The 55,983-nt window shown below is 71.6% G+C and carries 54 protein-coding genes (2 of these 54 running past the window's edge); 26 read left to right on the forward strand and 28 right to left on the reverse strand.

The window, feature by feature from the left end; genetic code table 11:
- The 4 genes from ACFY29_RS10880 to ACFY29_RS10895 all read right to left on the reverse strand — a co-directional run.
- A protein-coding gene (locus tag ACFY29_RS10880; RefSeq protein WP_328423524.1) for a lytic transglycosylase domain-containing protein crosses the window boundary here: on the reverse strand, nt 1–630 show its 5' portion. 48 nt of this gene lie to the left of the window's left edge; only the first 630 of its 678 coding nucleotides appear in the window; its start codon is at nt 628–630; the stop codon falls past the left edge of the window.
- A gap of 278 nt (nt 631–908) precedes the next feature.
- Entirely contained in the window at nt 909–2,324 is a 1,416-nt protein-coding gene (locus tag ACFY29_RS10885) for a PhoH family protein (RefSeq protein ID WP_355602506.1), read from the reverse strand.
- A 428-nt stretch (nt 2,325–2,752) separates the two neighbouring features.
- Complete coding sequence (locus ACFY29_RS10890; protein ID WP_355602504.1) at nt 2,753–3,142, reverse strand: hypothetical protein; 390 nt, start codon at nt 3,140–3,142, stop codon at nt 2,753–2,755.
- Nucleotides 3,143–3,173: 31 nt separating this feature from the next.
- A complete protein-coding gene (locus tag ACFY29_RS10895) occupies nt 3,174–3,518 on the reverse strand; it encodes a hypothetical protein (protein WP_386985144.1) in 345 nt (114 codons plus the stop codon).
- A 264-nt stretch (nt 3,519–3,782) separates the two neighbouring features.
- On the opposite strand from ACFY29_RS10895, the gene ACFY29_RS10900 reads away from it, so the two are divergent.
- The 3 genes from ACFY29_RS10900 to otsB all read left to right on the forward strand — a co-directional run bounded on the left by ACFY29_RS10900 (nt 3,783) and on the right by otsB (nt 5,634).
- A complete protein-coding gene (locus ACFY29_RS10900; RefSeq protein WP_386985146.1) occupies nt 3,783–4,226 on the forward strand; it encodes an XRE family transcriptional regulator in 444 nt (147 codons plus the stop codon).
- A gap of 162 nt (nt 4,227–4,388) precedes the next feature.
- The gene (locus tag ACFY29_RS10905; RefSeq protein WP_355602500.1) at nt 4,389–4,742 is read left to right on the forward strand and encodes a hypothetical protein; all 354 of its coding nucleotides are present in this window, start codon (nt 4,389–4,391) and stop codon (nt 4,740–4,742) included.
- A gap of 67 nt (nt 4,743–4,809) precedes the next feature.
- Nucleotides 4,810–5,634: a trehalose-phosphatase gene (gene otsB, locus ACFY29_RS10910; RefSeq protein ID WP_386985148.1), complete on the forward strand. Its 825-nt coding sequence runs from the start codon at nt 4,810–4,812 to the stop codon at nt 5,632–5,634.
- 30 nt (nt 5,635–5,664) lie between these two features.
- Here otsB and ACFY29_RS10915 read toward each other — a convergent pair whose 3' ends face one another.
- From ACFY29_RS10915 to ACFY29_RS10930, 4 genes are all read right to left on the reverse strand, one after another.
- Entirely contained in the window at nt 5,665–6,435 is a 771-nt protein-coding gene (locus ACFY29_RS10915) for an isoprenyl transferase (protein WP_328423513.1), read from the reverse strand.
- A gap of 31 nt (nt 6,436–6,466) precedes the next feature.
- Nucleotides 6,467–7,714: an NAD(P)/FAD-dependent oxidoreductase gene (locus tag ACFY29_RS10920; protein ID WP_386985150.1), complete on the reverse strand. Its 1,248-nt coding sequence runs from the start codon at nt 7,712–7,714 to the stop codon at nt 6,467–6,469.
- A gap of 600 nt (nt 7,715–8,314) precedes the next feature.
- On the reverse strand, nt 8,315–9,184 hold the full coding sequence (locus tag ACFY29_RS10925) for a hypothetical protein (RefSeq protein WP_386985152.1): 870 nt from the start codon (nt 9,182–9,184) through the stop codon (nt 8,315–8,317).
- A gap of 37 nt (nt 9,185–9,221) precedes the next feature.
- Nucleotides 9,222–11,066, reverse strand: coding sequence for a phosphoenolpyruvate carboxykinase (GTP) (locus ACFY29_RS10930; RefSeq protein WP_355602492.1), 1,845 nt, complete (start codon nt 11,064–11,066; stop codon nt 9,222–9,224).
- Nucleotides 11,067–11,505: 439 nt separating this feature from the next.
- Here ACFY29_RS10930 and ACFY29_RS10935 point away from each other — a divergent pair, with 439 nt between their 5' ends.
- The 3 genes from ACFY29_RS10935 to ACFY29_RS10945 all read left to right on the forward strand — a co-directional run bounded on the left by ACFY29_RS10935 (nt 11,506) and on the right by ACFY29_RS10945 (nt 13,396).
- Complete coding sequence (locus ACFY29_RS10935) at nt 11,506–12,042, forward strand: GtrA family protein (protein ID WP_386986639.1); 537 nt, start codon at nt 11,506–11,508, stop codon at nt 12,040–12,042.
- Between the two features lie 62 nt (nt 12,043–12,104).
- Nucleotides 12,105–12,818, forward strand: a complete 714-nt coding sequence (locus ACFY29_RS10940) for a GtrA family protein (protein ID WP_355602611.1) — start codon at nt 12,105–12,107, stop codon at nt 12,816–12,818.
- Nucleotides 12,815–13,396: a MaoC/PaaZ C-terminal domain-containing protein gene (locus ACFY29_RS10945; protein ID WP_386985154.1), complete on the forward strand. Its 582-nt coding sequence runs from the start codon at nt 12,815–12,817 to the stop codon at nt 13,394–13,396. Before ACFY29_RS10940 ends, ACFY29_RS10945 begins: the two co-directional genes overlap by 4 nt.
- Before the next feature lie 40 nt (nt 13,397–13,436).
- On the opposite strand, the gene ACFY29_RS10950 is transcribed toward ACFY29_RS10945, so the two are convergent.
- Entirely contained in the window at nt 13,437–14,009 is a 573-nt protein-coding gene (locus ACFY29_RS10950; RefSeq protein WP_328423497.1) for a PH domain-containing protein, read from the reverse strand.
- Between the two features lie 178 nt (nt 14,010–14,187).
- Nucleotides 14,188–15,063, reverse strand: a complete 876-nt coding sequence (locus ACFY29_RS10955; protein WP_386985157.1) for a biotin--[acetyl-CoA-carboxylase] ligase — start codon at nt 15,061–15,063, stop codon at nt 14,188–14,190.
- An 84-nt stretch (nt 15,064–15,147) separates the two neighbouring features.
- On the opposite strand from ACFY29_RS10955, the gene ACFY29_RS10960 reads away from it, so the two are divergent.
- A complete protein-coding gene (locus ACFY29_RS10960) occupies nt 15,148–16,731 on the forward strand; it encodes an acyl-CoA carboxylase subunit beta (protein ID WP_386985159.1) in 1,584 nt (527 codons plus the stop codon).
- Between the two features lie 29 nt (nt 16,732–16,760).
- Here the strand turns inward: ACFY29_RS10960 and ACFY29_RS10965 are convergent, their stop codons facing one another.
- From ACFY29_RS10965 to ACFY29_RS10980, 4 genes are all read right to left on the reverse strand, one after another.
- Nucleotides 16,761–17,627 (reverse strand): hypothetical protein, encoded by an 867-nt coding sequence (locus tag ACFY29_RS10965; RefSeq protein ID WP_386985160.1) that lies wholly within the window; start codon nt 17,625–17,627, stop codon nt 16,761–16,763.
- On the reverse strand, nt 17,620–18,123 hold the full coding sequence (locus tag ACFY29_RS10970; protein ID WP_328423489.1) for a SigE family RNA polymerase sigma factor: 504 nt from the start codon (nt 18,121–18,123) through the stop codon (nt 17,620–17,622). Before ACFY29_RS10970 ends, ACFY29_RS10965 begins: the two co-directional genes overlap by 8 nt.
- 62 nt (nt 18,124–18,185) lie before the next feature.
- Nucleotides 18,186–19,169: a ketopantoate reductase family protein gene (locus ACFY29_RS10975; protein ID WP_386985162.1), complete on the reverse strand. Its 984-nt coding sequence runs from the start codon at nt 19,167–19,169 to the stop codon at nt 18,186–18,188.
- A 63-nt stretch (nt 19,170–19,232) separates the two neighbouring features.
- Nucleotides 19,233–19,976 carry a M50 family metallopeptidase gene (locus ACFY29_RS10980; RefSeq protein WP_328423485.1) on the reverse strand — a complete coding sequence of 248 codons (744 nt, stop codon included), beginning with the start codon at nt 19,974–19,976 and terminating at the stop codon, nt 19,233–19,235.
- A gap of 173 nt (nt 19,977–20,149) precedes the next feature.
- On the opposite strand from ACFY29_RS10980, the gene ACFY29_RS10985 reads away from it, so the two are divergent.
- The gene (locus ACFY29_RS10985; protein WP_386985165.1) at nt 20,150–20,905 is read left to right on the forward strand and encodes a GH25 family lysozyme; all 756 of its coding nucleotides are present in this window, start codon (nt 20,150–20,152) and stop codon (nt 20,903–20,905) included.
- Nucleotides 20,906–21,014: 109 nt separating this feature from the next.
- Here the strand turns inward: ACFY29_RS10985 and ACFY29_RS10990 are convergent, their stop codons facing one another.
- Nucleotides 21,015–21,248, reverse strand: a complete 234-nt coding sequence (locus tag ACFY29_RS10990) for a hypothetical protein (RefSeq protein ID WP_328423481.1) — start codon at nt 21,246–21,248, stop codon at nt 21,015–21,017.
- A gap of 89 nt (nt 21,249–21,337) precedes the next feature.
- Complete coding sequence (locus ACFY29_RS10995; protein ID WP_386985167.1) at nt 21,338–23,320, reverse strand: protein kinase; 1,983 nt, start codon at nt 23,318–23,320, stop codon at nt 21,338–21,340.
- A 90-nt stretch (nt 23,321–23,410) separates the two neighbouring features.
- Here ACFY29_RS10995 and ACFY29_RS11000 point away from each other — a divergent pair, with 90 nt between their 5' ends.
- The 6 genes from ACFY29_RS11000 to ACFY29_RS11025 all read left to right on the forward strand — a co-directional run bounded on the left by ACFY29_RS11000 (nt 23,411) and on the right by ACFY29_RS11025 (nt 28,175).
- Nucleotides 23,411–23,623 (forward strand): acyl-CoA carboxylase subunit epsilon, encoded by a 213-nt coding sequence (locus ACFY29_RS11000; RefSeq protein WP_355602472.1) that lies wholly within the window; start codon nt 23,411–23,413, stop codon nt 23,621–23,623.
- An 88-nt stretch (nt 23,624–23,711) separates the two neighbouring features.
- Nucleotides 23,712–24,170, forward strand: coding sequence for a hypothetical protein (locus tag ACFY29_RS11005; RefSeq protein WP_386985170.1), 459 nt, complete (start codon nt 23,712–23,714; stop codon nt 24,168–24,170).
- Nucleotides 24,167–25,546, forward strand: coding sequence for a hypothetical protein (locus ACFY29_RS11010; protein ID WP_386985171.1), 1,380 nt, complete (start codon nt 24,167–24,169; stop codon nt 25,544–25,546). The genes ACFY29_RS11005 and ACFY29_RS11010 overlap by 4 nt, the downstream gene beginning before the upstream one ends.
- Nucleotides 25,543–26,682 carry a S8 family serine peptidase gene (locus ACFY29_RS11015; protein ID WP_386985172.1) on the forward strand — a complete coding sequence of 380 codons (1,140 nt, stop codon included), beginning with the start codon at nt 25,543–25,545 and terminating at the stop codon, nt 26,680–26,682. Before ACFY29_RS11010 ends, ACFY29_RS11015 begins: the two co-directional genes overlap by 4 nt.
- 174 nt (nt 26,683–26,856) lie before the next feature.
- Nucleotides 26,857–27,525 carry a Maf family protein gene (locus tag ACFY29_RS11020; protein WP_355602466.1) on the forward strand — a complete coding sequence of 223 codons (669 nt, stop codon included), beginning with the start codon at nt 26,857–26,859 and terminating at the stop codon, nt 27,523–27,525.
- The gene (locus ACFY29_RS11025) at nt 27,522–28,175 is read left to right on the forward strand and encodes an O-methyltransferase (protein WP_355602464.1); all 654 of its coding nucleotides are present in this window, start codon (nt 27,522–27,524) and stop codon (nt 28,173–28,175) included. Before ACFY29_RS11020 ends, ACFY29_RS11025 begins: the two co-directional genes overlap by 4 nt.
- A gap of 77 nt (nt 28,176–28,252) precedes the next feature.
- Here ACFY29_RS11025 and ACFY29_RS11030 read toward each other — a convergent pair whose 3' ends face one another.
- From ACFY29_RS11030 to ACFY29_RS11040, 3 genes are all read right to left on the reverse strand, one after another.
- Entirely contained in the window at nt 28,253–29,008 is a 756-nt protein-coding gene (locus ACFY29_RS11030; RefSeq protein WP_386985175.1) for an ABC transporter permease, read from the reverse strand.
- Nucleotides 29,009–29,025: 17 nt separating this feature from the next.
- Nucleotides 29,026–29,985, reverse strand: a complete 960-nt coding sequence (locus ACFY29_RS11035) for an ATP-binding cassette domain-containing protein (RefSeq protein WP_328423465.1) — start codon at nt 29,983–29,985, stop codon at nt 29,026–29,028.
- Between the two features lie 120 nt (nt 29,986–30,105).
- On the reverse strand, nt 30,106–30,717 hold the full coding sequence (locus tag ACFY29_RS11040; RefSeq protein WP_328426303.1) for a PadR family transcriptional regulator: 612 nt from the start codon (nt 30,715–30,717) through the stop codon (nt 30,106–30,108).
- A 147-nt stretch (nt 30,718–30,864) separates the two neighbouring features.
- Here ACFY29_RS11040 and ACFY29_RS11045 point away from each other — a divergent pair, with 147 nt between their 5' ends.
- On the forward strand, nt 30,865–32,616 hold the full coding sequence (locus ACFY29_RS11045; RefSeq protein WP_386985177.1) for an acetyl/propionyl/methylcrotonyl-CoA carboxylase subunit alpha: 1,752 nt from the start codon (nt 30,865–30,867) through the stop codon (nt 32,614–32,616).
- A 102-nt stretch (nt 32,617–32,718) separates the two neighbouring features.
- Nucleotides 32,719–34,158, forward strand: coding sequence for a GuaB1 family IMP dehydrogenase-related protein (locus tag ACFY29_RS11050; protein WP_355602458.1), 1,440 nt, complete (start codon nt 32,719–32,721; stop codon nt 34,156–34,158).
- A gap of 28 nt (nt 34,159–34,186) precedes the next feature.
- Here ACFY29_RS11050 and ACFY29_RS11055 read toward each other — a convergent pair whose 3' ends face one another.
- The gene (locus tag ACFY29_RS11055; RefSeq protein ID WP_386985180.1) at nt 34,187–34,747 is read right to left on the reverse strand and encodes a TetR/AcrR family transcriptional regulator; all 561 of its coding nucleotides are present in this window, start codon (nt 34,745–34,747) and stop codon (nt 34,187–34,189) included.
- Nucleotides 34,748–34,828: 81 nt separating this feature from the next.
- Here ACFY29_RS11055 and ACFY29_RS11060 point away from each other — a divergent pair, with 81 nt between their 5' ends.
- The 4 genes from ACFY29_RS11060 (at nt 34,829) to ACFY29_RS11075 (ending at nt 39,609) form a co-directional block, all read left to right on the forward strand.
- Nucleotides 34,829–35,275, forward strand: coding sequence for a DoxX family membrane protein (locus tag ACFY29_RS11060; RefSeq protein WP_386985182.1), 447 nt, complete (start codon nt 34,829–34,831; stop codon nt 35,273–35,275).
- A 25-nt stretch (nt 35,276–35,300) separates the two neighbouring features.
- Nucleotides 35,301–35,783, forward strand: coding sequence for a MarR family winged helix-turn-helix transcriptional regulator (locus tag ACFY29_RS11065; protein WP_386985184.1), 483 nt, complete (start codon nt 35,301–35,303; stop codon nt 35,781–35,783).
- A complete protein-coding gene (locus ACFY29_RS11070) occupies nt 35,777–37,510 on the forward strand; it encodes an ABC transporter ATP-binding protein (protein ID WP_328423453.1) in 1,734 nt (577 codons plus the stop codon). Before ACFY29_RS11065 ends, ACFY29_RS11070 begins: the two co-directional genes overlap by 7 nt.
- A 164-nt stretch (nt 37,511–37,674) precedes the next feature.
- On the forward strand, nt 37,675–39,609 hold the full coding sequence (locus tag ACFY29_RS11075) for an ABC transporter ATP-binding protein (RefSeq protein WP_386986644.1): 1,935 nt from the start codon (nt 37,675–37,677) through the stop codon (nt 39,607–39,609).
- Nucleotides 39,610–39,668: 59 nt separating this feature from the next.
- Here the strand turns inward: ACFY29_RS11075 and thrS are convergent, their stop codons facing one another.
- On the reverse strand, nt 39,669–40,886 hold the full coding sequence (gene thrS / locus ACFY29_RS11080) for a threonine--tRNA ligase (protein WP_386985186.1): 1,218 nt from the start codon (nt 40,884–40,886) through the stop codon (nt 39,669–39,671).
- Between the two features lie 518 nt (nt 40,887–41,404).
- Between thrS and ACFY29_RS11085 the strand changes: the two genes are divergently transcribed.
- Nucleotides 41,405–42,025 (forward strand): DedA family protein, encoded by a 621-nt coding sequence (locus ACFY29_RS11085; RefSeq protein ID WP_386985188.1) that lies wholly within the window; start codon nt 41,405–41,407, stop codon nt 42,023–42,025.
- 105 nt (nt 42,026–42,130) lie between these two features.
- Nucleotides 42,131–42,769 carry a DUF998 domain-containing protein gene (locus ACFY29_RS11090; RefSeq protein WP_386985189.1) on the forward strand — a complete coding sequence of 213 codons (639 nt, stop codon included), beginning with the start codon at nt 42,131–42,133 and terminating at the stop codon, nt 42,767–42,769.
- Here the strand turns inward: ACFY29_RS11090 and ACFY29_RS11095 are convergent.
- Nucleotides 42,747–44,150, reverse strand: a complete 1,404-nt coding sequence (locus tag ACFY29_RS11095; protein ID WP_328423445.1) for an NAD(P)H-quinone dehydrogenase — start codon at nt 44,148–44,150, stop codon at nt 42,747–42,749. The genes ACFY29_RS11090 and ACFY29_RS11095 overlap by 23 nt on opposite strands.
- 106 nt (nt 44,151–44,256) lie before the next feature.
- On the opposite strand from ACFY29_RS11095, the gene ACFY29_RS11100 reads away from it, so the two are divergent.
- Complete coding sequence (locus ACFY29_RS11100) at nt 44,257–44,712, forward strand: gamma-glutamylcyclotransferase (RefSeq protein WP_328423443.1); 456 nt, start codon at nt 44,257–44,259, stop codon at nt 44,710–44,712.
- 72 nt (nt 44,713–44,784) lie between these two features.
- Here ACFY29_RS11100 and ACFY29_RS11105 read toward each other — a convergent pair whose 3' ends face one another.
- From ACFY29_RS11105 to ACFY29_RS11120, 4 genes are all read right to left on the reverse strand, one after another.
- Nucleotides 44,785–45,744 (reverse strand): GNAT family N-acetyltransferase, encoded by a 960-nt coding sequence (locus tag ACFY29_RS11105; protein WP_386985191.1) that lies wholly within the window; start codon nt 45,742–45,744, stop codon nt 44,785–44,787.
- 59 nt (nt 45,745–45,803) lie between these two features.
- Complete coding sequence (locus ACFY29_RS11110; RefSeq protein WP_328423441.1) at nt 45,804–46,559, reverse strand: hypothetical protein; 756 nt, start codon at nt 46,557–46,559, stop codon at nt 45,804–45,806.
- Nucleotides 46,560–46,663: 104 nt separating this feature from the next.
- Entirely contained in the window at nt 46,664–47,641 is a 978-nt protein-coding gene (locus ACFY29_RS11115; RefSeq protein WP_386985193.1) for a hypothetical protein, read from the reverse strand.
- Between the two features lie 4 nt (nt 47,642–47,645).
- Nucleotides 47,646–48,275 carry an MBL fold metallo-hydrolase gene (locus ACFY29_RS11120; protein WP_328423439.1) on the reverse strand — a complete coding sequence of 210 codons (630 nt, stop codon included), beginning with the start codon at nt 48,273–48,275 and terminating at the stop codon, nt 47,646–47,648.
- Between the two features lie 93 nt (nt 48,276–48,368).
- Between ACFY29_RS11120 and ACFY29_RS11125 the strand changes: the two genes are divergently transcribed.
- A complete protein-coding gene (locus tag ACFY29_RS11125; RefSeq protein ID WP_386986647.1) occupies nt 48,369–49,352 on the forward strand; it encodes a DUF4349 domain-containing protein in 984 nt (327 codons plus the stop codon).
- Here the strand turns inward: ACFY29_RS11125 and ACFY29_RS11130 are convergent.
- Together ACFY29_RS11130 and ACFY29_RS11135 are read right to left on the reverse strand one after the other, a co-directional pair.
- A complete protein-coding gene (locus ACFY29_RS11130; RefSeq protein ID WP_355602435.1) occupies nt 49,309–50,568 on the reverse strand; it encodes an amidohydrolase in 1,260 nt (419 codons plus the stop codon). The two genes, ACFY29_RS11125 and ACFY29_RS11130, sit on opposite strands and share 44 nt — an antisense overlap.
- Before the next feature lie 543 nt (nt 50,569–51,111).
- Nucleotides 51,112–52,695, reverse strand: coding sequence for a methylmalonyl-CoA mutase (locus ACFY29_RS11135; RefSeq protein WP_386985195.1), 1,584 nt, complete (start codon nt 52,693–52,695; stop codon nt 51,112–51,114).
- A 206-nt stretch (nt 52,696–52,901) separates the two neighbouring features.
- Between ACFY29_RS11135 and ACFY29_RS11140 the strand changes: the two genes are divergently transcribed.
- Nucleotides 52,902–54,965 (forward strand): serine/threonine-protein kinase, encoded by a 2,064-nt coding sequence (locus ACFY29_RS11140; protein WP_386985196.1) that lies wholly within the window; start codon nt 52,902–52,904, stop codon nt 54,963–54,965.
- Between the two features lie 48 nt (nt 54,966–55,013).
- A protein-coding gene (locus ACFY29_RS11145; RefSeq protein WP_386985198.1) for a phospho-sugar mutase crosses the window boundary here: on the forward strand, nt 55,014–55,983 show its 5' portion. The gene runs 710 nt beyond the window's last position; 970 of the gene's 1,680 nt are visible here — the first part of the coding sequence; it begins with the start codon at nt 55,014–55,016; its stop codon lies beyond the right edge, outside the window.

Here is a 55,983-nt window from a genome sequence, read left to right on the forward strand (position 1 = left end):
GTCGTACCTGCCCTTGATGTAGCCCAGCCCCCACTTGATCTGGGTGGCCGGGTTCGTCCGCCAGTCGTCGGCGACGGTACCCATCTTGCTGCCCGGCAGGGCCTGCGGGATCCCGTACGCACCGGACGAGGAGTTGCTGGCCTTGTGGTTCCAGCCGCTCTCCTTGGTCCAGAGCTTCTCCAGGCACGGGAACTCGGCGATGCCGAAACCCGCCTCGATCATCATGGCGCAGCCGATCTTGCGATTGCCGCTGAACTCGGCGCAGGACGCCGGGATCGGCCCGTCGTACGGCTTGGGGGCGGCGTTCTGGGCCTCCCGCTCGCGCTTGCGGGACGCCGCGGCTGCCTCGGCCTTACGGGCCCGCTCGGCGGCTTCCTTGGCGGCCTGCGCCGCCCGCAGCTTGGCCTGGTACTCGGCAGCCCGCTGCTTGGCGAACTTCACCTGGTGGGCGGACTGCCGCTCGCGCTGGTACGCGAAATCAGCGCGGTCGACCTCGAGGCCGACCTGCGCGGTCAGGCCCTGTTGCTGGGTTTCCCGGTCGTCGCCCAGGTAGAAGCCACCGGCAACGCCCACAGAGAGCAACGCGACAGCAGCCGTACGGGCGCCCAACCGGCTCCACAGCCGACTCACGAAGTGGTCCCTTCGTCGGGGGCAAGGACGCGGCGCGGCGTCGGGCCACAGGAGGGCCGTCAGCCGTACCGCGAGCGCCCCGACCGGTGCCGGTCGCGCCGACGCACCGACCTTCGCCGATGTCCGTCCATCTCGGGACGAACGATCACCAACGATGCCTGTGGTGCGTGGACGCTCGTGGGACACCATCGCGCACAGTGAGGCTGATGGGAAACCAACCGACCCGTTTGTGATCTGCGCCACACAAAAAATGCGGACAAAACCCTATATAAGCACCATCAGAGTGGGATGTCCTCCAACAGATCCGTCACCATCGCTGCGATCGGCGACCGCTCCGAACGGCTGAGCGTGACATGGGCGAAGAGCGGATGGCCCTTGAGCGCCTCGATGACCGCCGTCACGCCGTCATGCCGGCCAACCCGCAGATTGTCCCGCTGGGCCACGTCGTGGGTGAGCACCACCCGTGAGCCCTGCCCGATCCGGGACAGCACGGTCAGCAGGACCCCGCGCTCCAGAGACTGGGCCTCGTCCACGATCACGAAGGCGTCGTGCAGGCTGCGCCCACGGATGTGGGTCAGCGGCAGCACCTCCAGGATGCCCCGCGAGGTGACCTCCTCCAGAACGTTCTCGTGCACCACCGCGCCGAGCGTGTCGAAGACCGCCTGGGCCCACGGCGACATCTTCTCCGACTCCGACCCGGGCAGGTAGCCCAACTCCTGGCCGCCGACGGCGTACAGCGGGCGGAACACGATCACCTTCTTGTGCCGACGGCGCTCCATCACCGCCTCCAGCCCGGCGCAGAGCGCCAATGCCGACTTGCCGGTGCCGGCCCGACCGCCCAGCGAGACGATCCCGATCGACTCGTCGAGCAGCAGGTCGAGGGCGACCCGCTGCTCGGCCGAGCGGCCGTGCAGCCCGAACGCCTCCCGATCACCCCGGACCAACCGCACCGACTTGTCTGGCAACACCCGGCCGAGCGCGGAGCCGCGCGCCGAGTGCAGCACCAGGCCGGTGTGGCAGGGCAGCCCGGCCGCCTCGTCGATGTCGAGCGACTCACCGGCGTACAACCGACCGATCTGCTCCTCACCCAGCTCCAGCTCGGACATCCCGGTCCAGGTCGGATCGCTGGCCTGGCCGTGCCGGTACTCGTCGGCCCGCAGGCCCACCGAGGCGGCCTTGACCCGCAGCGGCATGTCCTTGCTGACCAGGGTGACCTCCCGCCCTTCGGCGGCAAGGTTGAGCGCCACGGAGAGGATGCGGGCGTCGTTGCTCTCGGTGCGGAACCCGGGCGGCAGTACGCCGTCGTCGGTGTGGTTCAGCTCCACCCGCAGCGTGCCGCCGACGTCGTTGGCGGGCACGGGACGATCCAACCGACCGTGCTGGATCCGCAGCTCGTCGAGCATCCGCAGCGACTGTCGGGCGAACCAGCCCAGCTCCGGATGGTGCCGCTTGCCCTCCAACTCGGTGATGACCACCAGTGGCAGCACCACCTCGTGCTCGGCGAACCGGTGGAATGCCGCCGGGTCGGAGAGCAGCACGGACGTGTCCAGGACGAACGCCTGGCCGGCTGGTCGCGGCTCCTTGGGATCGGCCGGCGCGGCGGCCGCCGTACGGCGGCTCCGGGTGGCGCGGCGGGTCGTGGCAGTCGCGGCCGGGGTCTGGTCGGCACCGGCGGTGGTACGGCGAGTCGTCACAGGCCTGCTCCGACGGATGGGCACCCGGCCACCCGTGTTCCGCCTCGTCCGGTGCCCGGAGACACGGGGTCGGATGCGGGCCCCGTGCGCGAGGTCGCAGGTCCGGGCGGGCCGGTTGGCTCGGGAGAACCCCGTGCCATGCCTAGACGCTAGCGGCGGCGGACCGTCCCGGCTAGAGGGCGATCGTGGATCTCCGGGGACGGCCGTGTGAACAGCCCGCCGACCGGGGCGCTGGCCGGCCGGGAGAAGTACGGCCGGGATCGGCGCGGCGAAGCCGGCCGGGATGCATGCCCCCTGCGCGCATCCCGGCCGGCGGGGCCACCGTCACCGGTCTGACGTGGCCCCGACGGTGCGTGTCCGCCGCGGACGACGCACCGCGCTCGTGGTGGCGGTCGGCGGGTCCGCGCTTGACGGCCCGCCGACCGACCTCAGCCGGTCCGTCGGACGAGCGTGCCGGTCGGGTGCCGCCCGGTGATCGGGGCGGCCGGCGCGGTGAACGACGAGCCGGTGTAGGTGGTGCCGGGGCCCACGACAGTGCCGGCCCGGGCGACGGTGCCGGGGCCCGCGCCACTGCCGGCGCGGGCAACGGTGCCGGCGGACCGGACGGCGCCCGTTGGAGAGACCGACAGGGCGGAGGCGATCGCGGCCTGGGCGTCGCGGCGGCGCCGGTTCCAGGCACCCCGGTCGCCGTCGAAGTAGCCCTGCCGGTAGCCGAAGCGGTAGCCGATGCGGTAGCTGAGCTGCCCATGCAGCCGGCCGGCCGCGTAGCTGGTCGCACCGAGCACCAGGACGAGGAAGACCGCGAGGAATGGGCTCATCGGGCGGCTCCGGCCGGCCCCGGACGTCGGGTCATCGCTCCTCCGGCTCGACGGTGGTGGGATCCGCGACCAGCAGCCGGTCCAGGTCGTCGGTGCTGACCTCCTCGACCAGCTCGACGCTGATCCGGCAGCCGTCCACGACGACCTCTGCGACCGAGGAGCGGCGGATCTCGCCGCCCGCGTCGTAGACCCGGACGCTCAGCTCAGGGCAACCGAGATGGGTACGCCAGGAGTTCCACTCGTCGCGGTCGCCGACGCTCAGCGACAGGTAGCGGCAGCCTCGGGCGAGGTAGAGGCGCCAGGGGGCGCTCAGCCCTGCGGCCACTCCCTCGGCGATCAGCCCGAAGGCCTGGGCTCGGGTGGCGAGCTCGGTCACCACACCTCCCAGGCACCGGAGGCGTGACGCATGTGAGCACCAGTCGTCTCATGCACGAGACACACCGTAGATTGTCCCATGAGCGTGACAGTATCAGCTTTTCGGGCGTTTACCGCCACCACTAGGAGCATCTATTCTGCCCGGGTGAGACCCCTCAAGAGCGGCGCTGGATCGTTTACCAGAAATCCGAAGCATCCGTCACGTTCGCGTGACAGCAGCGTGCCAGAGCACGCGCCCACAACCGGGTGGCCGTACCGTCACGGGGTGACCGAGACGGCCAACGCGCGGAAGATCGCCTTCGCCACCTTCGTCCGGCGTGCGCTCGACGAGGCGCGGGCGACCCGGGCCTGGAGCGGCACCGAGGTGTCCCGGCGCACCGGCGTCTCCCGGCAGACCATCAACCGGTGGGTCCGGGGCGACTGGGCCAGTGATCCGGAGGCCGAACGGGTGGTCGCCTTCTGCGAGGGCCTCGGGCTGAATCCGGCCGCCGCCTTCGCCGCGCTCGGCTGGGACCGCACCGCCGCCGGCCCCCGCGCCGGTCAACCGGCACCTCCGATGGACCCGGACGTGGAGGCGTTGCTGCGCCGGCTGGTTGATCCGGACGTATCGGACGCGGAGAAGTTCCACATCCGCGAAACCATCCGTTACCTCGCATACCGACCAACGTTGCCGACCGATGTCCGAAAAAGAGGGAATCAAGCAGGGTAGTTCCTCAGATGGCGAAAGAACGCCTGGTCGGGTTCATTCGTTTGCCTCCGGGGCCGGAACGGGCACGCTAGCGTCCCTATTCGTACTGCTTGGGCTCGTCATCGGCGGGGGGACGGGACAAGGCCGAACCCAGCCCTGCGGGACAAAAGGAGGGGTCTGTCCATGACCCTGAAGTGGTTGGCAGTCGTGGTCGCCACGGTGTCGATGACACTGTGGCTGACCGGCAACGTGGTGACCCTCGCGGTCAACGGCGGGCAGCTTCCAATGCTCGTCAACCTCCTCGCGCTCACCAGCGCCGGCACCGCGGTCATCCTGGCCGTCGTCGCCGAGCTGCACGAGCGGCTGAACGACCGGATCAGCGCACTCACCGAGTTCCTGGTCGCACGGCTCAATGAGATCGAGAACCACACCGGTGATCGCAACACCGGGTTCGTGGAGGGATATCTGCTGAGCCACGGCCAGGATGCTGCGGTGGTGCCGTTCGGCCGCCGCGGACGAGGGGCCGCCGAACGCTGACCACGCGCCGCCGAACGGGTCCGCTCGGCCAGGAATGAGCCCCGATCGCCGGGGTACGCTGACGCGCGTGCCGCCGTTGAATCTGGGCAATCAGCAGCCGAGGACCCCGTTGAACGCCGACCAGGCCTGGCGAACCACCGCCAGCCGGGCCGGGGGGACCGTGCTCTTCTTCGACTTCGACGGCACGCTCGCGCCCGTCGACGACGATCCGACCGCGGTACGCCCCGCTCCCAAGGCGCTGGCCGCCATCGAGGCGCTGGCCCTGGTGGTGCAGCGGGTCGCGATCGTCTCCGCCCGACCGGTCGAGTTCCTCCGGGACCAACTCGGTGGGCTCGCCGGCGTGGATCTCTACGGCCTCTACGGGCTGGAGCACAGCCACTCCGGCGGCGAGACCGTCACGGAACCGGCCGCGCTGCCCTGGGTGCCGACCATGTCGGAGCTGGCCGACCTGGCTCGGGTGGAGCTGCCGCCGGGCACGCTGGTCGAATACAAGCGGCTCTCCGTCGCGCTGCACTGGCGTACCGCGCCGCAGCTCGGGCCGACCGTGCAGCAGTGGGGGCAGGCGCAGGCCGACCGACTGGGGCTGCGGGTGCAGGCCGGGCGGATGGTGCTGGAGCTCAAGCCGCCCGTCGACCGGGACAAGGGCATGGTCATCGGCGAGGTGGTCCGGGATGCCACCGGCGCCTGGTACTTCGGCGACGACGTCTCGGACATCAAGGCGTTCGCCGCGCTGCGCGCCCGGGCCGCCGCCGACCCGGACTTCTTCGGCGTCTGCGTCGCGGTGGCCAACCCGGAGACCGGCCATGAGGTGGCCAACGCCGCCGACCTGACCATCGAGTCCCCGGCCGCTCTGGGTGACTTCCTCACCCGGGCGCTGACCCACCTGCCCTGAGCGGGCCGGCGTCTGAGCGGCGCTGCCCGCTCAGACGCCGTAGCGGCGTTGCCGGGTGGCGTACGAGCGGAGTGCGCGCAGGAAGTCGATATGCCGGAAATCCGGCCAGTTGAGCTCGCAGAAGTAGAACTCCGAGTGCGCGGACTGCCAGAGCATGAAGCCGGACAGGCGCTGCTCGCCGCTGGTGCGGATGACCAGGTCGGGGTCGGGCTGGCCGCGGGTGTAGAGGTGCTCGCTGATGTGCTCGACGTCCAGCACCTCGGCCAACTCCTCGATGGTGCCGCCCGAGGCGGCGTGCTCCAGCAGCAGCGAGCGGACCGCGTCAGTGATCTCCCGCCGGCCGCCGTAGCCCACGGCGATGTTGACCTCCGCGCCGCCGCTGCGCTCCCGGGTGCGCTCCTCGGCGCCCTTGAGCGCCGCCGCGGTCTGCGCGGGCAGCAGATCGAGCGCGCCGACGATGCGCAGCCGCCAGGGGTTGCCCTCCTCGGCCAACTCCACCACCAGATCCTCGATGATCTTCAGCAGCGGGTCCAGCTCGCGGGCCGGCCGGCGGAGGTTGTCCGTGGCCAGCAGGTAGAGCGTGACGTGCCCGATGCCGGCCTGGTCGCACCAGCCGAGGACGTGTTTGATCTTCGCGGCGCCGACCCGGTGCCCGTCGTTCGGGTCGACGAAGCCCATCTCCCTCGCCCACCGGCGGTTGCCGTCGCACATCACCCCGACGTGTCGGGGCACCGGCTTACCCGCGAGCTTCGCCGTGAGCCGGCGCTCGTACACGGAGTAGATAAGGTTCCGCAGCGTCATCACCTAGCAGCGTAGCGACCCGCGGGGCGGATCATCGCCTCGGAGGCCCATCCCCGCCTGGCAGCGCGATGCCGATCATGGCCAGGGTGCGGGCGGTGAGCCGCCCGTCGCCGAGTCCCAGCTCCACCACATCGTCGAACACCCGGTCGTCCCGACGGGCCGCCCGGACCGCCGCGTCGACCACTCGCCGGCGTCGCGCCAACCAGGCTGCCACCGAGCTGTGCCGCAGGTGGGTGCCGAGGCGGCGGCGCAGTCCGTCGGCGTAGCGACGCGCGGCACCCTCGGGTGCGTGAGCCGCCGCCGCCCCGGCCAGCGCGCCGGAGAGCAGCGCGTAGAAGATGCCCTCCCCGGTGAACGGGTTGATCAGCGACAACGCGTCCCCGACCAGCAGGGTGCGGCCCTGCCCCGGTGCGGGCCGATGGGTGGACAGCGGCAGGTGGTGGGCGCGCAGCGCGGTCACCGTGCCGAGGTCGGTGCCGGGCAGCAGCGCGGCCAGCCGATCCAGCAGGTACGCCCGGCTCAGCGGCTCACCGCGCAGCACCTCCCCGTACCCGACGTTCGCCCGCCCGTCGCCGATCGGAAACGACCAGGCGTACGCCGGCCAGCGCGCCTGCGACGTGACGATGACCTGCTCGGACGGGCCGGGCAGCGCCGGCGCGTACCCCCGGATGGCCAGCGCCAGGTGCCGGTCGGGGTTCGCCGGGTGACCGAGTGCCCGGCGCACCACCGACCCGGCGCCGTCCGCGCCCACCACCACCCGGCCGGACAGCTCCCCGTCGAGCACCACCCGGTCGGCACGCGGCTCGACCTGGCGGACGGTGTGCCGGCGCAGCTGCGCGCCGGCAGCCACCGCGGCCGCCACCAGCCGCGCGTCGAAGACCTGCCGGGGCACGGTGTACGCCGGCCGGGGCAGCGCCCGGGCCACCGCGCCACCGCCCGGGGCGATCATGCGCAGCGCGGGCAGCGGGGCGTATCCCGCCACCGCCTCGGTCACGCCCAGTTCGGCGAGCACGTCCACCGAGTGCGCGGCGATCCCGTCGCCGCACGCCTTGTCCCGGGGAAAGTCGGCCCGGTCCAGCAGCAGCACACTGGCACCCGCACGGCGGGCCGTCAGCGCGGCGGCCGCCCCGGCCGGCCCCGCTCCTACCACCACCACATCGAACTCGTCGCTCACCGCGCGCCTCCCTCCCGCCGACGCGGCCCGGCTCTTCCCGCCCCGCCCCCGGCGAGCCGCCTGCGCCGCTCCACGCCGGCCGCTGTGACCGACGCCACCCGCCATCCTGCCCCCTGCCCGCTCGCGTCGACCGGTCCTCAACGGCCCGGCCAGGCCGAATTCCCCATCCCCAATCCCCAATCGCCGCCGCCTACGCCCCGCCCGGCCCCTGCCCCCGCTTGGGTGCCAGGCTGGCCGTGACCAGTCGTGCCCGGGCTTCCGTTGAATCCCCGTCGGTCGGGGCACCTGTCCAGGACCCTGTCGAGCTGCCCCAGATATGGGGCACCGGGACCCAGACGCGCGGGCGCGGGCGCAGGCCAGCCGGTCCATGTGTGGGCAGCTCGAAAGGTCCCACCCGCGTGCACACGCCAGCCCGGTCCAAATCTGGGGCAGCTCGACAGGCCCACACACACAGGCGGCGGTCCTCGCCGCGACCGCTGCCGACATCGCACGCCATCCGTCTCTGAGGCAGAGACAGGACACCCGCACGCGTAGGCCAGTCCGCCTTATCGGAGGCCCGCCGACAGGTGAGTACGGCCAGGTGGAAGGGGTCCAGCCGCATCCGCCGCGCCGCGCACCTGCCAGGCCGAACCGGTACAACCCAGGACTGCGGGGTATCGACCGGGCGCCCCGCGCCGGCTACGTGAGGCCGGGTTCAGGCCGGGTTCAGGCTGGGACGGCGGCGTCGGCGGCGTCGGCGGCGCGGGGCGCTCGCCAAAGTCCGTGCAGCGTCAGCGCGGCGGCGGCGAGCAGCGGGCCGCCGTCCCGGACCAGGCCGTCCACCCCGAGCAGCCACCAGCACAGCGGCAGGTCGACGGCGAGCACAGCCACCGTGACGACGACCAGCAGCCCGCGAGCCCAGTCCTTGCCGCGCATCAGGAACGCGGTGCAGAACAGCACCGCGTAGCTGGCCGCGATGCCGGCGCCGAACCAGAACAGCACGGCCGGCACCGCGGCCAGCCGACCGTCCAGGATGGATCCGCCGGCCATCAACGCCGGCACCAGCATCAGCGGGCTGTAGGTGAACGCCGCGACCCGGCTGGTCAGCAGCCAGGCGCTGGCCTGTGGCCGACGCGGCGGGGTTTCCCGCCAGGAGATGCCGGCTCGGTCGATGACCAGCCGGGGCCGGTGCCGGACGAGGTGACCGGCCAGCGCCGACGAGCGGTAGAGCAGCCAGACCACCGCCGTACAGAGTGCGGCGAGCGCGGCGAAGCCGAGCAACCCGGGCAGCGGAGGCACCCCCTGCCGGGGCACGATCAGCCGGCCGACGGCGAAGATCGTGGTGACGGCGAGGATCAGCCCGAACGGGCGGGCCACGGTCCGGCCCCGGCGGACGTGCCCGATCAGCAACAGGAAGCCGAACGAGCGCAGCATCGCCCAGCCGGTCCGCACCGCCAGCCCGAAGCCCTGCTCCGGGGCGTACCACCAGTTGAGCAGCTCGACCACGACGGTGGCCGCCGCGGTCGTCGCGAGCAGGATGGTGAGCACCCGGACGGCGGACGGCCGCCGGACCTCGGTCTCGGCGGCCGTCCTCATGGGATCTGATGATGCCCGCGACGGGCGATCTTCACACCTACCGTTGCGGCTGCGTGGCGTCCAGGCGGGCCCGCAGCGCGTCCAGCTCGGCCCAGAGCACGCCTGGCAGCTTGTCACCGAACTTCTCGAACCACTCGGTGACAAGCGGCAACTCGTTGCGCCACTCATCCGGGTCGACCTTCAGCGCGATCCGGACGTCCTCCGGGGTCATGTCCAGACCCTCGACGTCCAGTGCGTCCGGGGCCGGGACCATGCCGATCGGCGTTTCCACCGCGTCGGCCCGGCCCTCGATCCGCTCGACGACCCACTTGAGCACCCGGGAGTTCTCGCCGAAGCCCGGCCAGAGGAACGAGCCCTCCGGGTCCTTGCGGAACCAGTTGACGTAGTAGATCTTGGGCAGCTTGGCCTCGTCGCCGTCGGTGCCCTTGCCCATCTCGATCCAGTGCCGGAAGTAGTCACCGGCGTTGTAGCCGATGAACGGCAGCATGGCCATCGGGTCGCGGCGGACCACGCCGACCGCGCCGGACGCGGCGGCGGTGGTCTCCGAGGAGAGCGTCGCCCCCATGTAGACGCCGTGCACCCAGTCGCGCGCCTCGGTCACCAGCGGGATGGTGTCCTTGCGACGGCCGCCGAAGAGGATCGCGTCGATCGGCACGCCGTTCGGGTCGTAGTAGTCGTCTGCCAGGATCGGGCACTGGGTGATCGGGGTGCAGAACCGGCTGTTCGCGTGCGAGGAGAGGCCGTCGCTCTCCGGCGTCCAGTCGTTGCCCTTCCAGTCGATCAGGTGCGCCGGGGGCTCTCCCATGCCCTCCCACCAGATGTCCCCATCGTCGGTGAGGCCGACGTTGGTGAAGATGGAGTTGCCCCGGTCCAGCGTCCGCATCGCGTTGGCGTTGGTCTTCCAGTCGGTGCCCGGCGCGACGCCGAAGAGGCCGTACTCCGGGTTGACCGCGTACAGCCGGCCGTCCTCACCGAACCGCATCCAGGCGATGTCGTCGCCGATGGTCTCGACCTTCCAACCGGGGATGGTCGGCTCCACCATGGCCAGGTTGGTCTTGCCGCAGGCGGAGGGGAACGCGCCCGCGATGTGGTAGACCTTGCCCTCCGGCGAGGTGATCTTGAGGATCAGCATGTGCTCGGCGAGCCAGCCCTCGTCGCGCCCCATCACGCTGGCGATCCGCAGCGAGTAGCACTTCTTGCCGAGCAGCGAGTTGCCGCCGTAGCCGGAGCCGTACGACCAGATCTCGCGGCTCTCGGGGAAGTGCGAGATGTACTTCGTCTCGTTGCACGGCCACGCGACGTCCTGCTGGCCCGGGGCGAGCGGGGCGCCGATCGAGTGCAGCGCGTGCACGAAGTCCGCGTCGTCACCCATCGCCTCGAGGACCCTGGCGCCCATCCGGGTCATGATGCGCATCGAGGCGACCACGTACGGGCTGTCGGTGATCTCGACGCCGAACATCGGGCTCTCGGCCTCGACCGGGCCCATGACGAACGGGATGACGTACATGGTGCGCCCGCGCATCGAGCCGCGGTACAGGTCGGTCATCGTCCGCTTCATCTCGGCCGGCGCCATCCAGTTGTTGGTGGGGCCGGCGTCCGCCTCGTCGACGGAGCAGATGAAGGTGCGTTCCTCGACCCGGGCGACGTCCGTCGGGTCGGTACGCGCGTAGAACGAGTTGGGCTTCTTCTCCGGGTTCAACCGGATCAGGGTCCCGGCCTCGACCAGTTCGTCGGTGAGGCGGCGCCACTCCTCGTCGGACCCGTCCACCCAGACGACGCGGTCGGGGGTGGTCAGTTCCGCGACCTCACGCACCCAGGCGAGTAGTTTCGGATGGGACGTCGGGGCCTGATCGATACCCCGCACAACAGCCGGAGCAACCATGACACATCTCCTTGTGGTCGACGCTGACCGATCTATGGGATGCACGAGTCTCAGCGGCGCGATGCGTCGCCTTCGTGGAAACCTGGGATTGGCCTCAGCGTAAACCGGGCAGCCTTCCGAGTCAGTGGGACAGGTTGTGAAGAACTGCACAAGGTACGGCCACGCTGCGGCATCACGATCTGATACCCGCTTTCCTGCGCAGTTTCACGCAAATCTTGTTGTGCACCCCGGTCGACGCGAGTCGCGGTCCGGCCGTGGACCGGCCCTGCCGACCGGTTGGTTGATTCCCGTTCCGTGGCGCGTCAGTCCTCCGGATTGGTTACGCTGCGTTCAACAGCGGCGCACCCGACGGAGGGTCGGAACCAGTGACGACGCCTGCTCGCCGTTGCTACCCCGCTGACTGGTCAACAGCCGGTAGGCTCGGCCCGTGGCCGCCACAATGACCGGGGAGCAACCGGGTCCCCGGCAGACCAGGCCGGGTCTGGTCCGGGCACTGCTCGACCGTTTCGGTCACCTCGTCCGCGAGTTGAGCAAGTTCGCCACGGTGGGCGGCATCGCCTTCCTCCTCGACTTCGCGCTCTTCAACTACCTGACGACCGCGCGCGGCATGGAGCAGGTGACGGCGAAGACGATCTCCACCGTTATCGCGGCCTCCGTCGCCTTCCTCGGCAACCGGTTCTGGACCTGGCGGCACCGCCAGCGCAACAACCCGGCCCGGGAGTACGCGCTGTTCTTCTTCTTCAACGCCGTCGGCCTCGGCATCGCGGTGGCCTGCCTCGCGATCAGCCGGTACGGACTGGGCAGCATCTGGCCGGCCGTGTTCCAGACGCGGCTGGCCGACAACATCGCCAGCTTCGTCGTCGGCACGGGCCTCGGCACGCTGTTCCGATTCTGGTCCTACCGGCGGTTCGTCTTCGTCGAAGCGGGAACGCGGCCCGTTCCGCAGGTGAAGCACGACCGTGACCACGGGGCGTGACCTGCCGCCCACTCGTTCGGCCGGTGATCGCCGGCTTCACCGACTGACCTAAGGTGTTTCGCATGCGTCTTGTCCGTCTGCTGCCTGAGCGCTGGCAGAAGTTCATCCACGAGGCGCTCAAATTCGGCATCGTCGGCGGCATCAACACCGTCATCAATTACGCGGTGTTCAATGCACTTGCACTCACCGTCTTTGCCGACGGTCAGTTGAAGGCCACCGTGATCGCGACCATCGTCGCCACGATCACGTCGTATCTAATGAATCGCCACTGGACGTACCGGGATCGCCCGAAATCGGCGCTCCGACGGGAGTACGTCCTGTTTTTCCTTTTCAACGCGACCGGCCTGATCATCGAGCTGGGTGTGCTGGCCGCAGCCAAGTACGGGCTCGGCGTGAACAGCCTGCTGGCGCTGAACGTGGCCAAGACGGGCGGCGTCCTGCTGGCCACGCTGTTCCGGTTCTGGTCATACCGGACCTTCGTCTTCCAGCCCATCGAACCAGCCGAGGCCGAGGCGAAGGCCGAGCCCACCTGGCACAGCATTCCGCGTGACGAGTGGGACAACGTGGCCGAGATGGACCCGGTCGCCGAGCTGGCCGAATCCGTCTCCGAGCTGGAGGAGGCGCATTCCGATGAGCGCCCGGCCCCGACACCCAGCCCGAACGGCGCTCCCTCTCAGGGGCGGCCCACGCCGCTGACCGCCGGCCTCACCGCCGACCTGGACGCGGAACTCGCTGCGGAGCTGCATGTCGGCACCCGGCGCACGCCCCGCCGGTGACCGCGCCCACCGCGCGCTCCGGCACCGGAGCCCCCGCAAAGCTGTTCTTCGAGGATCTCGTGCCAGGTCTCACCGTCGACCTCGGCGTGGTCACCGTGGACGGCGACGAGATGGTGGCCTTCGCCCGCCGCTTCGACCCGCAGTGGTACCACGTCGACCCGGAGCTGGCCGGGGCGAGCCGGCACGGCGGGCTGATCGCCAGCGGCTTCTACACGGTCAGCCTGTTCATGCGGGCGTACGTCGACCACCTGCTGTCCCGGGCGGCGGCGGACGCCTCCCCTGGCCTGGAGGAGTTGCGCTGGCTGGCCCCGGTACGTGCCGGGGACCGACTCGCCGTCCGGGTCGACGTGATGGGCGCCCGGCCGTCCACCGCCCGCCCCGGCCTCGGCACCGCCAGCCTCACCGGCACCATGCTCCGCCTCGGCCCGGACGACCGGCCCGAACAGGAGGTGCTGCGGACCCGCTTCCGCGGCTGGTTCGCCCTCCGCCCGACCGAGCCCACACCGGAGAACAACCCGCCCGAGACGGGCGGCCCGGCCGAAACTGGCGCCCTGACCGAGAGCAGGCCGGCGGACTGACCCGCCCCGGCCCGTCGGCCGGGGCGGAAGTGCGTCGGGGTCAGCTCGTGGTGTCGCGGAGCGGCTTGCCCTCGCGCATGTCGGAGAGGATGTCGCGCATCTCCCCATCGCCCAGCGAGTGCTTGTCGTGCTGCGCCTCGACCAGTTCGTACAGCTTGGTCTGCACCCGGCCGACACCTGGGACGTCGGCGAGCACCGACTGGCCCCGCTCTCCGGCGGACTCGATGGTGAGCGTGCCGCAGCCGAGCACCCGCTCAAGGAAACGCTGGTTCATCGAGTGGTCGTTGATCCGGGTGAGCGGGATGTCCCGCCGGTCCCGGGAGAAGACACCCTGCTGGAGCAGCACCCGCTCGTCGGTGAACAGATAGTGCGTGGTGCGCCAGACCAGGAACGGCCACAGCCCGAGCCAGAGTGCCGCGACCAGGGCGATCACCCCGATCACGGCCAGCGCGATCGACCCACCGCCGCTCGAGGGGAGCAGCAGCACGCCGGCCACCACCGCGGCGATGGCGAGCACCAGCACCGCGATCGGCCGGATCAACGCCTTCCAGTGCGGGTGTAGGTGCAGCACGACATGCTCGTCCTCGGTGAGCACGTCTTCGGGGAACGCCACGGCAAACCTCCAACGCAGAAATGACGCGCTGACCGTAAACCCCCCACCCATGTACACAACATCCGCCACGCGGCCCCCATCCCACTCTTCGCGATCTTGCGCCCTCGATCACCGCTACGCGGCTCTCGCCCGTTCTGCCGGAAAGCACCTGCAAGATCGCGAAACGGTGTGGTGCGGGTCAGCGGAGGTGGAGGACGTCGCCTGCGGCCAGGACGCGGTCGCCGGCAGGGGTGGTGATGAGGAGTTGGCCGTCGGCGTCGATGCCGGTGGCGGTGCCGGTCACGTCGTCGCCGTTGGGTAGGAGGACCCGCACCTCGCGGCCGACCGTGGCGCAGGCCGCCAGGTAGGCGTCGCGCAGACCGCTGGCCACGGCATCCCCGCCAGCGGCGCGCCAGCGGTCGTACCAGTCGGCCACCGCCCGGAGCAGCGCCCGGAGCAGCGGGTCCCGGTCGGTGGCCGCCGCGCCGGCCAGTTGCAGCGAGGTGGCCGGCAGCCCGGTCGGGTTCACCGGCAGCTCGTCGGCACGCAGCGTCACGTTGAGCCCGATGCCGAGCACGATGGCGGGCGGCTGGGCCGGTGCGCGCCCGGGAATCCCCTCGGCCAGCACGCCGGCGCACTTCGCGCCGCCGATCAGCAGGTCGTTGGGCCACTTCAGGCTGGCCTCCAGCTCGGCCAGCCGGGCCACCGCCTCGACCAGCGCGACGCCGGCCAGGAGCGGCAGCCAGCCGTACCCCGTCGGTGGCGCCGCCGGCCAGCCGCGGTCCGGCACGGCCTCGCCCGGCCGGAGCAGCACGCTGGTGGCGATCCCGGCCCGCGGCGGCGACTGCCAGACCCGGCCGCGCCGGCCCCGCCCGGCGGTCTGCCGCTCGGCGACCACGACCAGACCCTCCGGCTCGCCGGCCCGCGCCGCCTCGGCCACATCGGCGTTGGTGGAGCCGGTCTCGGCGCGCAGCTCCAGCCGGGCCCACGGGCCGTGCGGCGCGACCAGCGCGCGCCGCAGCCGGGTCACCGACAGCGGCGGGCGGTCCAGATCGGTGTACGGGGAGCCCGGCATTCCGCCAGCCTACGGCGGTGGCCGGACCGGCATTGAGGCGTACTGCACAGCAGCGTCGGCCTGAACCATCGTTATATTCCCTGGGTGACTACCGAGACCGGGACCAACATCCACAGCACCGCGGGCAAGCTGGCGGACCTGGAGCGCCGGGTCGACGAGGCGGTGCACGCCGGATCGGCGCGTGCGGTCGAGAAGCAGCACGCGCGGGGTAAGAAGACCGCCCGTGAGCGGATCGAGATGCTGCTCGACGAGGGCTCCTTCGTCGAGCTGGACGAGCTGGCCCGGCACCGGTCCACGGCCTTCGGGCTGGAGAAGAACCGCCCGTACGGCGATGGCGTGGTCACCGGCTACGGCACGGTGGACGGCCGACAGGTCTGCGTCTTCGCCCAGGACTTCACGGTCTTCGGTGGCTCGCTCGGCGAGGTCTTCGGCGAGAAGATCGTCAAGGTGATGGACCTGGCCATGAAGATCGGCTGCCCGGTGGTCGGCATCAACGACTCCGGCGGGGCGCGCATCCAGGAGGGCGTGGTCTCCCTCGGCCTCTACGGCGAGATCTTCTTCCGCAACGTGCGGGCCTCCGGGGTCATCCCGCAGATCTCGCTGGTGATGGGGCCCTGCGCCGGCGGCGCGGTCTACTCCCCCGCGGTCACCGACTTCACCGTGATGGTCGACCAGACCTCGCACATGTTCATCACCGGCCCGGACGTGATCAAGACGGTGACCGGCGAGGACGTCGGCATGGAGGAGCTGGGCGGAGCCCGCACGCACAACTCGCGCAGCGGCAACGCGCACTACCTCGCCAGCGACGAGGAGGACGCGGTCGACTACGTCAAGGCGCTGCTGTCGTACCTGCCGTCGAACAACCTCGACGAGCCGGTGGTCCTCGATGCCCCTGCCGACCTGGAGATCAGCGACGACGACCGCGAACTGGACACGCTGATCCCGGACTCGGCCAACCAGCCGTACGACATCCACCGGGTGATCGAGCACGTCCTCGACGACGGGGAGTTCCTCGAGGTCCAGCCGCTCTACGCGCAGAACATCGTGGTCGGCTACGGCCGGGTCGAGGGACGACCGGTCGGCGTGGTGGCCAACCAGCCGATGCACTTCGCCGGCACGCTGGACATCGCCGCCTCCGAGAAGGCCGCCCGGTTCGTCCGCACCTGCGACGCGTTCAACGTCCCGGTGCTGACCTTCGTGGACGTGCCCGGCTTCCTGCCCGGCACCGGCCAGGAGTGGGACGGCATCATCCGCCGGGGCGCCAAGCTCATCTACGCGTACGCCGAGGCGACCGTCCCCAAGGTCACTGTGATCACCCGCAAGGCGTACGGCGGGGCGTACGACGTGATGGGCTCCAAGCACCTCGGCGCGGACCTGAACTTCGCCTGGCCGACGGCGCAGATCGCGGTGATGGGCGCGCAGGGCGCGGTGAACATCCTCTACCGCTCCGAGCTGGCCGGTGCCGAGGACCCGGCTGCGGTCCGGGCCGAGAAGATCGCCGAGTACGAGGACACCCTGGCCAACCCGTACGTGGCGGCCGAGCGCGGCTACATCGACTCGGTCATCCCGCCGCACGAGACGCGCACCCAGATCGTCCGGGCGCTACGCGTCCTGCGCACCAAGCGCGAGACCCTGCCCCCGAAGAAGCACGGCAACATCCCCCTCTGAGCGCGACGGGCGCGGATCAAGAACCGGCGTCAGCACGACGGGTTGGCGGCGAGGCACATACGGCGGGCGGCCGTCTCGGCGAGGCGGCTCAGCTCCGGCTCGGTGCCGTCCTCGCCAAGGGTGAGCACCGCGATCAGGTCGCCCACCTGCACCACCGCGATGCTGGTCGACCGGGGTCCACCCCCGATGGCCTTGCCGGTCTTCTGATCGCGGGGCTGCGAGACGGTGTGGCGCAGCAGGGCTGCTCCGTCGCCCGCGAAGCCTCGCTGGACCACCGCCCAGCGGTGCACCGCCTCGCCGGTACCCGTGCTTCCGGCCACCTCGTAGGGCCCGACGCTGCGCCATTCGGCGCAGGGTGCCACCCGCCGGTCGAGGTCGCCGAAGAACGACTCCGCAGCATCCGGCGTCACCCGGTACAGGTCCTGGCTGAGCAGCACATCGGTGGGGGTGAGGGCGGCACCATCAGGGCCTTCCCGCAGCAGGGTCTGCGATCGTGACCAGCGGGACGTCTCCCAGACGGGTGTCATCCCCCGGCTCTGCCGGCAGTAACCCAGCATGTCCTCGATGAGGACCGGCTCCCCCAGCCCTGACTGGCTGAGCTGCACCTGCGCCGGCTGGGCCAGATCGGCCGGCTGCACCAGGGAGTCAGCGGTGATCTCGCCGCGGGCGGGTGCGTCCGGGGAGGCCGAGGCCGCCACCTGAGGCGGTGCCAACTCCCTCCCGCCTGAGGTCACCACGAAGGCGGACACGCCCGCGAGCGTCAACACGACCGTCGCCGCCACGACGGCACGTCGGCTGCGTCGCCGGGCCCGCGCCCGGATCTCCTGCGGCTCTGGCCACCGCACATCCCCCAGGTCCCGGTGGACCCGCTCGATGAATGCCAGGTCGTCACGCATCGGTAGCCTCCTCCAGATCAGAGACGGCGAGCAGACCGGCGAGCGCGGCGCGCCCCCGGGAGAGTCGGGCCTTGACCGTGCCGACCGGTGCATCGGTCTCCCGCGCCACCTCGGCGACCGGCATGCCGACCAGGTAGTACAGGGCGATGGCGGTGCGTTGCTCCTCAGGCAGCCGGCGCAGCGCGGCGACCACCTCGACGGTGTCGGTGCCCGGGCCGGGAACGGCTTCGGTGGTGGCCCCGTGCCGCAGGTACGCGCGGGCGCGGCTGCGCAGGCTGCGCCACCGGCTGACCGCTATCCGGCTGGCCACCACCCGCACCCACGCCTCCGGCTCGTCGTACCGGCTGACCGTCGACCAGCGCTGCCACGCCCGGATGTACGCCTCCTGCACGGCGTCCTGCGCCTCGACCCGATCGCCGGTGAGCACGTAGACGAAACCGAGCAGCCGTTGTCGGCTCCCGCGGTAGAACTCGTCGAACCCGTCGACGTCCGGCACCCGCTACCTCCCCGTGTCGGTCGCAGGGAACACGCGTCGGGCAGGGTCGTCGGTTGCCCCGATCAGGCGATCATCTTCTCCAGCTCGGCGAGCGGGAACGCACCGGCCGCGATCCGCTCCCGGGCCGCTCGGCGCACCGCGCGCTGCACGGCCACGTTGGCCGGCGTCGGTACGCCGTGCAGCCGGCCCAGCAGCGCGATCTCCCCGTTGAGGTGGTCGACCTCGGTGGAGCCGGCGCCTCGGGCGAGGCTCTGCCAGGTGGAGCCGCCGGAGCGCTCCGCACCGGCCACTGGCCGCTGCTGGACCAGGTCGCCGCGTTCGGCCTTCTCCTCCTCGGGCGAGGTGTGCGCGATGCTCGCGGCGGCGAACGCGGCGAGGCCCTCGGCGCGTACCCGCTCGGACAGCGCCTCCGGGATGTCCCGACCGAGCAGCGCCTGCAGGCCGTTGCCGAGGTTGTTGAGCAGCTTGCCGTACTTCCAGCGCAGCACATCCGGGCGGACCGGGGCCATGAACCCGGCCGCGCTCAGGTCTGCAGCTATCGCCCGATCGGTGTCGTCGGCACCGGTCGGGTACCGCCCGACGTGCAGCATCCCGGGGTGCGGGTAGCCGTTCGCCACCACCACGCTCGGATCCAGGTGGGTGGCCGGCAGCCAGACGCAGACCGGGTGCACGTCGGCGAAGAGCCGCAGCGCCGCCCGCTCGTTCGCGACCCCGTTCTGCGCGGTGACCAGCGGCAGCCGCTCGCCCGCCGTGCCGCCACCGGCCACCGGCGCGTCGACCCAGGCTGCCAGCGCGCCAGCGGTGTCCTGCGACTTGACGGTGAGGATCAGCACCGTGTCGGCCGGCAGCGGCTGGTCACCTGGTCCGTCCACGGCGGCGAGCCGGGCGGTGACCTCGCCGTCGGGCTGGCGCAGGGTCAGGCCCCGCGCGCGAATCGCGTCCAGGTGCGCGCCCCGGGCCACCAGGGTCACGTCCCGGCCGGCCTGGGACAGCCGTACACCGATGGTCCCGCCGACCGCGCCCGCCCCGATGATCACGTATCGCATGGCCTCATTCTGCCCGCCCAGCGAGGTGGTCCCGGTGCTCGCTCCCGTGCAGCGCCCTGGCGGTCAGCCGGTCAGACCGGCGTCGGTGAGGATCGGGCCGGCGAGCAGCAGTGCGCCGGCGACGAGCGCTACCAGGTTGACCAGGGCAAAGAAGGTCACCCAGAAGAACGCCGGGAACGGGGTGAGCCCGGCGAGCTGGTCGGCGTCGGAGGCGGGCATCCGGCCACGCGAGCGCAGCCGTTGCAACTCCACCACTGGCCGTACCCCGCCGAGCAGCAGGAACCACACCCCGGTGTACGCGAACGCGGCCTGCACCTGCGGGGTGGCGTACCACGAGACGGCGAGCACCAGCGCACCGGTGACCAGCAGCGACACCACGCCGAAGGCGTTGCGGATCATGACCAGCATGGCGAGCAACAGCACCACCGCGACCCAGAGCAGCAGGGTGATCCGGTTGCCGCCGAGCAGCCAGGCACCGGCCAACCCGACCAACGGCGGGGCGACGTAGCCGGCCAGCAGGGTGAGAATCATGCCTGGCCCGCTGGGGCGGCCGGCGGAGAGCGTCAGCCCGGAGGTATCCGAGTGCAGCCGGATACCCCGCAGCTTGCGACCGGTAAGCAGGGCGACCAGTGCGTGCCCGCCCTCGTGCGCGATGGTGATCGCGTTACGGGCGATCCGCCACGGCAGCCGAGTGGAGACCACCACCAGCGCGACGACCGCGGTGATCAGCACCAGCAGCGGGGGCGGGTCCGGCTGCGCGCCGAACAGCGTGTCCCACAGGTCGCCCAGCCCGTCGATCGACATCATGGGGCGCGAGCCTACCGGTGCCGTTCAGTGCCCCGGGCCCTGCGCTGATCGTTCCGCTCCGGTCACCGGGACGACTTACGCCCGTTGATGAAGATTTTCTTAACCAGTCTTGTGATCTAAGGCAGTTATCTCCAAAGATGGACGTCAATAGACCGACGTCCTTGGAGGCAGCCATGGCCCATACCAGATCGTCGCTGCGCCGCGTGCTCGCGGCCGGCCTCACCGTGCTCGCCACCGCGGCGGCGGCCCTGGTCGCGACCGCTGGCCCGGCGGCGGCAGCCACCACGCCGGGCATCGACGTGTCCAACTACCAGGGCTCCATCAACTGGACCAGCGTCCGCAACTCCGGCATCCAGTTCGCGTTCATCAAGGCGACCGAGGGCACCAGCTACAAGGACCCGCGCTTCAACGCGAACTACGTCAACGCGTACAACGCCGGGGTGATCCGCGGGGCGTACCACTTTGCCCGGCCGAACATCTCCGCCGGCTCGACCCAGGCCAACTACCTGGCCTCCAACGGCGGCGCCTGGTCGGCCGACAGCCGGACGCTCCCCGCCGCGCTGGACCTGGAGGCCAACCCGTACGCCGGCGGCTACTGCTACGGGCTCAGCACCACCGGGATGCGCAACTGGGTGCAGGACTTCCTGAACACCTACCGCTCCCGCACCGGCCGCTACGCGGTCATCTACACCACGGCCAGCTTCTGGAACCAGTGCACCGGCAGTTGGACCGGCCCGTGGGCGAACCACCCGCTCTGGCTGGCCCGCTGGGCGAGCACGCCGGGCGCCCTGCCGGCGGGTGCGCCAGTGTGGAGCTTCTGGCAGTACACCAGCACCGGCGCCGTCTCCGGGATCAGCGGCAACGTGGACCGCAACTACTGGAACGGCGACCGCACCCGGCTGATCGCGCTGGCCAACAACACGGCCTGATCCGCGCCGCTCCGCCCGATCCGCCTGGGGAGGCAGTTGGCGGCAGCGGGATCGGCTGTCACCTCACGGTCGACAATCGGTCCGGCTGCCGCCACTGGGCCGGTACGGGTCAGGCCCGCCGCCGGCTCATCGCCGGCACCACCACGGGAGCGTCCTCGCGCGCCAGGGTCGATCTCCGGCTCAGCCGCCAGGCGCCCACGCCGCAGACGGCAACGGCCACGACGCTGAGCAGTGCGATGAGCGCCGAGATCCCCACGCTGACCAGCAGCAGGACCGCGTCGCCGAGTGCGACGAGCATCCACAGTGCCAGCCGGGGCCGCGCATCCCTCCGTCGGTAACCCATGTCGTACCTTCTTCCGTCGTCGAAGGTCAGATACCCCAGACGACGGAAGGTCATGCGAATCAGTTCCGTACCGGCGCGAATCCCGCGGCTCAGTCCTTGCGGTCGGGCACGAACCCGGTGGCGATCCGCTCGAAGTTCGGCAGGTTGGCCTGCCAGTCCTTGTCGGCGACCTCCCACCGGATGGCGTACCCGCGGTTGGTGGCCGTCACGAAGCCCCGGTTACGGACGTGGATCCGGGTCCCGTCGCGCGTCTCCAGCCACTCCCAGTCCGCGCAGGTCTTCCAGAAGTCGCACCGCTTGATGTCGATGTACTGGTAGTTGTTGACGAACTTCCTGCGGTCCGGCTCCTTGTCCCGCCAGTCACTGACCGCGTCCGGTGCCGGCCTGCTGGTCCACTGCACGAGCAGCTCGCCCGGCCCGTTGGACTGGTCGAAGACAACCGTGCTGCCGTCGACCGGCTGGCGCACCCAGCCGTCGGGCAGCGGCAGGGCGAACCCGGCCGGGTCCTTGTGCAGCGTCCAGCCTGGCGGCAGCGCGTTCGGGTCGACCGAAGGAGTGGCCGACGGCGTCGGGCTGGGAGCGCCGCTGGTGGGCGGGGGCACCGCCGGCGCGGAGGTCTGCGGCGCCGAGGTCCCGGCCACCCCGGTCGGGCCGGCCTCCGGGGTCTCGTCCTCTTTGCCGAGCAGCGGCACGATCACCACGAGGCCGATGAGCAGCAGGGCCACCACGGCCCCGATCAGCAGGTTGCGTCGGGTGTTGTTCGGCTTCGTACCGTCGGACGGCGGCACCGCCGCGCGCCCGACCGGGTCGACCGCAGCCGCCATGACCGCCGTCGGGGTGGTCGGCCTGCGCTGCTCCGGCGCCACCGGCGGACCGTCGACCACGGTCGGCTCGTCGTCGTCGGCCGCCCTCGTACCGTCGGCGGGTGTGTCGCCCGGACCCGCGACGCTCGCGGTGGGCTCGGCGTCGGAGGTCGCCGGGCGGTCGACAGCGGCGGTCGGGTCGTCGGCCGGCACCGTCTCGGTCGGGTCAGCATCCGCCCCGGAGGGCACGACGGCAGTCGGCGTGGCGTCGACAGCGGGGGGCGCGGCAACGGCCGCTGGTGGCGGGGTACGCGGCGCAGGTGGCGACACCGGCTGGTCGGCGCGATTCTCGGCGGGCCGCGGGACCGGCACGTGTGGCGGGCGCGGCTCGCGCGGACCGTTCGGCCCCGGCCGTCGTACGCCATCCAGCAGCGAGATGCTGCGTGCCCGCTTGCCCCCGGCGCGGCGCAGCAGCCGCTCGGCCACCTCAGCGTTGATCCGCTCGTTCGGGTCCTTGCGCAGCAGCCCGTTGAGCACGGCCTTGAGCGGGCCGGCGTTCTTCGGCGGCGGCATCGGCTCGGTGGCCAGCGCGGCCAGCGTGCCGATCGCCGACGGCCGGGCGTACGGCGACTTGCCCTCCACGGCGGCGTAGAGCGTCGCGCCCAACGACCACAGGTCGGCCTCCGGCCCGGCGGTGCCGTCCCGGGCCCGCTCCGGCGAGATGTACGCGGGCGAACCGAGCACCATGCCGGTGCGGGTGACGTTCGGGTCGCCCGGAATGGTGGCGAGTCCAAAATCGGTCAACACCACCCGGCCGTCGTCGCCGAGCAGAACGTTGCCGGGCTTGACGTCGCGGTGCATGACGCCAGCCTTGTGCGCCGCGTTGAGGGCGCCCAGCACGCCGAGCCCGATCTCGACCGCGCGGGCCGGCGACACCGGCCCGTCCTCGGCGAGAGTGTCCTGCAACGACCTCGACGCCACGTACTCCATGACGATCCACGGGTCGCCGTCAGTGCGGAGGACGTCGAAGATGCGGACGACATTGACGTGGTTGAGCCGGGCGATGGCCCGAGCCTCCCGCAGCGAGCGCTCCCGCATCTCGCGGCGCTCCTCGTCGGTGAGGCCGGGAGGCGGCACCAACTCCTTGATGGCGACGTCCCGGTGCAGCACCTCGTCGCGCGCTTTCCACACCCGACCCATGCCGCCCTGGCCGAGCGGCGAGAGAAGCCGGTATCGGTCAGCGACAAGTTGGGGAAGCGCGTTCGACATCGGTGAGACGGTACCCGGAGGGCCCGGCCCTCACACCGCCGGCACGCCACTCTGCGTTCCCCACAACTTCGCGCCGCGTACCCTGGCGGCATGTCTGCCGAAGAGCCCCTGTTCCGGGTCGTCCGCGGCGTGCCCACCGCCGAGGAGTTGGCCGCCCTGGTCGGCGCGATCGTCGTCCGATCCCGCCCAGCCGCCGCCCCCGCGCGAGTGAACCCCTCCGTCTGGGCCCGCAGCGGTCGACCGGCCGGCACGGCGCTCGCGGCCGGTCCGGGCGGGTGGCGCTCCGCTGGCCTGCCCCGCTGACCCGACCCGCCGTACGGGGGCTGTCAGCGTCGCTCCCAGCCGTTAATCTCACTCAGGGAAACGGTGCAGTAACGGGTAGGGAGGATCAATGATCCCCGAAGAAGACCGCCCCACGCCCTGGCTGCGCAACTACGGCGGCATCGAGGCCGACATCCGTCAGCTCCGGGAGTTCGCCGACCGGCTCGCCGCCGAGGTCGAGAGCAACTACGCCCCACACCTGTCGTACATCGCCGACGACATGTCCGCGAAGGTGCCCAACCCCTGCGACGCCTTCATCGAGCTGGTCACCTTCCTGCACGCCCATCACGAGACACAGCAGGCCACCACCGACATGGTGTACGCGGTCCGAGGTGCCACCGGCCACCTCGCCGCCGTCGCCGACCGGGTCGCCACCCAGTACGCCGACACCGACGTCTTCTCCGCCGCCCGGGTGGTGGACGTCCAGCGGGCCCTCACCGACCCGGGCACCGTCCTGCCCGGCGGCCCGACACCGATGCTGACCGACCCGACCAGCCCGGACAGCGAGAGGCCGGTGGTCCTACCGTGATCGAACGGGGCAGCGGCCGCACCTCCGGCCTCACCGACTGGCAGCTGATGGACGTCAACAGCATGTGGGCGTGCCTACAGGACCACGACACCGCCAACCACTGGAAGCAGGTCGCCGGCTGGCGCAAGGTCTGCGACCTGGCGCAGATCCACCTCGGCCGACTCCAGGACTACCGGCGCGGGCTGGCCGAGGCATGGCCGCCGGAAACCAGCGCCGCCTCCGTCACGTACCTCGCCCAGCTCGACGAGCTGATCGACAAGGTGCGGCACACCCACGACGCCGCCGCCGCCAACTACACCGCGCTCTCCGCCGCCACCCAGGCCATCGGCACCACCCGCGCCGAACTCCGCAAGGTTTATGAGGAGTACGCGACCAAACTTCAGCAGAAGCAGGCGTACGAGGCGACGGCCGCCGACCCGAAGGCGATCATGGGCAGCCGGGTCACGGCATCACCGGTGACCGACGTCGAGTTGGAACGCCTGAACGTGCAGGCGCGCGCCATGATGTTCAACCTCAGTGGCGAACTCCAACAAGCCCAAGCCACCCTCCAAAAACCACCCGCAGCGCCGAAGAGCGCGAGGCAGCCAGACGACCCCGACGTGTACGGCGGGTTTGCCCCGCCCGCTATTCCGCCGATCATCCCGGTTCCACTGACTATTCCCACGACCATCGACGCGCCTAGCGCGACCGCTGCACGGCCGATTCCGGCGCCAGCGGCGCCAGCGATGGGCCCAGTGCTCGGCGGGGCTGCCGCTGGACTGAACGCGCCTCCCATCACAACGCCGCCCAGCATTCAGACAGCGGGAACGGTTGGTCCACCAGCCACTATTGGGCCGGGGCATGGGCCAACGCCAACGCTGCCTCCTGCTTCTGCGGGTTCGCCGCCGTTGCCGAACCCCCGGACGACCCAGCATGGGGTAACCGGAAGGGCGGTCAGTGGAGGTTCCGATGGAAGAGAGGCGCATCCTGGGTCGCCCGCTCGTTCGACCCCTACAACTGGAGGCTTGATCGGGGGAGTCCCAGGCCTGAGCCCGGGCCAGGCGGTCAACAACTCTGGTTCCCCTAGAAGGGTCAACCCGATCGGCGGCGTCATTGGCGGTGGCGGTGCCGGGACTGCACCAACTGGTTCGGCAGGCACCCGTCCGGGTGGGGGCCGCAGCTTCAATGGGAGCCCGAGCAGCCTTCCGATCGGCGGGGCACCTGGGCTGCATGGGAACACAGGCCGTTCGGGAGTTGGGCCCGAGGCCGAAGATAAGCCCCGCCAATGGAATCCGGACCACCCCTGGGAGACAGAAAAAGGCGTTCCGCCGGTAGTCCGTCCACCGGACAGGGATGACCCAATCGACCCTGGACCAGCTATCGGCTTCAACAGGTGAATAGACCGCTACGGGCCAGCATTCCTAAACTGGCCCTGGCCGCAATACTACTGCCCGTAGGTCCATTCACAGCACAACAAGATCCAGACCTTATACGCGGCGATCAGTGGCACTTGCCGTTCCTGCGTATCACGCAGGCGCACTTGTTGAGCCAAGGGTCAGGGGTGGTCGTCGCCGTGCCGGACACAGGAGTCGACCCTCATCCTGACCTACGTGAGAACCTCCTAAGCGGCACCGACGTAATACCTGGGGGTAGCGGCGATGGTCGCCAAGATCGAGACAGTCATGGGACATCGATGGCGGGCCTAATAGCTGCACATGGAAGAGCCAACAATCAGGGTGCCCTTGGCATTGCGCCTAAGGCAAAGATCCTTCCAATCCTTGACACCCCACTCGACGGCAAGGGCGACCCCGACGCCCTGGCCTCCGGTATCGAGTTTGCCATCGCAAGGGGTGCCGACGTAATAAGCATCTCAGCCGTCGCCGGAGCCAGTGTGCGCCTTCAGCAAGCACTGAGGGCCGCCAAAGACGCCAACATTCTCGTGATAGCGGCTGGGGGCAATTGGCCGCCCGACACCGATGTGCGGTATCCGGCTACAGAAGAAGGTGTAATTGCCGTGGGCGGTGTCGACCGTGCTGGACAGCACGCGGCCGTCTCGGTGACTGGGCCTCAGATCGACGTGGTCGCACCGGCGGTCGACATCTACAGCACCAGCTACGACGGCAAGTACTCGAAGGGAACCGGCACCTCTAGTGCGACGGCGATCGTGGCCGGTGCGGCGGCGCTGATCCGTTCCAAGTACCCGTACCTGCCGGCGCAGGAGGTGGCGCACCGGCTCACGGCCACGGCCGTTGACAAGGGGCCGCCCGGGCGTGACGACGAGTACGGCTATGGCGTGATCGACCTCGTGGCGGCGCTGACGGCGGACGTACCCCCGTTGGGGTTTGAGTCGGCAAGCGCGCCGGCCGGTGGTGGTCCGACTACGGCGGCCGGCGCTCAGCCGGGCGACGACGGCGGCGCGACGGTACGCGGCCTGGCCACCCTAGGGGTGGTCGTCGCTGCCGGTGTCGGATGGGCGCTGGTGGTGCGGCGGAGGCGGCGAGGCGACGACCCGCCGCCCCGAATCAGTCGCTGACGGGTCGACGGCACGGTGATCGACTCAAGGTCGGCGATCTGGGGGCGTCCGCGAGATGGGATAGCGCGATGTCGGCGAAATGGAGTGGATCAAAGCGTTCGGGGCGCGAGCTGGGGCGGCTGGGTGGTCGTGGTGCGCGGGTCGTGGGGGCGGTGGGCCGGTAACGTCGGTCGCGTGTCTGTATCTCTGCCGCTCCGCCTCGTGCTCGCCTCGGCGAGCCCTGCCCGTCGCAAGTCTCTCCAAGCCGCTGGCATCGAGCCGGACGTGCTGGTCAGTGGGGTGGACGAATCCCTGGTGGTGACCGAACGAGCCGAAGAGCTGTGCCTGGAGCTGGCTCGGCTCAAGGCGCAGGCGGTGCTGACCCGGCTGAGCCCGGCCACCGACCAGCGGACGTTGGTGATCGGCTGTGACTCGGTGCTCGCGTTCGACGGGGAGATCCTCGGCAAGCCGGCCGACCCGGCGGACGCCACCCGGCGGTGGCAGCGGATGCGGGGACGCAGCGGCGTTCTGCACAGTGGGCACTGCCTGATCGACGTTGCCGCCGGGCGTCGCGCGGAGGCGGTCGCCTCGACCACCGTCCACTTCGCCGACATCAGCGACGACGAGATCGCCGCGTACGTGGCCAGCGGCGAGCCGCTGGCCGTGGCGGGCGCGTTCACGATCGACGGGTTGGGCGGGCCGTTCGTGGAGCGGATCGAGGGTGACCCGGGGACGGTGGTCGGGCTCTCGATGCCGTTGCTGCGCCGCCTCCTCGCCGAGTTGGGCCTGCGGATCACCGATCTGTGGACGAAGGTCGCGCCCGGAGGTCAGACGATCGAGCCGCTCGGTAACGTCCGGTCATGACCACCAAGTCGATCCCGCTCACCGACGAGCTGCACGCGTACCTGGTCGCGCACGGCTCTCCGCCCGACGAGATCATCCGGGACCTGGCCGAGGAGACCCGGTCGGTGCTCCCGGAGCACGCCACCATGCAGGTGGCCCCGGAACAGGCCGCGTTCCTGACCTTCCTCACCCGGCTGCTCGACGCGCGGCAGGCGGTCGAGGTCGGCACGTTCACCGGGCTCTCGGCGCTGGCGATCGCCCGAGGACTGCCCGAGGACGGGCGGCTGACCTGCTTCGACATCTCCGAGGAGTTCACCGGCATCGCCCGGCGCTACTGGGCTCGGGCCGGCGTGCAGGACCAGATCGACCTGCGTATCGGCCCGGCCGGGGACAGGCTGCGGGAGCTACCGCACGAGCGGTACCTGGACTTCGCGTTCATCGACGCGGACAAGACCGGTTACCCGGTCTACTGGGCGGAGTTGGTGCCCCGGATGCGTCCGGGTGGGGTGATCGCCGTCGACAACGTGCTGCGCGGCGGCCGGGTGATCGCGCCGCAGAACGAAGCCGACCGGGCCATCGCCGCCTTCAACGACGAGGTGCTGGCCGACGTGCGGGTGGACCCGGTGATGCTGCCGGTCGCGGACGGCCTGACGCTCGCCCGGGTGCGCTGAAGGGCGACAACCGCTGAACGCGGATATCGGGGTGTCCACGTGCGAAGGACACCCCGATATCCAGGAACTGGGTCGCGTCAGCGCACGCTGCGGGCGAACTGGCGGGCGGCCCAGACGACCCCCGCCGCGGCGAGCACCGTGGTGATGGTCAGGCCCTGCCAGACCTTGTCGCTGCCCAGGTCGCCAGCGAACAGTGCCCGGGTGCCGTCGACCGCCCAGGAGAACGGGTTCCAGTCGGCGATGCCCTGCAACCAGCCGGGCGCGAAGGTGAGCGGCAGCAGGATGCCGGAGAGCAGCAGCACCGGCTGAGCCACCGTGTTCATCAGCGGGGCCAGCGCGTCCTCGCTCTTGACCTTGAGCGCGACGCCGTACGAGACGGCCGAGGTCATCAACGCGATCAGGGCGAGCATCAGGTACGCCAACAGCAGGTCCCCGATGAACACCCGCAGGTCGAACAGGAGCGCCAGCAGGGTGATGATGATCGCCTGCACGAGGAGCGAGACCACGTCGCGCAGCGAGCGGCCGAGCAGCAGTGCGAGCCGGCTGATCGGGGTGACTCGGGAGCGTTCGATGACCCCGGCGCGCAGCTCGGCGATCAGGCCGAAGCCCTGGAACAGGCCGCCGAAGATGGCCAGCAGCACCAGCAGACCGGGTACGAAGATCTTGTAGGCGGCGGCCTGGGTGGGCGCGTTCAGCGCCGGCTTGAGCAGCGGGGCGAAGAGCAGCAGGTACATCACCGGCTGGAAGACGCCGACGAAGACCCAGACCGGGTTGCGCAGCAGCAGCTGGGTCTGCCGCTGGAAGATCAGCCAGGTGTCACGGGCGAATTTCATGAGTCGTCTCCGGGTGGTCAGGACTCGCGCAGCGAGCGGCCGGTCTTGGTCAGGAAGACGTCGTCCAGGCTGGGCCGGTGCAGCTCGATCGAGCGCAGGTCCAGCCCGGCGTGGTCGAGTCTGCGCAGGACCTGCGGGATGGCGACGGCACCCTCTTCGACGTAGAGGCGCAGGCCGCCCTCGTCGGCGGTCTCCAGCTTGTTGACGTACGGCTCGCCGTCGAGCACCTGGGCGGCCTGCGGGGTGGCGGCCAGGTCGAGGCCGACCAACACCACGTCGCCGGAGATCTCCCGCTTGAGCTCGGCCGGAGTGCCTTCGGCCACCACCTCGCCGTTGTCCATGATCGCGATCCGGTCGCAGAGCGCGTCGGCCTCGTCCAGGTAGTGCGTGGTGATGAAGACGGTCATCCCGTCGCTGCGCAGCCGCCGGATCTCGTCCCACATGTGGGCACGGCTCTGCGGGTCGAGGCCGGTGGTCGGCTCGTCCAGGAAGACGATCTTCGGCTCGTGGATGATGCCGAGCGCGATCTCCACCCGCCGGCGCTGGCCGCCGGAGTAGGTCTTGCACTTGCGGTCGGCGTACTCCGTGAGCTGGAAGGCATCCAGGGCGCGGGCGGCGCGCTGCTGCGCGTCGGCCTTGCGGATGCCGTACATCCGGGCGTGCAGCACCAGCTCCTCGCGCGCGGTCGACTCGTCCCAGGTGCTGCCGCCCTGCGGGACATAGCCGATCCGACGGCGCACCTCGGCCGGGTCCTTGCGCAGGTCGGCGCCGGCGATGGTGGCATCGCCGCCATCCGGCTCGATCAGCGTGGCGAGCATCCGCAGCGTGGTGGTCTTGCCGGCGCCGTTCGGGCCGAGGAAGCCGAAGATCTCACCCTCGGCGACCTCAAGGTTGACGCCCCGCACGGCGTCCACCGTTTTCGTCTCTCGACCCGCGCGGGAGCGGAACGACTTCCGCAGCCCCCTGGTCTCGATCATCTCTGCTCCTGGTCGTCCGGGCCGGCCGGGCCGGCCGTCAAGGGGGACGACGCCGGACGGCGCACTCCCCGCTGTGCCGTCAGCAGGCTAACGCGATATAGCTTTTGTGGTCAACGTTGATTATTTCGTGTCGGGAGCGGCCGGCTCTCCGCCGTCCGTCCACTGCGGCCAACCTTCGGCGTTCGTCAGCTCAGCAGGCAGGTACGACACTCCGGAGTCGATCCGTTCCGCGATCCGCTCGCACCAGCTCATCTCCGCCTCCGCCCGCGCCGACCAGAGCTCGAACATCCAACCGACGTGCACCGGTTTGGTGTTACGCACCCAGTCCGACTCCAGCGAGGCGCGCATCGACTCGATGCCCGCACGCAGCAGGTTGGCCCGGTTGCGCAGGGCCGCCGCCGCCTCGGACCGCGGCATCGCGGGCAGGAACGAGAACGCCGCCGTGAACGGGTCCGTCGGCTCGTTGAAGTTCCACCAGAGGTTGCGCAGCAACGTCTCGAACTCGTCCTCCCCCTTGGCGGTCACCTCGTACGTGGTGCGTGCCGGACGGGCGCCGACCTGCTCGGTGGCGACGGCGCGGAGCAGTCCCTCCTCGGTGAGTTTGCGCAGCGCGTGGTAGATCGACCCGGGCTGCACGTTGGCCCACTTGTCGGCGCTCCAGCTCAGCAGCTCGCGGCGCACGTCGTAGCCGTGCACGGGCTGCATCCACCGCACTAGCCCGAGGATCATCATCCGAGTCGCAGACACCACACAAGCGTATTAGCCAAGTTTGACTAGAGGCGGCAGGGACAGTGCGGCATCCCACACTGAGCGATCGTTAGGGCCACCAGGGTGGCCGATACACTCCCGGTCAGTAACCTGCCGGGAGGAGCCACGAAGGTGCGCAAGGTACTCATCGCCAATCGCGGCGAGATCGCCGTCCGGGTGATCCGCGCCTGCCGCGATGCCGGCCTGGGCAGTGTCGCGGTCTACGCGGACTCCGACCGCGACGCCCTGCACGCCACTCTCGCGGACGAGGCGTACGCGCTCGGCGGGGACAGCGCGACCGAGACGTACCTGCGCATCGACAAGCTGCTCGACGTGGCCGCCCGGGCCGACGCCGACGCCGTGCACCCCGGCTACGGCTTCCTGTCCGAGAACGCCGACTTCGCCCAGGCGGTCATCGACGCCGGGCTGACCTGGATCGGCCCCACTCCGCAGGCCATCCGCGACCTGGGCGACAAGGTCACCGCCCGGCATATCGCCCAGCGCGCCGGCGCACCGCTGGTCCCCGGCACCCCCGACCCGGTGGCCAACCCGGACGAGGTGATGGCGTTCGCCGTCGACCACGGCCTGCCGGTCGCCATCAAGGCCGCCTTCGGTGGCGGCGGGCGCGGCCTCAAGGTGGCCCGGACCATGGAGGAGATCCCCCAGCTGTTCGAGTCGGCCACCCGGGAGGCGGTCGCGGCGTTCGGCCGGGGCGAGTGCTTCGTCGAGCGCTACCTGGACCAGCCGCGGCACGTCGAGGCGCAGGTCCTCGCCGACCAGCACGGCAACGTGATCGTGGTGGGCACCCGGGACTGCTCGTTGCAGCGGCGGCACCAGAAGCTCGTCGAGGAGGCGCCCGCGCCGTTCCTCACCGACGCTCAGCGCGCGCAGATCCACGACAGCGCCAAGGCGATCTGCCGCGAGGCCGGCTACCACGGCGCCGGCACGGTGGAGTACCTGGTCGGCGCCGACGGCACCATCTCCTTCCTGGAGGTCAACACCCGGCTCCAGGTCGAGCACCCGGTCACCGAGGAGACCGCCGGCATCGACCTGGTCCGCGAGCAGTTCCGGATCGCCGACGGCGAGAAGCTGCGGATCACCGAGGACCCGACGCCGCGTGGGCACTCCATCGAGTTCCGGATCAACGGCGAGGACCCGGGCCGCAACTTCCTGCCCGCCCCGGGCACGGTCACCGCGTTGCGGCTGCCCACCGGCCCCGGCGTACGGGTGGACACCGGCATCTCGGCCGGCGACGTGATCGGAGGCAACTTCGACTCGCTGCTGGCCAAGGTGATCATCAGCGGTGAGACGCGGACCGAGGCGCTGGAGCGGGCCCGACGCGCGCTGGACGAGATGGTGATCGACGGGATGGCCACCGCGCTGCCGTTCCACCGGCTGGTGGTGCGGGACGAGGCTTTCACCGCCGAGCCGTTCACCGTGCACACCCGGTGGATCGAGACCGAGTTCCACAACACCGTGCCGCCGTTCGCCGCGGCCGCCAGCGCCGCCGAGGCGCCGGCCGAACGCGAGACCGTGGTGGTCGAGGTGGGTGGCAAGCGGCTGGAGGTCAGCCTCCCCGCCGGCTTCGGCGGGGGTACGACCACCGCCGCGCCAGCCGCGCGCAAGCCGACCCGGCGCGGCGGAGGAGCCAAGGCCGGCGCTCCGGTCGGCGGCGACGCGCTCACCTCACCGATGCAGGGCACCATCGTCAAGATCGCGGTGGCGGACGGCGACACCGTGGCCGAGGGCGACCTGGTGGTGGTCCTGGAGGCGATGAAGATGGAGCAGCCGCTGCACGCCCACAAGGCGGGCACGGTCAGCGGGCTCACCGCCGAGGTCGGTGCCGTGATCACCGCCGGTGCCGCCATCTGCACCATCGCCTGACGGGTACCCCTTCCGCACGCTTTGTCCGCAGGCGAGGCGTTGCGGGGGTGGTTTGCGGCACCGACGGGGGCACGGGTGGCCGCAGGCAGGAATGATGGCCGGGTGCGGTTTCTTCACGGCGCGGTCCCCGCGCACGACCTGACCTACACCGACGTCTTCATGGCGCCGGCCCGCTCCGACCTGGCTTCCCGGCTCGATGTCGACCTGTCCACCGGCGACGGCACCGGCACCACCATCCCGCTGGTGGTGTCCAACATGACCGCGGTCGCCGGCCGGCGGATGGCCGAGACGGTGGCCCGGCGGGGCGCGATCGCGGTGATCCCGCAGGACATCCCGATCGAGGTGGTGGCGAACGTCGTCGCCTGGGTCAAGCAGCGGCACCTGGTCTACGACACACCGATCACCCTGGGCCCGACCGAGACCGTGGGCGACGCCATCCACCTGCTGCCGAAGCGCTCGCACGGCGCGGTGATCGTGGTCGACGAGGCCGGCCGGCCGATGGGCGTGGTCACCGAGGCGGACACCCTGGGCGTGGACCGGTTCGCCCAGCTGCGGCACGTGATGTCCACCGAGCTGCACACCGTTCCGGCGGACGCGGACCCGCGTGCCGGCTTCGACCTGCTCTCGGCGGGTCGGCGCCGACTCGCCCCCGTGGTGGACGCCGACGGCCGGCTGGTCGGGGTGCTGACCCGGCAGGGCGCGCTGCGGGCCACCCTCTACACGCCGGCGGTGGACGATCGGGGTCGGCTGCGGATCGCCGCCGCGATCGGGATCAACGGGGACGTCACCGGCAAGGCCGCCGCGCTGCTGGAGGCGGGGGTGGACACGCTGGTCGTGGACACCGCGCACGGCCACCAGGCGCGGATGATCTCCGCCCTGCAGGCGGTCCGCAAGCTGGACCCGGGGGTGCCGGTGGCGGCCGGCAACGTGGTCACCGCCGAGGGGGTACGCGACCTCGTCGAGGCGGGTGCCGACATCATCAAGGTCGGCGTCGGCCCGGGGGCGATGTGCACCACCCGGATGATGACCGGGGTGGGCCGGCCGCAGTTCTCCGCCGTGCTCGACTGCTCGGCGGCGGCCCGGGAGCTCGGCCGGCACGTCTGGGCCGACGGTGGCGTACGGCACCCGCGCGACGTGGCGCTCGCGCTCGCCGCCGGCGCCTCGAACGTCATGATCGGTTCCTGGTTCGCCGGCACCTACGAGTCTCCCGGTGACCTCTACACGGACGCGGACGGCCGGCGGTACAAGGAGAGCTTCGGGATGGCCTCGGCGCGGGCGGTCAGCGCCCGTACCGCCGACGACAGCCCGTACGACCGGGCCCGCAAGGCGGTGTTCGAGGAGGGCATCTCCTCGGCCCGAATGCACCTGGACCCGGCCAGGCCCGGCGTCGAGGACCTGATCGACGAGATCATCGCCGGGGTACGCAGCGCCTTCACCTATGCCGGCGCGCGGGACCTGACGCAGTTCCACGAGCGGGCGGTCGTCGGCGTACAGAGCGCCGCCGGCTACACCGAGGGGATGCCGCTGCCCACCAGCTGGTGAGGGTTCGGCGCAGGCCGCCACGCGGTGGTCAGTTGACGAGCCGGCGCAGTACGGCACGGGCGGCCACGCGCGGGTCGTCACCGACCCGGTCCGGCAGTGCGCCCGCCAGCCAGAGGGTCGCGAAGCCGTGCGCGATCGACCAGGCCGCGAGCGAGTCCCGGTCGGCATCGGCGGGCGCGCCACGGGCGGGCAGTGCGCCCACCCCGGCCCGCAGTGCGGCCCGGGCCTGCCCCTGCGCGGCGACCAACTCGGCGTCGTCGGCCCGGTAGAGCTCGGGCCGGAACATCACCTCGAAGTGCGCCCGGCGTTGGACGGCGAAGTCGACGTACGCGACACCGGCCGCCAACATGTCGTCACCCGCCCTGACCAGCGCCTGCGCCAACAGGTCGAAGCCCTGGGCTGCCAGCGCGGTGAGCAGACCCGCCTTGTCGCCGAAGTGGTGCGCGGGCGCGGCATGCGAGACGCCGGCCCTGCGGGCCAGGTCGCGCAGGCTCAACGCGGCCGGCCCGACCTCCTCGATCGCCTCCACCGCAGCGGCGAGCAGGGCACGGCGCAGGTCGCCGTGGTGGTACGCGCGCGTTTCGGTCATGCCCGAATCATATCTTGCCATTGACAAGATACCGGTCCAGGCGGCAATCTTGTCACTGACAAGTTTCCCGAGGAGGATTCGATGGCACCCCTGATCGCCCTGGTGGTCGGCACCGCACTGGCCCGCCTGGCCGGCCTGGCCGGCATCACCGCACTGGACGGCTGGCACCCCGCACTACGGGTCGGGCTGGCCCTGATGTTCGTGTTGACCGGCGTCGCGCACTTCGTCGGCCAGCGGCGCGCCGGCCTGATCGCGATGGTCCCGCCCGCCCTGCCCAGGCCGGCCCTGCTGGTCACCCTGACCGGCGTACTGGAACTGGTCGGCGCGGTCGGCCTGCTGGCGCCGGCGACAGCCCGCCTGGCCGCGGTCGGGCTCGGCCTTCTCATGCTCGCGATGTTCCCGGCCAACGTCTCGGCCGCCCGCCGAGGGCTGACCCTGGGCGGGAAGCCGGTCACCCCGCTCGGCCCGCGCACCGCCCTGCAGATCGTGTTCGTGGCTACTGCGGCGGTTATTTCATTTGGCCCCTGACTATCAGGGGGCTAACCTGCCTTCCGTGGAACTCGTCTCACTCCAGGATGTGCCGCTCGGCCGGCTGGTGGTGGTGGCCGGGCACCTGGTCGGGCAGCGGTGGAACCGCTACCTCGCCGAGGAGCACGGCCTCACCCAGGCTGGCATGGTGACGCTGATGACGCTCGCCCGACACGGCGAGCTGCCCCACCGGAAGGTCGCCGAAAAGGGCTTCGTGCGCCCGGCGACCCTGACCGGCATCGTGGACACGCTGGCCCGCGAAGGGCTGGTCGAGCGGCAGCGCGACGAGAGCGACCGGCGCAGCGTCCGGCTCGCCATCACTCCCGCCGGGCGGGAGCGGGTGGCGGCGCTCACCACGCTGATGCACTCCGGAAATCCGCTCACCTCGGTCGACGCCGACCCGGCGAAAGCCCAGGTCATCCGCGAGTTCCTGCTCGAGGTCATCGGCAGCGGGGACGACCCGCGGATGGCCGGACGTGACACCGAACCGAAGGATCCGTCGTGCTGATCCGACTGTTGCGCAATCACCTGCGTCCCTACCACCAACCGTTGACGGCGGTCGTGCTGCTCCAGTTCGTGGGCACCATGGCCTCGCTCTACCTGCCCAGCCTCAACGCCGACATCATCGACCAGGGCGTGGCCCGGGGCGACACCGACTACATCGTGCGCACCGGCGGCTGGATGCTGCTGGTCAGCCTGATCCAGATCATCTGCTCGATCGCGGCGGTCTACCTGGGCGCGCGGATCGCGATGGGCTTCGGTCGGGACGTCCGCGCATCGCTGTTCGGGCACGTCAACCGCTTCTCCGCCCGCGAGGTGGCCCGGTTCGGCGCGCCGTCGCTGATCACCCGCAACACGAACGACGTGCAGCAGGTGCAGATGCTCGTGCTGATGAGCTGCACCATGCTCGTCGCCGCACCGATCATGAGCGTCGGCGGCGTGTTCATGGCGCTGCGGGAGGATCTCGGGCTCTCCTGGCTGATGCTGGTCAGCGTGCCGGTGCTGGCCGTCGCGCTCAGCGCGATCATCCGCCGGATGGTGCCGGGGTTCCGGCTGATGCAGACCCGGATCGACACGGTCAACCGCGTGCTGCGCGAGCAGATCACCGGCATTCGGGTGGTCCGCGCCTTCGTCCGCGAGCCGTACGAGACGGATCGCTTCGGCGTCGCCAACGCCGACCTGACCGCCACGGCGCTGCGTACCGGCCGGCTGCTGGCCCTGATCTTCCCGGTGGTCATGCTGGTGCTGAACGTCTCCAGCGTGGCGGTGCTCTGGTTCGGCGCGCAGCGGGTCGACGCCGGTGCGATCCAGGTCGGCGCGCTCACCGCCTTCCTTCAGTACCTGATGCAGATCCTGATGGCCGTGATGATGGCCACCTTCATGCTGATGATGGTGCCCCGGGCCGCGGTCTGCTCCGAGCGGATCATCGAGGTGCTGGACACCGACTCGTCGGTGGTCCCCGCCGCCGACCCGGTCACCGAGCTGCCCACCCGGGCCGAGCTGGAGCTGCGCGGGGTGCGTTTCCAGTACCCGGGCGCGGTCGAGCCGGTGTTGCGGGACATCTCCTTCCGGGCCACCCCGGGCACCACCACGGCGATCATCGGCAGCACCGGCGCCGGCAAGACCACCCTGCTGTCGCTCGTTCCCCGCCTGGTCGACGTCACCGCCGGCGCGGTGCTGGTCGACGGTGTGGACGTACGGGAGCTGGCACCCGACGAGCTGTGGCGGCGCATCGGCCTGGTGCCGCAGCGGCCGTACCTGTTCACCGGCACGGTCGCCAGCAACCTGCGCTACGGCAACCCGGACGCCACCGACGACGAGCTGTGGGCGGCGCTGGAGATCGCCCAGGCCCGGGACTTCGTGGCCGAGATGCCGGGCGGGCTGGACGCCCCGATCGCCCAGGGCGGCAGCACGGTCTCCGGTGGGCAGCGGCAACGTCTGGCCATCGCCCGGGCGCTGGTCCGGCAGCCGGAGATCTACCTGTTCGACGACTCGTTCTCGGCGCTCGACCTCGGCACCGACGCGCGGCTGCGGGCGGCGCTGCGCCCGGTCACCGCGCAGGCCGCAGTGGTGATCGTGGCCCAGCGGGTCTCCACGATCGTCGACGCCGACCAGATCATCGTGCTTGAGGACGGAGGGGTCGTCGGAGTGGGACGACACGAGGAGTTGCTGGAGAGCTGCCCGACGTACGCCGAGATCGTGGCCTCCCAGCAGACGGCGGAGGTGCCGGCATGAGCGAGCCCGACGAGTCGCGGACTGCGGCCGTACCCACGCAGAAGCCGGCCGGCGACGCGCGGACGCCGGAGGGCGACGCGCAACAGCCCGGCGGCGACGCGGCGACGCCGAAGCGGTTGCCTCCGGGCCGCCAGGGCGGCGGGCCGCCGTGGGCGGGCGCCGGTATGCCCGCCGAGAAGTCGATGAACTTCGGGCCGTCCGCCCGGCGGCTGCTCGGCCGGCTGCGCCCACACCGGCTGCACCTGACCGCGATCATCACGCTGGCCGTGGTGAGCGTCGGCTTCAGTGTCGCCGGGCCGAAGATCCTCGGCCACGCCACCGACCTGATCTTCAACGGGGTGATCGGCCGGCAGTTGGAGGCTGGGACGACCACCGAGCAGGCCGTCGCGGCGGCCCGGGCCGGCGGCAACGAGAGCTTCGCCGACATGCTGGCCCGGATGGACATCGTGCCCGGGGCGGGCATCGACTTCAGCGCCCTGAGCCGGGTGCTTTTGTTGGCGCTCGGGCTCTACCTGGCCGCGAGTGTGTTGTCGTGGTGGCAGGGCTGGCTGCTCAACGGGGTGGTCCAGCGCACCGTGCTGCGGCTGCGGGCGGAGGTGGAGGAGAAGCTCAACCGGCTGCCGCTGCCCTACTTCGACCGGCAGCCCCGCGGTGAGCTGCTCAGCCGGGTCACCAACGACATCGACAACATCTCGACCAGTCTCCAGCAGACCCTCAGCCAGCTGCTCACCTCGCTGCTGACCGTGATCGGCGTGCTGGGCGTGATGTTCTGGATCTCGCCGCTGCTGGCCCTGGTGGCCCTGGTCGCGGTGCCGTTGTCGGTGCTGGTCACCCAGCGCATCGCCAAGCGCTCGCAGCAGCAGTTCATCGCGCAGTGGAAGCACACCGGCGAGCTGAACGGCCAGATCGAGGAGGCGTACACCGGTCACGAGCTGGTGAAGGTCTTCGGCCGGCAGCGCGAGGTGGAGGCCGCGTTCGCCGCGAAGAACGAGGAGCTGTTCCGGGCCAGCTTCGGCGCGCAGTTCATCTCCGGGATCATCATGCCGTCGATGATGTTCATCGGGAACCTCAGCTACGTGGCGATCGCCGTGGTCGGCGGGCTGCGGGTGGCGTCCGGGACGATGAGCCTTGGCGACGTGCAGGCGTTCATCCAGTACTCCCGCCAGTTCACCCAACCCCTCACCCAGCTCGCCTCGATGGCCAACCTGCTCCAGTCCGGGGTGGCCTCGGCCGAGCGGGTCTTCGCGGTCCTCGACGCCGAGGAGCAGAGCCCCGACCCGGTCGAACCGGCCCGGGTTCTCGACCCGCACGGCCGGGTCGAGTTCGAGCACGTCTCGTTCCGCTACGAGCCGGACAAGCCGCTGATCGACGACCTGTCACTGGTCGCCGAGCCGGGGCACACGGTTGCCATCGTCGGCCCGACCGGCGCCGGCAAGACCACACTGGTCAACCTGGTCATGCGGTTCTACGAGCTGGACGCCGGGCGGATCACCCTGGACGGGGTGGACATCACCACCATGCGCCGCGACGATCTGCGCGGTCGGATCGGCATGGTGCTCCAGGACACCTGGCTCTTCGGCGGCACCATCCGGGACAACATCGCCTACGGCCGGCCGGACGCGACCGAGGAGGAGATCCTCGCCGCGGCCCGGGCCACCTTCGTCGACCGGTTCGTGCACAGCCTGCCGGACGGCTACGACACGGTGATCGACGAGGAGGGCAGCAACGTCAGCGCCGGCGAGAAGCAGCTCATCACCATCGCCCGGGCGTTCCTCGCCGAGCCGTCCCTGCTGATCCTGGACGAGGCGACCAGCTCGGTGGACACCCGCACCGAGGTGCTGCTCCAGCGGGCGATGGCGGCGCTGCGCTCGGATCGGACCAGCTTCGTCATCGCGCACCGGCTCTCCACCATCCGGGACGCCGACCTGATCCTCATGATGGAGAACGGTCGCATCGTCGAGCAGGGCACCCACGAGCAGTTGCTCGTCGCTCAGGGCGCGTACCACCGGCTCTACCGCTCCCAGTTCACCGGTGCCGCCGTGGACGACGACACCGCCGCCCCGGCCGCGCCCGCCAACGCCCAGCCCGCGTCGGTCTAGGGCGGATCGCCGTGCGCACTGTTCGGTCGACGACGATCCGCCCCGGATCGGCGGGTGGGTCAGGCCGGCGGCAGCAGGTCGGCCGCGCGGCTGGCGACCTGTCGGCTGATCAGGGCGAGCGCGGCGGCGGCGGGCATCGGGTCCAGGGCGCGGCCGCCGCGCAGGCGCAGCGCGAGGTGCCCGTCGGCCGCCTCGCGGGAGCCGAGCACTCCGAGGTACGGGACGCGGCGGCGGGCCGCGTCCCGGATCCGGGCGCCCAGCGAGCCGGCGGCGTCGACCTCGACCCGCAGGCCGGCGTCGACGGCCCGCCGGGCCAGCTCGGTCACCGCGTCGACCTGCCCGTCGTCCACCGGCAGCAGCATGAGCTGGACCGGCGCGTACCAGGCCGGGAAGGCGCCCTCGTGCACCTCGATGAGGTACGCGAACAGCCGCTCCATGCTGCCGACCAGGCTGCGGTGCACCATCACCGGCCGCCGCCGGCTGCCGTCCCGATCGGTGTACGACAGGTCGAACCGCTCCGGCTTGTCGAAGTCCAGCTGGATGGTGGAGATGGTCGACTCCCGGCCGGCCGCGTCCACGATCTGTATGTCGATCTTCGGGCCGTAGAAGGCGGCCTCCCCCGGCGCCTCGACGTAGTCCACCCCGGCCAGCGCACCCCGGAGCAACTCCTCGGCGCGGGCCCACTGCGCGTCGTCGCCGACGTACTTCTCGCCCGGCCCGTGCAGCGACAGCCGGAAGCCAGCCGGGCGGACGCCGAGCGCGGCGTGCGCGGCGCGGATCAGCCCCAGGATCTCCACGACCTCCTCGCCCACCTGGTCCGGGGCGCAGAAGGTGTGCGCGTCGTTGAGCGAGATGGCACGTACCCGGGACAGCCCGCCGAGCACCCCGGAGCGCTCCGAGCGGTACATCCCGCCCAGCTCCGCGATCCGCAGCGGCAGCTCCCGATAGGAGCGGCCCCGGGCCCGGAAGACCAGCGCATGGTGTGGGCAGAGTGCCGGCCGGAGCACGAACTCGTCGTCGGCGCTCAGCCGCATCGGCGGGAACATGTCGTCGGCGAAGTAGCCGAAGTGCCCGGAGAGTTCGAAGAGTTCCCGCTTGCCCAACGGTGGCGAGTAGACGTGCTGGTGGCCGGAGCGGCGTTCCAACTCCCGGACGTACTCCTCGACGGCGTGCCGGGCGGCGGCGCCGGCCGGCAGCCAGATCGGCAGGCCGGCGCCGGCCAGCGGGTCGGAGACGAACAGGTCCAGCTCCCGGCCGAGCCTGCGGTGGTCAATCATGTCGCGCTCCTGGATCGGGTACGACCCGGAGGCGACCTGGACTCCGAACGCCGCGCGGCCCTCGGGGGCGGATCGCCCCGGGGCCTGGTCGACGGTGGTTACGTCAGAGCGGCACGCCGGGGACACCCGGCGTCGTGGTCACCACTACCGCGCTGCGCATGCGGCGACGGTACCCGCCGGGCGGACGCGGACGCACCCGGATTTGTGGTGCCGAAGGAAGGGGCGGGCCGCCGGCGCGGGACCCGCCGGCGGCCCTGGGCGGCCCGAATCGTCAGGAACGGGGGACCCGACGGACGGGGCCGCGCGCACAACGGTACGCCGACGGACGCCGATCCGCCGACCCCACGCGGGCCCGGTGGGACGGTCGTCGAGCCGTCACCCGAGGACCGTTCGCCTCGTTGTACAGGGGTGGCCCGGCAGTGTCGACGGTCACGACGGGACGGGGCTGTCCACGGTGACGCCGGACACGCCGTCAGGCTCAGGACACTCAATCGGCCGCATCCGGCGAGGTGGCAGGCGTGCCCGAACTACTGACTGACGTCGCATCGCCGACGTGGGCGTACCTCGTGCTGCTTAGCCTGCTGATCGCGGACGCCTTCGTCCCGGTGATCCCCACCCAGATCATCATGATCACCAGCGGCGCGCTCACCGTCTACGGCGGGCTCAACCTGCCGGTCACCATCGCCGTCGGCGCGCTCGGTGTGTTCGCTGGCGACCTGGCCTGCTACCTGCTCGGTCGGAGTGCACCGAACCGGCGGGCGCCCCGGCACACCGAGCCGAGCCGTGCCCGCCGGATGGCCAGCCGGGTCACCCAGGGGCTGCGCCAGCCTGGGCCGGTGGTCATCCTGCTGTGCCGGTTTGTGCCCGGCGGTCGGATGGCGGCCTGCTTCTCGGCCGGCCGCAGCCGCTACCCGTACCGGCTGTTCGTGCTCTACGAGGCGGTCGCCGCACTGGGCTGGGCCACCTACGGCGCACTGGTCGGGCACCTGGGCGGCACCGCGCTGACCGAGTCGGCGTGGCGGCTGGCCATCATCGCCACCGCCGCGGCGGCCGGCTTCGCCGCGGCCGGCTGGGCGATGACCCTGGTCAGCGCCCGGCACGCCCGCGCCGCCGCCGCAGCCGACATCCCCATCGACTGAGGGTCGCACCGGTCGCTGTCCGGGTACTTCTAGGGGTGGTCCCCCGGGGCGATTTCGGTGGCCATCCCGGATCCGGCTCGGGTCTCTGCGGCGACAGGCTGAGGCATGCCTGGAACCCGGAGCACCGGCCTGCTCGCCCTCGGCGGAATCGCGCTGGCGGCGCTGCTCACCGTGATCGGTCACCTCGAAGTCAACGACGACCTCAACCCGTGGGCGCTGACCATCAGCGACTTCGCGGTCTCCGACCGGGGCGGCGTCATCGACATCGCGATGGTGGTACTCGCGCTCGCCACCGTGGCGCTGCTGTACGGGCTGCGCCGCACGGGCCCGCCCGAGCCGGTCTCCGATCGACCGACCGAGCTGCTGCTCGGCTCGTGGGTGGCCGGGCTGCTGCTGGCCGCGGTGGTGCCGACGAACGAGCCGGGCACCGCCATGACCACCGCCGCGTACCTGCACCGGTACGCCTCGGTGGTCGCCTTCCTGGCGCTGCCGGCCGCCGGCTGGCTGATGGCCCGCCGGCCCGACCTGGCACCCGCCGCCCGGACGCTGCGCGCCCTCGTCCTGCTCAGCCTGGCCCTCGCGGCGGCGATGATCTGGTCCGCCTACCCCGGTGAGCGCCTGCTCATCGGCCTGGCCGAGCGCCTGCTCATCCTCACCGAGGTGGCAGTGCTCGGCACCGTCGCGGTGACCCTGGCCCGGACGCCGGTCGCTCGGTGGCGGGTCACTCCAGCTCGTGGAGCATGAGCTGGCGGGCCGCCTCGGTGATCGAGCCGGACAGCGACGGGTAGATGGTGATGGTCTGTGCCAGCTCGTTGACGGTGAGGTTGTTCTCCACCGCCATGGTGATCGGCAGGATCAGCTCGCTGGCCTTAGGGGCGACCACCACACCGCCGACCACCTGACCGCTGGCCGGCCGGCAGAACAGCTTCACGAAGCCGTCGGAAAGATCGTCCATCTTGGCCCGGGCGTTGCCGGACAGCGGCAACATCACCTGCCGGGCCGGCACCTTGCCGGAGTCCACCTCGTCCTGGGAGACGCCCACCGTGGCCAGCTCCGGGTCGGTGAAGACGTTCGCCGCGACGGTGCGCAGCCGCAGCGGGCGGACCGCCTCGCCGAGCGCGTGCCACATCGCGATCCGGCCCTGCATGGCGGCGACGCTGGCCAGCAGCAGCACGCCGGTGCAGTCACCGGCGGCGTAGATGCCGGGCACGTTGGTGCGGGACACCCGGTCGACCGTGACGTAGCCACCCCGGCCCAGCTGCACGCCGTACTCGGCGAGGCCCAGGTCGGCGGTGTTCGGGATCGAACCGACCGCGATCAGCGCGTGGGAGCCGAAGACCTTGCGGCCGTCCGAGAGCTCCACCTCGACGCCGTCCGCGGTACGCCGGACCGCGTCGGCCCGGGAGTTGTTGAGGATGTTCATGCCCCGGTTGCGGAACACCCGCTCGATGGCCGCGGCAGCGTCGGCGTCCTCGTGCGGCATCACCCGGTCCCGGCTGGAGACCAGGGTGACCTCGACCCCCATCGCCAGGTACGCGCTGGCGAACTCGGCGCCGGTCACGCCGGAGCCGACCACGATCAGGTGCGCGGGCAACTCCGGCAGGTCGTACACCTGACGCCAGGTCAGGATGCGCTCGCCGTCCGGTACGGCGGTGGGCAGTTGGCGTGGCGTCGAGCCGGTGGCCACCAGCACGGTGGACGCGGCGATCGAGTACTCCTCGCCGCCGCCGGCCGGGGTGACGATGACCCGGTGGGTGTGCCCGAGAGCGTCCTCGCCCAGCCGGGCGGTGCCGGCCACGAAGGTGACACCCGCCTTGAGCAGCTTGGCGTGGATGTCGGCGGACTGCGCCAGCGCGAGTCGCTTGACCCGCTCGTGCACCGCCCGCGCGTCGACGGTGACCGCCTCCAGGCCGTCCGAGTGCACCCCGAACTCCTCGGTGTCCCGGTAACCGGTGACCACCCCCGAGCTGGCGATGAAGGTCTTCGACGGTACGCAGTCGGAGAGCACGCAGGCCCCGCCCGCGCCGTCCGCCTCCACCACGGTGACATCGGCATCCAGCTGGGCGGCGACCAGCGCCGCCTCGTACCCGGCCGGCCCCCCGCCGATGATCACGATCCGGCTCACAACGTTCGCCCTTCGTCGATGCTCACAGTGACTTTCTTCTCCCGAGCGCACCCGACACGCACAGTCGTATTCTCCCCCACCCGTCGGCAGGGCTATCGTCATCGCCGTGCGTCATCACGCCGCCTACGGCTCAAATCTCGACCCCGCCCGGATGCGCGCCTACTGCCCGCATTCGCCGATGGTGGGCACCGGCTGGCTGGAGGGGTGGCGGCTGACCTTCGCCGGGGCGGACGTGATCGGCTGGGAGGGCGCGGTGAGCACCCTGGTCGAGTCCCCCGGCGACCGCGTCTTCGTGGCGATCTACGACATCCACCCGTACGACGCGGCCCAGCTCGACGAGCTTGAGGGGGTGGCCGCCGGCACGTACCGCAAGCTGCACGTCCGGGTCTCCACCCTCGACGGCGACGTGACCGCGTGGATCTACGTCTTCGACGGATACGAGGGCGGCCTGCCGACGTCGTGGTATCTCTCGGAGATCGCGAACGCCGCCGAGAAGGCGGGCGCGCCGGACGACTACGTCACCGAGCTGCGGTCCCGCCCCACCGGCACCGCGTCGGCGTAGGGCGTATCGCACGCCCTCAGTCTGCTCCCGACGCCGGCCGGACCGTTCGTCGGCCCCGGGCGGGGTCGTCAATCACACACCGGCCGCCGGGACGAGCACCTCGAACATGTCGGTCCACCGCGTCTGCCGCAGGCCCACCGACCGGTAGAGCGACAGCGGCGCGGTCGGGTTGGTGAGGTCCACCCCGAGGCCGGCCGACTGCCGGCCCTTCTCGGCGTAGCGGGCGAAAGCACGGCGCAGCAGCGCGGCGCCCACCCCCCGCCGGCGGTACGCGGGCAGCACCGACAGGCTCCGCACGAAGCCCTCCTGCTGGTCGAGCGCCTGGTCCGAGGACTGCAACGCACCGGCTGGTACCCCGTCCACCTCGGCGACGAACCACTCGTCCCAGGCGGTCACGTCACCGATCCGGGCCCGCCACCGCTCGTACGACAGCGGCTCGTGGTCCGGGGTGTCGCCGAAGGCGATGTCGTGGATCCGGTGGAACTCCCGCAGGTCGGCCTCGTCGTCCGGGCGGACCGGGCGGACCGTCACGCCGGGCGGCGGGGACGGCTCGGCGGGCAGGTCGGCCAGCGGGCGGCTCATCCGGACGTACCGCTTGGCCAGGGTGAACCCGGCCGTGCGCAGGTCCCGTTCCCAGTCGCGTTCCGGCTCGAAGACCGCGCACCGGACGGTGAGCGCGGGCAGCCCCCGCTCGGCCGCCCGCTCGGCGACCCGGTCCAGTTGCCGGGCCAGCAGCGGAGCCCGCACCGCGGCCGCCCGCTCCGGGTCGACGTAGACCTCCACGAACTCCCGGCCGACCCCGGTCGGGTTGTCCAGGGTCGCCCAGGCGACCACGGCGTCGTCCGGGTCCACCGCCAGCCAGGAGTCCCGCGCGGGGTCGAAGAAGGGGGCGCCCAGCGACTCCGCGACGTCCTCGGCGTCGAAGTCGGGATGGCCGATGGCGAAGGTGTCGGCGGCGTGCACCACCGCGAGGATCGCCGGAACGTCGTCGAGGGTGGGCCGGCGCGTGGTCCAGCCAGCGGGAAGGGTCACGGCAGGTGATCCTGACAGCCGACCGCCGCCGGCGCCGCCCATTTTTGGACAGCCCGTCGTCACCGGCCGAGGGGCAGCGTGGGGGCGAGGTCGGCCCGGGTCCGGTGCAACAGCTCCACCAGCTCGGCGCCGTCGGCGGCGCCGAGCACCGCGAACGCCGGCGCGGCCAGCCGGTTGGTCACCGCCTCCGCCCAGAGCCGCCGACGCACCAGCGGCCCGACCGGCGGGTACGGCGGCGGCCAGCCACAGGCCACCGCGCCGGCCTCCCCCTCGGGCCCGGCCAGCACGGCCTCCAGCGGGGTCATTCCGGCGGCGCGCACCGCCAGCAGGTAGGCGCCGGTGAAGTGTTCGCGGAGCAGTCGCAGCCCCGCGGCGCTCCGTGCGCCGGCGGAGAGATCCGGCAGCGGCATGGCCCGCCAGGCGGCGAAGAGCGGCATGCCACTGGCGTCCGCCGCCGTCACCGCGCGCTCTACCAGCCCGGCCAGGCGCTCGGTGCCGGGCAGCGCGCCCAGGTGCTGCGTCCCCCACCGACAACACTCGGCGAGGCTCGCGGCGGCCACCTCGGCCGGCCGGAGGACCCGGGCCGCGGCGTCCCAACCGTCCGCGACCGCGTCCGGGGCGATGAAGCCGAGGGCGGCGGCGGCCGTCTCGGCCCGTACGTCGCCGAGCGCGCCGGCCCTGCCGCTGATGTAGAAGGCCCAGCCGGAGATGCCGAGCAGCCGAGCCCGGCGCAGCGTGGTCGGGCACCGGCTGAACCCGTCGCCCAGGTCGAGCACGACCGGCTTGCTGGCGGCGGCGACCTGCTCCGGCGTCATCCGAACGCCACCCCCGGGCGCACCGGCCCACCAGCCACGGAGGATTCCCGACCCGGGACTGCCAGCCCGCGACGGCCCGCCCGCTCGTCGTCGTCCATCGATGGTCAGTCTGCCGGGCCACCGCCGGAGTCCGCAGTCCCCTCTTCGGCCGCCAGCGCCTCGACCGCCGCCTCGACCTCGCCCGCGCGCCGCCGGGCCACGGTGACCGCCCGCTCGGCCGCGCGCCGGGCCAGCTTGGCCCGGCTGAGATCCTGCTCCGCGACCGCCCGCCGCCGCTCCAACTCGGCCAGCTCGGTCTCGATCCGATCGAGTACGGCGGCGCCGTCGCGCTCATGGTCGGTCGCCTCGGTCAACTCGGCTTCGGCACGCTCCTGGTCGGTGCGGGCCCTGGCCAGTTCCCGGTCCAGTGCCCGGCGCTGCCGGTCCCGCTCGGCGCGGGCCGCCCGCTGCGCCGCCCGCTCGGCCCGCTCCGCGGCCCGGTCGGTACGGGGGGCAGCCTCCTCGGGGCGGGCCCGCTGGGCACCGGGGCGGCGGACCGGGCGTTCCACGGCCGGCCCCTCGTCGTCGCCGGTGACCAGCCGCAACTGCGGGCGGGGCACCTCGCCGAAGCCGGCGTAGCTGGCCGCTCGGATCAGGCGTCCGGCCCGGACCTGCTCGGCGACCTCGGTGTCGGAGAGCGCCGCGTTCAGGGTCGCCTCCACCTCGGCCAGCGGCAGCTTGCTGGCCGGCGGGGCGTCCGGCTCCGCCGCGGCGAGCTTGCGGACCTCGGCGACCAGGGCGGCCACCACCGCCCGACGCTGCGCGGACAGCTCCCGGAGCCGAGGCCCGCGCAACTCCCGCTGGGCGGCACGCAGCGCGTCGGCGAGCTGGACGAGGTCGGCGACCAGCTCGGGGCGGTGGATGGCGAGCAGGTTGACCAGCCAGGCGGCCACCGTGGGGCGGCGCAGTCGGGCCAACTGCCGGGCGGTGGTCGGGTCGCCGGCGCGGCGGGCCTCGGACACGGCGGCGTCCCGGGCGGCCACGAACCGCTCCGGTGGGGTGCGGTAGAGCTGCTCCACCAGCTCCGGGGAGGGGCCGGGCATGGCCTCAGACGTCCACCCGGCTACCGGGCTCCAGACGCTGGTACTCGGTGCCGGACAGCGCGGCGTACTGCCGGTCGAGCACGCCCAGCCCGTTTGCGTTGAGCAGCCCGTCATGCAGCGCGTACGCACGCCGCGGGGCGACCGCCCGGATGAAGTCGACCACCTCGGAGAACTTCGACCAGGGGGCGTGGATCGGCGCGAAGAGCGTGTCGACCGGGGTTTCGTCCGGCACCACCAGGGCGTCCCCGGGGTGGTAGACCACGTCGTTGATCAGGAAACCGAGGTTGTCCACCACCGGGATGTCCGGGTGGATCACCGCGTGCCGCCCGCCGTACGCGCGGATGGCGATGCCGGCGGCGGTGAACGACTCGCCGGCCGCGACCGGGTGCAACGCCTCGGCCGCGTCGCCGAGGGTGCCGGCGAGCGAGGCGGGCCCGTGGATCGTGAGCGGTCCCCGGTCGAGCTGGAGACACACCGCCGCCACATCGAGGTGGTCGGCATGTTCATGGGTGACCAGCACCGCGTCCGCACCTTCCAGCGCTGCGGGATCGCTGAACACCCCGGGGTCGACGACGAGCACTCCCCCGTCGTGTTCCACCCGGAGGCAGGAGTGGGCGTACTTGGTGAGCCGCATCGTGACTCCTCGATTATCGAATCGTGACGTCCTCAGCGCAGTCTGCCGGAACCAGCCGACGAGCGCGCCGCGTCCGAGGTATCGCCACACCGGCTGACGACAGAAGGAGCGGGGATGGACGAACGGGCGGGACGACGCCACGGCACACTGCTGGCGGTAACGGCACTGGCGGCGGCACTGGTGTTGACGGGGTGCGGTGCCGGCGACAGCGGGGCACGGGACACGGCCGGCTCGGCGGCCGACGCGCCGGCCGCGAACGGCGGCGCGGACAAGGACAGCGCCGCGGGCGCACCGGAGGCGGCCGGGGCTGGCGGGCCCGGGGCGGCCGGGGCCGGCGCACCGGACCTGCGGATCGACCAGCGGGCGATCATCTACACCGGAGCGATGCGGGTCCAGGTGAACGATGTGGACGCGGCCGCCCGCGAGGTCACTGCCGTGGTCACCCGGGCCGGTGGCTTCATCGGTGGCGACCAGCGACACAGCGCCGAGGCCGACGCGGTGGCGGAGTTGCAGTTGCGGGTGCCGGCGCCGAAGTTTTCCGGCGTGGTGGACGAGATCGCCAAGCTCGGCCGGCAGCAGAGCCGGGAGATCAGCACCCAGGACGTCACCGAGGAGACGGTCGACCTGGACGCGCGGATCATCAGTCAGCGGGCTCGGGTGGACAGCGCCCGCCGGCTGCTCGCCCGCGCCACCTCGATCACCGACCTGGTGTCGCTGGAGAACGAGCTTGGTCGCCGGGAGGCAGACCTGGCCTCCCTGGAGGCCAAGAAGCGGCGGTTGGCCGACCTGACCGCCCTCTCCACGATCACCGTGTCACTGGCCGGCCCGGCGGCGAAGACCACCGAAGAGAAGACCGAAACCGGCTTCCTGGTCGGGCTGAAGGGCGGCTGGAAGGCGTTCGTCGCCTCGCTGACCGTCCTGCTCACCGTGCTGGGCGCGCTGCTGCCCTGGCTGGTGGCGCTCGGCGTACCGCTGGCGGTGCTGCTGCTGGTGCTGCGCCGGCGGCGGAAGGATCCGGCCCTGGTGGCACCGGTCAGCGCGCCGCCGCCAGTGCCCGCAGCGCGGTCTGCACCATGACGCGTACGCCGGCCGGGATGGCCCGCTCGTCCACGTCGAAGGACGCGCGGTGCAGGTCGACGTTGGGGCCGGAACGGCCCACGCCGAGGCGGGCGAGGGCGCCGGGGACGTACTCCAGATACCAGGAGAAGTCCTCGCCGCCCATGCTCTGCGGCGTCTCGGCGATCCCTTGCGGGCCGAGCGCGGCGGCGGTGGCTGCCGTCAGCACCTGGATGGCCCGGGAGTCGTTGCTCACCGGCGGCCGGCCCCGCAGGTACTCCAGGTCGACCGTGGCGCCGGTCGGAGCGATCACGTCGCGGACCACCTGAGCCACGATCTTGGGAGCCTGCTCCCAGGTGTCGCGGTCCATCACCCGCAGCGTGCCCGAGGCGCACGCCTCGGAGGGAATGACGTTGTAGCGGGTGCCGGCCGAGGCGTGGCCGAAGACCAGCAGCAGCCCGCTGTTGGCCGGCACCCGGCGGCTGACCAGGGCGGGCACCTCGGTGATCAGCCGGCCGAGCGCGTCGACCAGATCGACCGTCAGGTGCGGACGGGCGGTGTGCCCGCCCGGGCCGGAGAGCCGGACGGTGACGTTGTCGGCGGCCGCGGTGATCGGGCCGACCCGCAGGCCGACCTGGCCCACCGGCAGGTTCGGGTCGCAGTGCAGCGCGAAGATCTGCACCACGTCGTCCAGGCCGCCGGCCTCGATGACCTCGAGCGAGCCGCAGGGCAGGATCTCCTCGGCGGGCTGGAAGATGAGCCGGACCCGGCCGTCCAGCTCACCGAGGTCGGCGAGCTGGGCCAGCAGCATGCCGACGCCGAGCAGGATCGAGGTGTGCACGTCGTGGCCGCAGGCGTGGCAGACGCCCTCCACGGTGGACCGGTACGGCACGTCCTTGGGATCGTGCAGCGGAAGGGCGTCGATGTCGGCGCGCAGCGCGATGACCGGGCCGTCCGGGCGGCCGTCGACGTCGCAGATCACGCCGTTGCCCTTGGGCAGCAGCCGTGGGTGCAGCCCGGCCAGTGAGAGCTCCCGGGCGATCAGGGCGGCCGTCTCGAACTCGGTACCGGAAAGCTCTGGGTGCGAGTGGAGGTGACGGCGCGTAGCGATCAGCCCTGGTACGCGGAGCGCGAGAAGGTGGTCCAGATCGCGGGGCAGAGGGATGGACCCGGGCGGCGTCTCCGGCCAGGACGACGCCAGCTGGCTGCCCGTGGGCAGCGTCAACGCACTCGTCACGTCGAATTCTCGATCACTAGAGATGGATGGATCATCGGGGACAGCAGACAGCCTAGACCTCCGGCGGTGACGCTGCGCAACCTCGTTACGGTAATGATCAGACCGCGCAGCGTCACGTATGCCCTGCTGAGGGCGCTCGGAGATGTGTGGGACAGCAGGTAGATCACGGTCGAACGCCGTCATCCGCCCCTCACCTCCTACAACGCGTAACCGATCTCGGCGGTCACGAATCCCGGAGCCACTCGTGGGCCCCCGTTGCGAATTGTCGCATTAGTCCGGCTGATGAACGGACACTCCGACAATTAGCCGACCACGCTCCGCAACGAGCCGGATAAAGACGCTCACACGCACCCGTCCGCCGTGACCGCACACCGTGTGCGTCCGCGTTCACGCGGTCGGGTTACCCCTAAACCTGGTGGACACACCCTGGACGCCGTCGGGGGCCACGCCGCCCCCGGCCCAGCCGGGGGATCCGATTCCGACTGTAGCTCCGCCGACGCCCAGCAAACCCGCCTTGACCTGGCAAAACAGCCGATCGTCCGATCAGAACCGGTCGGTGGGCCGGTACAGCCCCCACGCCTCGCGCAGCGTCCCGCAGACCTCACCGACCGTGGCCCGGGCCCGCAGCGCCTCCTTCATCGGGTACAGCACGTTCTCCGTCCCGTCGGCAGCGGCCCGGAGCCCGGCGAGGGCCCGCGCCACCGCGTCGGGGTCCCGTTCGGCGCGCAGCCGGGCCAGCCGCTCGGCCTGAGCCGCCTCGATCGTCGGGTCGACCCGCAACGGCTCGTACGGCTCCTCCTCGTCCACCGCGAACCGGTTGAGCCCCACCACCACCCGCTCGCCCGAGTCGATCTCCTGGGCGATCCGGTACGCGGACTGCTCGATCTCCCGCTTCTGGAACCCGGCCTCGATCGCGTCGACCGCCGAGCCGTGGTCGGCCACCCGCTCCATCAGCTCGACGGCGGCGGCCTCGATCTCGGCGGTCATCGCCTCCACCACGTACGAGCCGGCGAACGGGTCGACGGTGGCGGTCAGGTCCGTCTCGTACGCCAGCACCTGCTGGGTACGCAGCGCGAGCCGGGCGGCCTTCTCGGTGGGCAGCGCGATCGCCTCGTCGAAGCTGTTGGTGTGCAGCGACTGGGTGCCGCCGAGCACCGCGCCCAGACCCTGCACCGCGACCCGGACCAGGTTCACCTCCGGCTGCTGGGCGGTGAGCTGCACGCCCGCGGTCTGGGTGTGGAAGCGCAACATCATGGACTTCGGATCCTTGGCGCCGAAGTCGTCGCGCATCAGCCGGGCCCAGATCCGCCGGGCGGCGCGGAACTTCGCCACCTCCTCTAGCAGCGTGGTGCGGGCCACGAAGAAGAACGACAGCCGGGGGGCGAAGTCGTCCACGGCCAGCCCCGCCGCCAGCGCGGCCCGGACGTATTCCACGCCGTTGGCGAGGGTGAACGCGATCTCCTGCGCGGGCGTCGCTCCGGCCTCCGCCATGTGGTAGCCGGAGATGGAGATGGTGTTCCACTTCGGCACCTCCTTGCGGCAGTACGCGAACGTGTCGGCCACCAGGCGCAGCGACGGCTTCGGCGGGAAGATGTACGTCCCCCGGGCGATGTACTCCTTGAGGATGTCGTTCTGGATGGTGCCGTTGAGCGCCGAGCCGGGGACGCCGTTCTCCTCGGCGACGAGCTGGTAGAGCAGCAGCAGCACCGAGCCGGGCGCGTTGATGGTCATCGAGGTGGAGACCTTGTCCAGCGGGATGTCGGCGAAGAGCAGCCGCATGTCGTCGATGGAGTCGATGGCGACGCCCACCTTGCCGACCTCGCCGTGCGCGATCGGCTCGTCCGAGTCGTAGCCCATCTGGGTGGGCAGGTCGAAGGCGACCGAGAGGCCCATCGTGCCGGCCCGCAACAGCTGGTGGTACCGCGCGTTGGACTCGGTGGCGGTGCCGAAGCCGGCGTACTGGCGCATGGTCCACGGACGGGAGGTGTACATCGTGGGGTAGACCCCCCGGGTGTACGGGAACTCGCCCGGGCCGCCCAGGCGGGTGTCCAGGTCCTCCGGAAGGTCGGCCGCCGAGTAGACGTCCTTGATCGGGAAACCGGACTCGCTTGACCGCCGTTCGCTCATCCCCGGATGGTAGGACCCGTGGGCGCGCCGTCGGGTGAGGGATACCGCACAGTGCGTCCCGACAGCTCAACAGGAGGTGAACGGTTGGCCACGTTCTGTCGAGTTGGATAAACGTCCGTCGCGTCGGCTTTCGCATCGGGCGTCGGAACCAGCAAGATAGGGGGGTTGTGTCCCAGCCCCCCTCGATTTCCCCCGGTGGCTTTTCTGTGACTCAGATCCCGACGTGGAGCGGCGGACCGGTTAGTTCCGCCAACGGACGAGCGGCGCCCGGCACCACCATCGGTGGCCGGTACTCGCTGCGGTCCTCGGTGGGCAACGGCGGCATGGGTACGGTGTGGCGCGCCACAGACACCCTGCTGCGCCGGGACGTGGCGGTGAAGGAGGTCGTCCTGCCCCCGGGGCTGGCCCCCAGCGACCGCGACGCCATGTACGAACGCACCCTGCGCGAGGCCCGCGCCGCGGCTGCCATCCAGCACCCCGCGGTGGTCCAGGTGTACGACGTGGTCACCGAGGCCGGCCGGCCGTGGATCGTCATGGAGCTGCTGGACGCCCGCAGCCTCGCCGACATGGTGATCGAGGACGGGCCGGTCGCGCAGCGCGCGGTTGCCAAGATCGGCATCGCGCTGCTCGGCGCGTTGGAGGTCGCACACGCGATCGGCGTGCTGCACCGCGACGTCAAACCGGCCAACGTGCTGATCTGCACCGACGGGCGCTGCGTGCTGACCGACTTCGGGGTCGCCCGGATGCCCACCGACGTGCAGCTCACCACCCCCGGCATGGTGCTCGGCTCGCCGCACTTCATCTCGCCTGAGCGGGCCATGGGCCAGGAGTTCGGGCCGCCGAGCGACCTCTTCTCGCTGGGTGTGACGCTCTACACGGCGGTCGAGGGGCGGCCCCCGTTCGACAAGGGCGACCCGATCGAGACCATGCACGCCGTCGTCGAGGACCCGCCCGCCCCGCCGCAGCGCAGCGGTCCGCTGACCCGGGTGCTGATGGGCCTGTTGGAGAAGGACCCGGCCCGCCGGCTGGACGTGCACACCTCCCGGTCCATGCTGCGCGAGCTGCTCGCCGGCCCGCTGGGCAGCACCGCCACCGCCGTGCACTCGGTCACCGACCCGTACGCCGTGGTGCCGGTGCAGCAGCGACCGGCGCCCCTCGCCCTGCCGGCCCAGCCGGAGCCGAAGCCGGACAGCCAGATCGGCGGCCGGGCGATGCTGGCCGCGGGCGAGTCGTTGACCGACCGGCTGGCCGCGCTGCGCCGGGGCGAACGCCCGCAGCCGGCCGGCGCGGCCGGCGCCACCGGGCTCGACGAAACCAGCGCCGACGCGCTGGCCGGCCCGCTGCACACGCCCACCGGCGGCATGCCGGTTCCCGGCCGATCCGCTACCGGGCGCACCTACGGCGGCAACGCGGACGCCACCCAGCGGGTGGACGCCGGCGGGCACCCGGACGCCACCCAGCGGGTCAGTTACGGCACCCGGTCCGACGCCACCCAGCAGGTCGCCTACGGCGGCGCGCCGGAGGCCACCCAGCGCATCGGCGGCACCTACGGCGGTGGAAACCAGTGGTCGGTGCCCGGCACCGGGCAGCCCTGGGCCACGCCGCCTGCCCCGACGGGCGGCGGCGCACTCGGCAAGGTCCGTGCCACCGGTGGTCAACTGGTCAGCACCGTGAAGGGCTGGCCGCGCAAGGTGCAGTTGGTCGCGGCCGGTGGGCTGGTCGTGGTGCTGCTGCTCGGCATCGTGGCGCTGTCCAGCGGCGGCGACGAACCCCCGCCGGTCACCCCCCAGGCCCAGCCCACCGCGTCCGCCCCGGCTGATCCGGGGGTGGAGATGCAGGAGCACTCCGCCCGGGGCGTCCAGGTGCTGGTGCCGAAGGGCTGGAAGAAGTCCACCGGCGGCAGCTACACCGACTACATCGACCCGGAGGACGACGGTCGCAAGATCCGGATCCTCACCGAGAAGTGGACCGGGACGCCCACCCGCTGGGCGGAGAGCGCACAGAACTTCCTCCGCACCAAGAGCACGTCCTGCAAGAAGCCGTACGAGCAGGTCGCCATCAGCGAGCGGGAGTCGGCGGGCAGCCCCGGCGTCGAATTCGAGTACACCTGCGGCGAGGGTGGCGACATGCGCCACGGGGTGTGGCACGCGGTGGTCAACGACGGCAAGGCCTACTCGTTCTACCTGTCCTCCAGCGACGCCCGGTACGGCGAGAGCAAGCCGATCTTCGACGAGATGGTCCGGACGTTCCAGCTCACCGGCGACGGCTGAGCCGGAGGGAACCGACAGCGGTGATCCGCCGCCGTGCTATCAAGGGGCATGGCGGCGGACACCACTGACATCGACGACATTCGCGAGCAAGCCCGGCGCTGGCTCGCCGACGACCCGGACCCGGCCAGCCGGGATGAGCTGACGGCAGTGCTCGACCGGCTGCCGGCGAGCGCCCCGGAGTTGGCCGACCGGTTCGCCGGGCCGCTGACCTTCGGCACCGCGGGCCTCCGCGGCCCGCTGCGCGCCGGCCCCAACGGAATGAACCTCGCCGTGGTCACCCAGGCCGCCGCTGGCCTGGTCGGCTGGCTCGCCGCCCAGGGCGGCACCGGCCCACTGGTGATCGGGTACGACGCCCGGCACGGCTCCCGCGAGTTCGCCGAGCGGACCGCCCAGGTGGCCACCGGTGCCGGCCGGCCGGCTCTGCTGCTGCCCCGCCCGCTACCCACCCCGGTGCTGGCGTACGTGGTGCGCCAGCTCGGCGCGGTCGCTGGCGTGATGGTCACGGCCAGCCACAACCCACCGCAGGACAACGGCTACAAGGTCTACCTCGGCGCCGAGCTGGGCGGGGAGCTGGGCGCGGGAGCGCAGATCGTGCCGCCTGCCGACGCCGGTATCGAAGCCGCCATCCGCGCGGTCGGCCCGCTGACCCAGGTGCCGCTGGGCCAACCCGGTCAGGTGCTCGGCGACGACGTGGTCGCCTCGTACGTCGAGCGGGCCACCGCGGCGATCGCGCCGGACGGGTCACGGGACCTGACGGTGGCGTACACCCCGCTGCACGGGGTGGGCGCCGCGGTGCTCACCGCCGCCTTCGCCCGCGCCGGCTTCCCGGTGCCCGGTGTGGTGCCCGATCAGGCCGAGCCGGACCCGGAGTTTCCCACCGTGTCGTTCCCCAACCCGGAGGAGCCGGGAGCGGTGGACCGGCTGATCGCGTTGGCCGACTCCACCGGCGCCGACCTCGCCATCGCCAACGACCCCGACGCGGACCGCTGCGCGGTGGTGGTCCGCGACGGCACGACCG

The sequence above is a fragment of the Micromonospora sp. NPDC000668 genome (assembly GCF_042897975.1).
Lineage (GTDB): Bacteria > Actinomycetota > Actinomycetes > Mycobacteriales > Micromonosporaceae > Micromonospora.

Coding starts and splice junctions, on each gene's coding strand:
- ACFY29_RS10890 (WP_355602504.1), bottom strand. CDS start 3,142: ATGAGCCCATTCCTCGCGGTCTTCCTCGTCCTGGTGCTCGGTGCGACC.
- ACFY29_RS10905 (WP_355602500.1), top strand. CDS start 4,389: ATGACCCTGAAGTGGTTGGCAGTCGTGGTCGCCACGGTGTCGATGACA.
- ACFY29_RS10915 (WP_328423513.1), bottom strand. CDS start 6,435: ATGACGCTGCGGAACCTTATCTACTCCGTGTACGAGCGCCGGCTCACG.
- ACFY29_RS10920 (WP_386985150.1), bottom strand. CDS start 7,714: ATGGCGGGTGGCGTCGGTCACAGCGGCCGGCGTGGAGCGGCGCAGGCG.
- ACFY29_RS10925 (WP_386985152.1), bottom strand. CDS start 9,184: ATGAGGACGGCCGCCGAGACCGAGGTCCGGCGGCCGTCCGCCGTCCGG.
- ACFY29_RS10930 (WP_355602492.1), bottom strand. CDS start 11,066: ATGGTTGCTCCGGCTGTTGTGCGGGGTATCGATCAGGCCCCGACGTCC.
- ACFY29_RS10935 (WP_386986639.1), top strand. CDS start 11,506: ATGACCGGGGAGCAACCGGGTCCCCGGCAGACCAGGCCGGGTCTGGTC.
- ACFY29_RS10940 (WP_355602611.1), top strand. CDS start 12,105: ATGCGTCTTGTCCGTCTGCTGCCTGAGCGCTGGCAGAAGTTCATCCAC.
- ACFY29_RS10955 (WP_386985157.1), bottom strand. CDS start 15,063: ATGCCGGGCTCCCCGTACACCGATCTGGACCGCCCGCCGCTGTCGGTG.
- ACFY29_RS10965 (WP_386985160.1), bottom strand. CDS start 17,627: ATGCGTGACGACCTGGCATTCATCGAGCGGGTCCACCGGGACCTGGGG.
- ACFY29_RS10975 (WP_386985162.1), bottom strand. CDS start 19,169: ATGCGATACGTGATCATCGGGGCGGGCGCGGTCGGCGGGACCATCGGT.
- ACFY29_RS10980 (WP_328423485.1), bottom strand. CDS start 19,976: ATGATGTCGATCGACGGGCTGGGCGACCTGTGGGACACGCTGTTCGGC.
- ACFY29_RS10985 (WP_386985165.1), top strand. CDS start 20,150: ATGGCCCATACCAGATCGTCGCTGCGCCGCGTGCTCGCGGCCGGCCTC.
- ACFY29_RS10990 (WP_328423481.1), bottom strand. CDS start 21,248: ATGGGTTACCGACGGAGGGATGCGCGGCCCCGGCTGGCACTGTGGATG.
- ACFY29_RS10995 (WP_386985167.1), bottom strand. CDS start 23,320: ATGTCGAACGCGCTTCCCCAACTTGTCGCTGACCGATACCGGCTTCTC.
- ACFY29_RS11000 (WP_355602472.1), top strand. CDS start 23,411: ATGTCTGCCGAAGAGCCCCTGTTCCGGGTCGTCCGCGGCGTGCCCACC.
- ACFY29_RS11005 (WP_386985170.1), top strand. CDS start 23,712: ATGATCCCCGAAGAAGACCGCCCCACGCCCTGGCTGCGCAACTACGGC.
- ACFY29_RS11025 (WP_355602464.1), top strand. CDS start 27,522: ATGACCACCAAGTCGATCCCGCTCACCGACGAGCTGCACGCGTACCTG.
- ACFY29_RS11030 (WP_386985175.1), bottom strand. CDS start 29,008: ATGAAATTCGCCCGTGACACCTGGCTGATCTTCCAGCGGCAGACCCAG.
- ACFY29_RS11035 (WP_328423465.1), bottom strand. CDS start 29,985: ATGATCGAGACCAGGGGGCTGCGGAAGTCGTTCCGCTCCCGCGCGGGT.
- ACFY29_RS11040 (WP_328426303.1), bottom strand. CDS start 30,717: ATGATGATCCTCGGGCTAGTGCGGTGGATGCAGCCCGTGCACGGCTAC.
- ACFY29_RS11055 (WP_386985180.1), bottom strand. CDS start 34,747: ATGACCGAAACGCGCGCGTACCACCACGGCGACCTGCGCCGTGCCCTG.
- ACFY29_RS11060 (WP_386985182.1), top strand. CDS start 34,829: ATGGCACCCCTGATCGCCCTGGTGGTCGGCACCGCACTGGCCCGCCTG.
- ACFY29_RS11075 (WP_386986644.1), top strand. CDS start 37,675: ATGCCCGCCGAGAAGTCGATGAACTTCGGGCCGTCCGCCCGGCGGCTG.
- thrS (WP_386985186.1), bottom strand. CDS start 40,886: ATGATTGACCACCGCAGGCTCGGCCGGGAGCTGGACCTGTTCGTCTCC.
- ACFY29_RS11090 (WP_386985189.1), top strand. CDS start 42,131: ATGCCTGGAACCCGGAGCACCGGCCTGCTCGCCCTCGGCGGAATCGCG.
- ACFY29_RS11110 (WP_328423441.1), bottom strand. CDS start 46,559: ATGACGCCGGAGCAGGTCGCCGCCGCCAGCAAGCCGGTCGTGCTCGAC.
- ACFY29_RS11115 (WP_386985193.1), bottom strand. CDS start 47,641: ATGCCCGGCCCCTCCCCGGAGCTGGTGGAGCAGCTCTACCGCACCCCA.
- ACFY29_RS11120 (WP_328423439.1), bottom strand. CDS start 48,275: ATGCGGCTCACCAAGTACGCCCACTCCTGCCTCCGGGTGGAACACGAC.
- ACFY29_RS11135 (WP_386985195.1), bottom strand. CDS start 52,695: ATGAGCGAACGGCGGTCAAGCGAGTCCGGTTTCCCGATCAAGGACGTC.